The organism is Robbsia andropogonis, from assembly GCF_034047095.1.
GTDB lineage: Bacteria > Pseudomonadota > Gammaproteobacteria > Burkholderiales > Burkholderiaceae > Robbsia > Robbsia andropogonis.
The window spans coordinates 288,357-346,027 of record NZ_CP139166.1 but is presented as its reverse complement, the minus strand read 5'-3'; the positions used below and the strand labels follow the sequence as shown (position 1 = coordinate 346,027).

The 57,671-nt window shown below is 58.5% G+C and carries 50 protein-coding genes (1 of these 50 only partly in view); 15 read left to right on the top strand and 35 right to left on the bottom strand.

The window, feature by feature from the left end; all coding sequences use genetic code 11:
• Positions 1 to 467: 467 nt before the first annotated feature.
• From SJQ66_RS06680 to SJQ66_RS06660, 5 genes are all read left to right on the top strand, one after another.
• Positions 468 to 1,568, top strand: a complete 1,101-nt coding sequence (locus SJQ66_RS06680) for an ABC transporter substrate-binding protein (protein WP_024904797.1) — start codon at positions 468 to 470, stop codon at positions 1,566 to 1,568.
• 208 nt (positions 1,569 to 1,776) lie between these two features.
• Positions 1,777 to 2,712, top strand: a complete 936-nt coding sequence (locus SJQ66_RS06675; protein WP_024904798.1) for an ABC transporter permease — start codon at positions 1,777 to 1,779, stop codon at positions 2,710 to 2,712.
• A gap of 5 nt (positions 2,713 to 2,717) precedes the next feature.
• Positions 2,718 to 3,512 (top strand): ABC transporter permease, encoded by a 795-nt coding sequence (locus tag SJQ66_RS06670; protein WP_407691483.1) that lies wholly within the window; start codon positions 2,718 to 2,720, stop codon positions 3,510 to 3,512.
• A 20-nt stretch (positions 3,513 to 3,532) separates the two neighbouring features.
• Positions 3,533 to 4,603, top strand: coding sequence for an ABC transporter ATP-binding protein (locus SJQ66_RS06665; RefSeq protein WP_024904800.1), 1,071 nt, complete (start codon positions 3,533 to 3,535; stop codon positions 4,601 to 4,603).
• Between the two features lie 242 nt (positions 4,604 to 4,845).
• Positions 4,846 to 5,337: an MgtC/SapB family protein gene (locus tag SJQ66_RS06660; RefSeq protein ID WP_024904801.1), complete on the top strand. Its 492-nt coding sequence runs from the start codon at positions 4,846 to 4,848 to the stop codon at positions 5,335 to 5,337.
• A 36-nt stretch (positions 5,338 to 5,373) separates the two neighbouring features.
• On the opposite strand, the gene SJQ66_RS06655 is transcribed toward SJQ66_RS06660, so the two are convergent.
• From SJQ66_RS06655 to SJQ66_RS06600, 12 genes are all read right to left on the bottom strand, one after another.
• Positions 5,374 to 5,820, bottom strand: a complete 447-nt coding sequence (locus SJQ66_RS06655; RefSeq protein WP_024904802.1) for a PA2169 family four-helix-bundle protein — start codon at positions 5,818 to 5,820, stop codon at positions 5,374 to 5,376.
• 68 nt (positions 5,821 to 5,888) lie between these two features.
• Positions 5,889 to 6,170, bottom strand: coding sequence for a hypothetical protein (locus SJQ66_RS06650; protein ID WP_253464293.1), 282 nt, complete (start codon positions 6,168 to 6,170; stop codon positions 5,889 to 5,891).
• A 229-nt stretch (positions 6,171 to 6,399) separates the two neighbouring features.
• Positions 6,400 to 7,350 (bottom strand): TauD/TfdA dioxygenase family protein, encoded by a 951-nt coding sequence (locus SJQ66_RS06645; protein ID WP_024904804.1) that lies wholly within the window; start codon positions 7,348 to 7,350, stop codon positions 6,400 to 6,402.
• A gap of 179 nt (positions 7,351 to 7,529) precedes the next feature.
• Entirely contained in the window at positions 7,530 to 9,512 is a 1,983-nt protein-coding gene (locus tag SJQ66_RS06640) for a family 2A encapsulin nanocompartment cargo protein cysteine desulfurase (RefSeq protein ID WP_253464297.1), read from the bottom strand.
• On the bottom strand, positions 9,487 to 10,419 hold the full coding sequence (locus SJQ66_RS06635; RefSeq protein ID WP_024904806.1) for a family 2A encapsulin nanocompartment shell protein: 933 nt from the start codon (positions 10,417 to 10,419) through the stop codon (positions 9,487 to 9,489). The genes SJQ66_RS06640 and SJQ66_RS06635 overlap by 26 nt, the downstream gene beginning before the upstream one ends.
• A 116-nt stretch (positions 10,420 to 10,535) precedes the next feature.
• A complete protein-coding gene (locus SJQ66_RS06630) occupies positions 10,536 to 10,787 on the bottom strand; it encodes a helix-turn-helix domain-containing protein (RefSeq protein WP_024904807.1) in 252 nt (83 codons plus the stop codon).
• The gene (epsC, locus tag SJQ66_RS06625) at positions 10,784 to 11,734 is read right to left on the bottom strand and encodes a serine O-acetyltransferase EpsC (RefSeq protein ID WP_024904808.1); all 951 of its coding nucleotides are present in this window, start codon (positions 11,732 to 11,734) and stop codon (positions 10,784 to 10,786) included. Before epsC ends, SJQ66_RS06630 begins: the two co-directional genes overlap by 4 nt.
• Before the next feature lie 23 nt (positions 11,735 to 11,757).
• Positions 11,758 to 12,231, bottom strand: a complete 474-nt coding sequence (locus SJQ66_RS06620) for a rhodanese-like domain-containing protein (RefSeq protein WP_253464299.1) — start codon at positions 12,229 to 12,231, stop codon at positions 11,758 to 11,760.
• Positions 12,232 to 12,487: 256 nt separating this feature from the next.
• Positions 12,488 to 13,312, bottom strand: coding sequence for an ABC transporter ATP-binding protein (locus tag SJQ66_RS06615; protein WP_407691477.1), 825 nt, complete (start codon positions 13,310 to 13,312; stop codon positions 12,488 to 12,490).
• Positions 13,285 to 14,376 (bottom strand): ABC transporter permease, encoded by a 1,092-nt coding sequence (locus SJQ66_RS06610; protein ID WP_407691476.1) that lies wholly within the window; start codon positions 14,374 to 14,376, stop codon positions 13,285 to 13,287. Before SJQ66_RS06610 ends, SJQ66_RS06615 begins: the two co-directional genes overlap by 28 nt.
• 299 nt (positions 14,377 to 14,675) lie before the next feature.
• Positions 14,676 to 15,821 carry an FMNH2-dependent alkanesulfonate monooxygenase gene (ssuD, locus tag SJQ66_RS06605; protein ID WP_046152057.1) on the bottom strand — a complete coding sequence of 382 codons (1,146 nt, stop codon included), beginning with the start codon at positions 15,819 to 15,821 and terminating at the stop codon, positions 14,676 to 14,678.
• Positions 15,822 to 16,110: 289 nt separating this feature from the next.
• Positions 16,111 to 17,094, bottom strand: a complete 984-nt coding sequence (locus SJQ66_RS06600; RefSeq protein ID WP_407691475.1) for a GlxA family transcriptional regulator — start codon at positions 17,092 to 17,094, stop codon at positions 16,111 to 16,113.
• Positions 17,095 to 17,226: 132 nt separating this feature from the next.
• On the opposite strand from SJQ66_RS06600, the gene SJQ66_RS06595 reads away from it, so the two are divergent.
• Positions 17,227 to 17,916 carry a DJ-1/PfpI family protein gene (locus tag SJQ66_RS06595; RefSeq protein WP_024904814.1) on the top strand — a complete coding sequence of 230 codons (690 nt, stop codon included), beginning with the start codon at positions 17,227 to 17,229 and terminating at the stop codon, positions 17,914 to 17,916.
• A 26-nt stretch (positions 17,917 to 17,942) separates the two neighbouring features.
• Here SJQ66_RS06595 and SJQ66_RS06590 read toward each other — a convergent pair whose 3' ends face one another.
• The 4 genes from SJQ66_RS06590 to SJQ66_RS06575 form a co-directional block, all read right to left on the bottom strand.
• The gene (locus SJQ66_RS06590; RefSeq protein WP_320534109.1) at positions 17,943 to 20,354 is read right to left on the bottom strand and encodes a glycoside hydrolase family 31 protein; all 2,412 of its coding nucleotides are present in this window, start codon (positions 20,352 to 20,354) and stop codon (positions 17,943 to 17,945) included.
• A 58-nt stretch (positions 20,355 to 20,412) separates the two neighbouring features.
• Positions 20,413 to 21,669, bottom strand: a complete 1,257-nt coding sequence (locus SJQ66_RS06585) for an MFS transporter (protein ID WP_320534108.1) — start codon at positions 21,667 to 21,669, stop codon at positions 20,413 to 20,415.
• A gap of 550 nt (positions 21,670 to 22,219) precedes the next feature.
• On the bottom strand, positions 22,220 to 22,609 hold the full coding sequence (locus SJQ66_RS06580) for an MAPEG family protein (RefSeq protein WP_253464303.1): 390 nt from the start codon (positions 22,607 to 22,609) through the stop codon (positions 22,220 to 22,222).
• Positions 22,610 to 22,729: 120 nt separating this feature from the next.
• Positions 22,730 to 24,511, bottom strand: a complete 1,782-nt coding sequence (locus SJQ66_RS06575; RefSeq protein WP_253464305.1) for a cyclic peptide export ABC transporter — start codon at positions 24,509 to 24,511, stop codon at positions 22,730 to 22,732.
• A 361-nt stretch (positions 24,512 to 24,872) separates the two neighbouring features.
• On the opposite strand from SJQ66_RS06575, the gene SJQ66_RS06570 reads away from it, so the two are divergent.
• On the top strand, positions 24,873 to 25,520 hold the full coding sequence (locus SJQ66_RS06570) for a nitroreductase family protein (protein WP_407691482.1): 648 nt from the start codon (positions 24,873 to 24,875) through the stop codon (positions 25,518 to 25,520).
• 26 nt (positions 25,521 to 25,546) lie between these two features.
• On the opposite strand, the gene SJQ66_RS06565 is transcribed toward SJQ66_RS06570, so the two are convergent.
• Positions 25,547 to 26,446 carry a LysR family transcriptional regulator gene (locus SJQ66_RS06565; protein ID WP_024904820.1) on the bottom strand — a complete coding sequence of 300 codons (900 nt, stop codon included), beginning with the start codon at positions 26,444 to 26,446 and terminating at the stop codon, positions 25,547 to 25,549.
• 294 nt (positions 26,447 to 26,740) lie between these two features.
• On the opposite strand from SJQ66_RS06565, the gene SJQ66_RS06560 reads away from it, so the two are divergent.
• Complete coding sequence (locus SJQ66_RS06560) at positions 26,741 to 27,799, top strand: NAD(P)-dependent alcohol dehydrogenase (RefSeq protein ID WP_024904821.1); 1,059 nt, start codon at positions 26,741 to 26,743, stop codon at positions 27,797 to 27,799.
• 136 nt (positions 27,800 to 27,935) lie between these two features.
• Here the strand turns inward: SJQ66_RS06560 and SJQ66_RS06555 are convergent, their stop codons facing one another.
• The 6 genes from SJQ66_RS06555 to SJQ66_RS06530 form a co-directional block, all read right to left on the bottom strand.
• Positions 27,936 to 28,808 (bottom strand): NAD-dependent epimerase/dehydratase family protein, encoded by an 873-nt coding sequence (locus SJQ66_RS06555; RefSeq protein ID WP_253464310.1) that lies wholly within the window; start codon positions 28,806 to 28,808, stop codon positions 27,936 to 27,938.
• A gap of 109 nt (positions 28,809 to 28,917) precedes the next feature.
• Complete coding sequence (locus tag SJQ66_RS06550) at positions 28,918 to 29,697, bottom strand: ABC transporter permease (RefSeq protein WP_096335608.1); 780 nt, start codon at positions 29,695 to 29,697, stop codon at positions 28,918 to 28,920.
• A gap of 227 nt (positions 29,698 to 29,924) precedes the next feature.
• A complete protein-coding gene (locus tag SJQ66_RS06545; protein WP_024904824.1) occupies positions 29,925 to 30,809 on the bottom strand; it encodes an ABC transporter permease in 885 nt (294 codons plus the stop codon).
• The gene (locus tag SJQ66_RS06540) at positions 30,806 to 31,885 is read right to left on the bottom strand and encodes an ABC transporter ATP-binding protein (protein ID WP_024904825.1); all 1,080 of its coding nucleotides are present in this window, start codon (positions 31,883 to 31,885) and stop codon (positions 30,806 to 30,808) included. Before SJQ66_RS06540 ends, SJQ66_RS06545 begins: the two co-directional genes overlap by 4 nt.
• 74 nt (positions 31,886 to 31,959) lie before the next feature.
• Complete coding sequence (locus tag SJQ66_RS06535) at positions 31,960 to 33,060, bottom strand: extracellular solute-binding protein (protein ID WP_081765088.1); 1,101 nt, start codon at positions 33,058 to 33,060, stop codon at positions 31,960 to 31,962.
• 498 nt (positions 33,061 to 33,558) lie between these two features.
• Entirely contained in the window at positions 33,559 to 36,723 is a 3,165-nt protein-coding gene (locus SJQ66_RS06530) for an HD domain-containing phosphohydrolase (RefSeq protein ID WP_320534107.1), read from the bottom strand.
• 420 nt (positions 36,724 to 37,143) lie between these two features.
• Between SJQ66_RS06530 and SJQ66_RS06525 the strand changes: the two genes are divergently transcribed.
• On the top strand, positions 37,144 to 38,421 hold the full coding sequence (locus tag SJQ66_RS06525) for a multidrug effflux MFS transporter (protein ID WP_320534106.1): 1,278 nt from the start codon (positions 37,144 to 37,146) through the stop codon (positions 38,419 to 38,421).
• Here the strand turns inward: SJQ66_RS06525 and SJQ66_RS06520 are convergent.
• From SJQ66_RS06520 to SJQ66_RS06475, 10 genes are all read right to left on the bottom strand, one after another.
• On the bottom strand, positions 38,405 to 39,421 hold the full coding sequence (locus SJQ66_RS06520) for a MipA/OmpV family protein (RefSeq protein WP_162199026.1): 1,017 nt from the start codon (positions 39,419 to 39,421) through the stop codon (positions 38,405 to 38,407). The genes SJQ66_RS06525 and SJQ66_RS06520 overlap by 17 nt on opposite strands.
• Positions 39,422 to 39,553: 132 nt before the next feature.
• On the bottom strand, positions 39,554 to 40,387 hold the full coding sequence (locus tag SJQ66_RS06515; RefSeq protein ID WP_024904830.1) for a M55 family metallopeptidase: 834 nt from the start codon (positions 40,385 to 40,387) through the stop codon (positions 39,554 to 39,556).
• Positions 40,388 to 40,414: 27 nt separating this feature from the next.
• Entirely contained in the window at positions 40,415 to 41,566 is a 1,152-nt protein-coding gene (locus SJQ66_RS06510; RefSeq protein WP_046152060.1) for a DmpA family aminopeptidase, read from the bottom strand.
• 75 nt (positions 41,567 to 41,641) lie between these two features.
• Positions 41,642 to 42,583: a glutathione ABC transporter permease GsiD gene (gsiD, locus tag SJQ66_RS06505; RefSeq protein WP_024904832.1), complete on the bottom strand. Its 942-nt coding sequence runs from the start codon at positions 42,581 to 42,583 to the stop codon at positions 41,642 to 41,644.
• A gap of 26 nt (positions 42,584 to 42,609) precedes the next feature.
• Positions 42,610 to 43,530, bottom strand: a complete 921-nt coding sequence (gene gsiC, locus SJQ66_RS06500) for a glutathione ABC transporter permease GsiC (RefSeq protein WP_024904833.1) — start codon at positions 43,528 to 43,530, stop codon at positions 42,610 to 42,612.
• A gap of 31 nt (positions 43,531 to 43,561) precedes the next feature.
• A complete protein-coding gene (gsiB, locus tag SJQ66_RS06495; protein ID WP_024904834.1) occupies positions 43,562 to 45,127 on the bottom strand; it encodes a glutathione ABC transporter substrate-binding protein GsiB in 1,566 nt (521 codons plus the stop codon).
• 156 nt (positions 45,128 to 45,283) lie between these two features.
• On the bottom strand, positions 45,284 to 47,218 hold the full coding sequence (locus SJQ66_RS06490; RefSeq protein ID WP_046152061.1) for a dipeptide ABC transporter ATP-binding protein: 1,935 nt from the start codon (positions 47,216 to 47,218) through the stop codon (positions 45,284 to 45,286).
• Between the two features lie 15 nt (positions 47,219 to 47,233).
• Positions 47,234 to 48,223 carry an isoaspartyl peptidase/L-asparaginase family protein gene (locus SJQ66_RS06485; RefSeq protein ID WP_024904836.1) on the bottom strand — a complete coding sequence of 330 codons (990 nt, stop codon included), beginning with the start codon at positions 48,221 to 48,223 and terminating at the stop codon, positions 47,234 to 47,236.
• A 167-nt stretch (positions 48,224 to 48,390) separates the two neighbouring features.
• Positions 48,391 to 49,278, bottom strand: a complete 888-nt coding sequence (locus tag SJQ66_RS06480) for a MurR/RpiR family transcriptional regulator (RefSeq protein WP_320534105.1) — start codon at positions 49,276 to 49,278, stop codon at positions 48,391 to 48,393.
• 111 nt (positions 49,279 to 49,389) lie between these two features.
• Positions 49,390 to 51,300, bottom strand: coding sequence for a hypothetical protein (locus SJQ66_RS06475; RefSeq protein ID WP_320534104.1), 1,911 nt, complete (start codon positions 51,298 to 51,300; stop codon positions 49,390 to 49,392).
• 293 nt (positions 51,301 to 51,593) lie between these two features.
• Here SJQ66_RS06475 and tssB point away from each other — a divergent pair, with 293 nt between their 5' ends.
• From tssB to SJQ66_RS06445, 6 genes are all read left to right on the top strand, one after another.
• Positions 51,594 to 52,184 (top strand): type VI secretion system contractile sheath small subunit, encoded by a 591-nt coding sequence (gene tssB / locus SJQ66_RS06470; protein ID WP_024904839.1) that lies wholly within the window; start codon positions 51,594 to 51,596, stop codon positions 52,182 to 52,184.
• 69 nt (positions 52,185 to 52,253) lie between these two features.
• A complete protein-coding gene (tssC, locus tag SJQ66_RS06465) occupies positions 52,254 to 53,771 on the top strand; it encodes a type VI secretion system contractile sheath large subunit (RefSeq protein ID WP_320534103.1) in 1,518 nt (505 codons plus the stop codon).
• 63 nt (positions 53,772 to 53,834) lie between these two features.
• The gene (locus SJQ66_RS06460; RefSeq protein WP_024904841.1) at positions 53,835 to 54,314 is read left to right on the top strand and encodes an Hcp family type VI secretion system effector; all 480 of its coding nucleotides are present in this window, start codon (positions 53,835 to 53,837) and stop codon (positions 54,312 to 54,314) included.
• A 201-nt stretch (positions 54,315 to 54,515) separates the two neighbouring features.
• Positions 54,516 to 54,890, top strand: a complete 375-nt coding sequence (locus SJQ66_RS06455) for a hypothetical protein (RefSeq protein ID WP_024904842.1) — start codon at positions 54,516 to 54,518, stop codon at positions 54,888 to 54,890.
• Positions 54,891 to 54,955: 65 nt separating this feature from the next.
• On the top strand, positions 54,956 to 55,918 hold the full coding sequence (gene puuE / locus SJQ66_RS06450; RefSeq protein WP_036011790.1) for an allantoinase PuuE: 963 nt from the start codon (positions 54,956 to 54,958) through the stop codon (positions 55,916 to 55,918).
• 234 nt (positions 55,919 to 56,152) lie between these two features.
• Positions 56,153 to 56,869 (top strand): MgtC/SapB family protein, encoded by a 717-nt coding sequence (locus SJQ66_RS06445; RefSeq protein ID WP_024904843.1) that lies wholly within the window; start codon positions 56,153 to 56,155, stop codon positions 56,867 to 56,869.
• 152 nt (positions 56,870 to 57,021) lie between these two features.
• Here the strand turns inward: SJQ66_RS06445 and SJQ66_RS06440 are convergent, their stop codons facing one another.
• Both SJQ66_RS06440 and SJQ66_RS06435 read right to left on the bottom strand, forming a co-directional pair.
• Positions 57,022 to 57,441 (bottom strand): RidA family protein, encoded by a 420-nt coding sequence (locus tag SJQ66_RS06440; RefSeq protein WP_081765084.1) that lies wholly within the window; start codon positions 57,439 to 57,441, stop codon positions 57,022 to 57,024.
• A 181-nt stretch (positions 57,442 to 57,622) separates the two neighbouring features.
• A protein-coding gene (locus SJQ66_RS06435; protein WP_320534102.1) for an efflux transporter outer membrane subunit crosses the window boundary here: on the bottom strand, positions 57,623 to 57,671 show its 3' end. It continues 1,685 nt past the right edge of the window; 49 of the gene's 1,734 nt are visible here — the last part of the coding sequence; its start codon lies beyond the right edge, outside the window; its stop codon occupies positions 57,623 to 57,625.

Below are 57,671 nucleotides of genomic sequence, written 5' to 3'. Positions count from 1 at the left end.
AGGGCACATCGATCGGACTTACCTTGTGCAGCAGCGCTCACCTGAGTAAGCTTCGTCTGCTCGGCGCTCACCATGCAATGTTCTGAACGCGTATTACATACGTATTTTCAGCTCGATTCTGTGCCGGATGCATGCGGCGCACGAGCTGGGCGTGCGCTCAAGAATGACATCATCGCGGCCGTCCGCACGCACAAGTGGTAAAGCAATTTATTTATTTCGTTATGCTTACCATTTATTCAGAACAAGCTGAAGCGCTAAATACAGCCGCCCCTTCAAAAAAAGTAAAATACTACTCCATGAACGATCTTTAACACATGTTTGTCACATGACAATTGCATGATGATGCCTGATTCGGAATGGGTGGCACTCGTGCACGCCTGGATGATTTTCGAACAAAACGTGCTTACAAACGGCATGGTGCGGGGCGCACCTCAAGCATTACATCCTACTAAAGGTCAGGGAACACGATGAATCGCAATTGGCTGGCACACGTCCTCTCCATCTCCACCCTTACCGGCTTGTCGATGGCCGCCCATGCGGCATTGCCGGAAGGGCTATTGGCGGCAGCGAAGAAAGAAGGCCAATTGACGGTGATCGCGTTGCCGCATACATGGTGCGGCTACGGTTCGATGATCGCTGGCTTTGAAAAGAAGTACGGCATCAAGATCAACGAATTGAACCCGGATGCAGGTTCGGGCGATGAAGTGGAAGCCATCAAGGCGAACAAGGGCAACACGGGGCCGCAAGCGCCCGACGTCATCGACGTCGGGCTGTCATTCGGACCGACGGCAAAGGCGCAAGGTCTGTTGCAGCCGTACAAGGTTTCCGAGTGGAGCGAGATTCCAGAGACGGCCAAAGACGCAGCCGGTTATTGGTACGGCGATTATTACGGTGTCATGTCCTTTGAAGTGAACATGGACATGGTCTCCAAGGCTCCGACCGATTGGAGTGATCTGCTGCATGCTGATTATAAGAACGCGGTAGCCCTGGCGGGCGACCCCCGCTCGGCGAACGAAGCCATTCAAGCGGTATATGCGGCAGGCAAGCCGACCGCTGGCGGCGACCCGGTGAAATCGGCACAAGCCGGCATGCAATTCTTTTCCGAACTGAACAAGCGCGGCAACTTCGTGCCGGTAATCGGCAAAGCAGCATCCTTGGCACAAGGCACCACGCCGATCATCATGCGCTGGGACTACAACGCCTTGGCCGACCGCGACACGCTCAAGGGCAATCCGAATGTGCAAGTAATCGTGCCAAAGACAGGCGTGGTTGCAGGCGTTTACGTGCAAGCGATTAGTGCGTTCGCACCGCATCCGAATGCCGCCAAATTATGGATGGAATACTTGTATTCGGACGAAGGTCAGTTGGCATGGCTGAGCGGTTATTGCCACCCGATCCGCTACAACAGCCTGGTTGCAGCGAACAAAGTCCCGCAAGCTCTGTTGGCCAAGCTTCCGGCAGCCGACGCGTATAAACGCGCCCTGTTCCCGACGCTGGCCGATCAAAATGCCTATAAGGAAGCCATCACCAAACAATGGGACACCACCGTGGGCGCGAGTGTGAAGTAGCGCGGTGATGTAAATCGGTGAGCTGATGCACTGAAGTAGTTCGCTGCATTCGTGCCGTGGACATCATGCAGCAACGCCAGGCGGTAACGTCGTGCTTGGAACGTACGCAGGGCACCGTTCCAGTACGCACGCCACACCGCCCCCGCTCCCTAGCCTAGCCAGCCGACTCGCGCGGGTGCCCGAGTCGCATTACTTCACAAATCTGCCGATGAGTGTCCCCTCGAAAGCCGGATCGGTGCAGGCCGAACTGATGACGCCCCCTACGCATCAGCACGCGCCGAATGCGCGCGGACGGGCGTTTGGAAAAAACCTGTTCAGTTGGCTTGGCGTCTTGCCATTTCTGGCGTTTGCGCTGTTTTTTTTGATATTGCCGACGGCTTCACTCGTGATCGACGCGTTTCGCGATCAGAGCGGACATTTCACATTGGCAAATTTTCGCTCGCTGCTGACCCCGGAAGTGCTGAACGCATACTGGATCAGCATCAAGGTCAGCGCGGCGTCGGCCTTCATTGGTGGTATCTTTGGCACTTTGCTGGCGTGGGCAGCCGCACAAGGTGGATTGCCTGCGTGGATCAGGCCGACACTAAGCACCTTCTCCGGCGTGGCGTCAAACTTCGCCGGGGTGCCACTGGCATTCGCCTTCATCTGTACATTGGGTCGCATGGGTCTGGTGACCGTGATGCTCCGCAAGTACTTCGATTTCAATCTGTATTCTACGGGTTTCAGCATCCTGAGTTTTGCCGGCTTGACGCTGACGTATTTATACTTTCAGATGCCTTTGATGATCTTGATCGTCACGCCAGCGCTAGACGGATTGAAACGCGAATGGCGTGAAGCATGCGAATGTCTGGGCGGCAGCGCATGGCATTATTGGCGCCACGTTGCGCTGCCGGTACTTTGGCCTACCGTGCTCGGCGCATCTTTACTGCTCTTCGCGAACGCTTTCGGTGCGGTGGCTACCGCTTATGCACTCACCGGCAGTTCGCTGAATATCGTGCCTATCTTGCTATTTGCGCAAATTCGTGGCGATGTATTGCATAACCCGAATTTAGGTTATGCATTGGCAGTGGGCATGGTAATAATCACCGGTCTGTCTAACGGCGGTTATATCTGGCTGCGAGCACGTGCCGCACGAGGACGCTGATGAACATGCAAAAGAAGCCTTCACGCGTCGGCGCCTGGATCGCTATGGTTGTCGGCGCGCTCTACTTCATGATTCCTTTGATCGCCACATTTGAATTCAGTTTGCGAATGCGGCGCGGCACTTATAGTTTTGATGCTTACCGTGTCGTGCTAAGCGACCCGAATTTCCAGGCTTCCTTCGGTTATTCGGTCTTGATGGCCATCTTGACGATTGTCACAGGCATCTTTCTGGTCGCGCCTACCGCATTCTGGGTACAGCTTCGTTTGCCAAAACTGGCGCCCGTAATCGAGTCAATCACCCTATTGCCACTGGTGATTCCCGCCATTGTCATCGTCTTCGGCTATTTGCGTATTTATAACAGCAGCAGCTGGCTGCCCTTGACCGGTAGTGCGGGTCGTACCAATATCTTGCTGATTTTCGGCTACGTGACGCTATCGCTACCCTATATGTATCGTTCGATCGATACCGGACTGCGGGCCATCGACGTGCGTTCGCTCACCGAAGCAGCTGAATGTCTGGGCGCCGGTTGGACCACTATCCTATTGCGGGTGATTCTGCCCAATATTCGCACGGCACTATTGTCCGGCGCTTTCCTTACCTTCGCTATCGTGATCGGTGAATTCACGTTCGCCAGTCTTCTCGACCGCCCGGCGTTCGGACCGTATCTGCAATTGATCGGCGCCAACCGCGCTTACGAACCATCTGCCCTGGCGATCATTGCGTTTGCCGTTACCTGGGCCTCGATGGGATTGATTCAACTGTTCGACTCGCTGAAGCAGTCTGCCACCCGTAAAGCCTGAATGGCACGAGGCATCGCATCATGGCTTTTCTCGATATCAAAGATCTGCTCAAATCGTTCGGGACGAACGTCGCCTTGCATCATTTCGCAATCAGCATCGAGCGCGGCGAATTCATTACCTTCTTGGGACCATCGGGCTGCGGCAAGACCACGGTTTTACGGATGATCGCCGGCTTTGAATCGCCGACCAGCGGGACGATTCATATGGACGGGCGCGACGTGACACACCTCCGACCGCGGCAACGCAATATTGGCATGGTGTTCCAGTCGTACGCGCTGTTCCCCAATATGACCGTAGCCGAGAATATCGGCTTCAGCTTGCGGATCGCCGGCGCCTCGAAAGCCGCCATCAAAACTCGTGTGGGCGAGATGCTGGAACTGATCAAATTGCCGCTACTTGGACAACGCTATCCGTGGCAGCTTTCCGGTGGCCAACAACAACGCGTGGCCTTGGCCCGAGCGTTGGCGAGCAAGCCGCAAGTCCTGCTGTTGGACGAACCGCTATCCGCCCTCGACGCAAAAATCCGCGTGTCATTGCGTCAAGATATCCGCGCGTTGCAGCGGGACTTGGGTATCACCTCGATCTTCGTTACTCATGATCAAGAAGAAGCGTTGTCGATCTCGGACCGCATCGTCGTCATGAACGAGGGCCGGATCGAACATATCGGGACCCCATCGGAAATCTATAACTACCCGCGTACCCGTTTTGTCGCGTCCTTCGTTGGTACTTTGAATATTTTATCGGCACAAGTGGTGGACGCACGCAGTGGCCGCATGATGCTCGGAGATCAGGAGCTGGTCACCACACACCCTTTGCAACACAGCGACATCGGCAAGCAGCGCGCGTTGGCACTGCGCCCGGAAGCGATTTCCATAGACGCGCCCGTGGCGGGGCGCAATGCACTGCGCGCTACCGTACAGGACGTACAATTCCTGGGCGCGGTGGTGCGCGTCAAAACCAGTGTCAATAACGCTGCCATCTCGTTGGATATCTTCAACGATCCGAACCGTCGACTACCCGAGCGGGGACAGCCGATTTCACTGAGTTTTTCTCACGACAATTTACTGGTGCTGGAAGATCAGCCAACGTAATAGTCGATGGGGCACCCGAGCAGATCCAGACCGTTCTCTGAAACGGCGAACGACACGGATGTCGGTTAATCTGTCGTGCGGATGTTCCGATGGGCGAGAAAAGCGTAACGGATCATCGCTACAAGGACGAATTCGGAACGGACACGGATGGTTGACCAACATTGTCGGTCAGTCCCTTCACCCGGTAATTTTCTACCTCATTTCACGCTATAGTTACTCCAATTTGTCATGGAGTATGCGTTATGCCATCCGTATTACACGAAATAGGTCAGGTCATCGTGAAGGAGTTCTCTGATCTCCATGACGCTTCGCAATGGACCGAGCTTCTGATTCGCCTGTTGGTCGCCATCGCGCTGAGCGGCGCCATTGGTTATGAGCGGGAGAGCCGCCAATCCGCGGCCGGACTGAGAACACATATGCTCGTGGGACTCGGGGCGGCCATGTTCGTGCTTATTCCGCTGCAAAGCGGGATGACCATTGTCGATATGAGCCGCGTGCTCCAAGGACTTATCGCGGGCATTGGTTTTTTAGGGGCAGGGGCCATTATCAAAATTGACAAGGATCGCGCCATTCATGGCTTGACCACCGCAGCGAGTCTCTGGCTGACCGCGGCGGTTGGTGTAGCGGCCGGCATGGGGCGAGAAGCGACAGCGGTCACGAGCGCCATCCTGGCGCTAATTATTCTGTCCTTCATGCGCCGCTTCAAGGATCACGCCGATTCAGATGAGACATAGCATGCCATTGACGCGGCCGCAGTCACTCCCGCTCTATTATTCAGCCGCGCGCCGCTCGTTACGCAGATCGCGAATACGATCGTGGTTACGAATGACACCTTGATTTTGTTTTTCGATCAACGTACGCACTTCCGGCGGAAGATCTTGGGCAAGTGCTTCACGATAATTCTTCTTGGCGGCATCTTCCCCACGCTCGACTTCCTCAAGGACCGCCAGATCGTCATGCGACGCCACGGCCGCTTTCACCGAAAGCCAACCACGATGCAACGTGCCGGCAAACGAGCCTTCATCTTCCGGCGATGCACCTAATCTGCCTACTTCTGCCTGGAGTTCGGTTACCGCTGCCGCGCACTCCCCTGCCCGTTCAATAAACAGCGCTTTTAGACTACTATCTTGCGTATCCTCAGCGGCCTTGCGGAACCCTTTTTCACCATCGATTGAAGTTTCAATCAGGCCGTTCAAAATCTTTGTCGTTGTCGTCATTGCTATTCCTTTATGAATTAGTGAATCACCGGCAACGGTTACGTAGCAATGTTCAGACCACGCCCGCATCAAATGACATTTTTTGAGCAAGTTGTGAGACGGGCAATGATATTTTTTATTTTTGCAATAGCAAATAGACAAACCGATCGGCGTAAATCTATCCCCACACTAGCGTATGCGCGCAGACGACCCGCGGTACAGCGCCTGCGGGAACGTCTATCCCTTGCTGGCAGGCGGCGCAAAATGCCTCTTTCCCGCAAGATCGGAAACACTTCATTCGCAACGGTGCAAAAGGCGTTGGTTCCTTTCAGCACGAAGCCATCCGCAGCGTCCTGTTCGAACGATTCCATGAAGTCCCTTGCGATAGACTCAGGCGTACCGATCAGGTTCAGACGAACAAACGCGTAAATACTGACGACATGCGACGCTTCCGATCGCGATAGAACGCCACGGCGGCATTGAGGTTCAGTGCGGCGGTGAAGGCAATCCGGCGTGACGCGTCGCGAAATCGCGTCCTGCTTTCGAAGCACCGACCTGGACAATGACGGCGCGCTCCTGCCGTCTGGTCACCACCCGCACTCAATTCAACGCCAATGCGGCGGCGGCGTTGACGGGGGAGCCTTCCAATGCTTCAGATGGCCGACCGTCCGGTCCCACCGGTATGTCCCCCACCAAGGTCGTGCGATAAAGCTGCCGATCAAAGTCGAGGTCGAAAATATCGGTGGGAGCCAAGTGCGCGGTTGATCTGTTATCCCAGAATGCTAGGCTGCCGGCTTCCCATTTGAAGCGCACCGTGAAGCGCGGCTGCGTCACATGCTCCCACAATAATTCGAGCACCGCCTGACTCTCGCGCGGCGTTAATCCGACGATATGCTTCAAGAAGCTCGGACTGACATACAGTGCCCGCTCCCCGGTCTCGGGATGCACTCGCACGAGAGGATGCTCGGTGACAAGGATGCGTTGCTCCACGGCCTGCTTGTAATCATGGCTGGCATGCACACCCGCTGGCGGCGCAAAACGATGTACCCCGCGCAGGCCGTCGACAAACGCGCGCAAGGGCGCGGAAAGCGCTTCATATGCCGCTACCAGATTTGTCCATTGGGTATCACCACCATACGGCGGGATGGTCACGCCCCGGAGGATGGAAGCAAATGGCGGATTGACGGCCGCCGTCACGTCCGTATGCCAGCCGGTCCACGGACGCTGGACACCTTGGCCGCTAAAGCGCGTTGCTTGACGGAACTTGTCGATGGAATACACCTCGGGATGCCCCGGTACGTGTCCAAACACCGGGTGGCCGAGCGTCAACGCACCAAACTGCGCGGAAAATGCAACCTGCTGCGCATGCGTCAGCGGTTGGTCGCGAAAGAAGATCACGCGCCACTTCAGCAATGCCGCTCGGATCGCGACAACCTGCTCGGGTCGTAGTGGCACGGAGAGATCGACGCCCTCGATTTGGGCACCGATATGGGCGGATATCGGCTTGACCTTCACACTGTTCGCGGCCACTTCCTTGATCACTGCACTCATCGCAAGCATCCTTTGACGTAAAGGGCATTGTGGAGCGCGATGACGACTGGTCGATGAGCGAGCCACAATCCCGGTGAGGGGAACGACGATTACCAGACTATCGTCGTAGGGCAACGGCCAAAACCATTTTTTTGGGCTTATCTTATGCTTTATTCGTGTTTTAAGCCGCTGCCCGCTCCTTAGCGCCGTCCCGACAAACGCCGTACGACTGACGTCAGGAGATCGACCTCGTCGCGTGTGTTGTAGAACGCCAGCGAAGGTCGAACCGTCGCCTCAAGGCCAAACCGACGCAATATGGGCTGGGCGCAGTGATGACCAGACCGCACGGCGACCCCTTCATCATTCAGGGCCCGGCCGACTTCTTCGGTTTCATAGCCTTTCAGGACGAACGACAGCACGCTCGCCTTCTCGTTGGCGGTACCAACCAATCTCACCCCCGGCACTCGCCCAAGTCGTTCGGTTGCATACGCAAGCAGATCATGCTCGTACCGTGCAATGCGCTCGATCCCGATGCGATCGACGTATTCGAGTGCCGCCCCGAGCCCCACCGCGTCCGCAATGTTACCGGTGCCCGCTTCGAAACGGCTAGGAGGCGCTTGGAAAACAGTCCGTTCGAAGGTCACATCGGCAATCATATTGCCACCGCCCTGCCAAGGCGGCATGGCGTCGAGCAAATGACGCTTTCCATAGACCGCGCCAATGCCCGTCGGACCGTAGATCTTGTGTCCTGAAAACACGAAAAAGTCAGCATCGATCGCCTGCACGTTCACCCGCATATGCGAAATCGATTGCGCACCGTCGACGAGCGCCACGGCGCCTACGCTATGCGCGAGCGCGACAATCTCCTTTACCGGCACTACGGTACCGAGTGCATTCGAGACCTGCGTGACGGAGACGATCTTGGTTCGGTGAGTCAATAATTGGCGGAATGCATCCAATTTGACCTGTCCGGAATCGTCGACCGGAATCACCTTCAAGGTCGCGCCCTTCCGCGAAGCCAGTTGCTGCCACGGGACGATATTTGCGTGATGTTCGAGATGCGAGACGATGATATCGTCTCCGGCTTCGACGTTCTGTTCGCCCCATGTCTTTGCCACCAGGTTGATCCCTTCGGTCGTGCCCCGAACGAAGATAATCTCGTCGGACGACGCGGCTCCGATGAAACGCCGTACGGTATCGCGAGCATGCTCGTATGCATCGGTGGCACGCCCGGCCAACGCATGCGCCGCGCGATGGATATTCGAGTTCTCATGCGAATAAAAATACGCAAGACGATCGATGACCGCTTGCGGCTTATGCGTGGTGGCCGCGTTATCCAGCCACACAAGCGGCTTGCCGTTTACGCGCTCGCGCAGGATCGGGAAATCGCGGCGCACGGCATCGACATCGAATGTCGCGTGCGTTGACGTAAAACGGCGTTCACCGTCAAACCGATCCGAGGTGATGGGTCTTCTCGAGTAGTCCGGAGCATCCGGCTCGTCGAGGAAGTACCGTGGGGGCGCTTCCGAACCGCTCTGGGATGCATGCCGATGGTTCGATGACAGCAAATCACGCAAGCTGTTGGCGTCCGGCAGGCCGAACGCCTCAGGTGCCACCGTCGCGCGTGCGGGGGGCACGACGGCAGCGGGCTGGGCACGCCATCCATGTGATGCGCTGTCGATAAAGTAGAAAAGAGAGGAAGTGATACCCGGTGTACCACCCAGCGCGGTTCCTCCCGTACGCGGCTCGATGGTCGGTGCGGTTGTCACCACGGTATCGGGTATATCATTCCCGGCGGATGCATGTGGTGCAAGCGACGGTGCGCGATTGCCGAGTGTCAGCACCTGCGTGGGTGCCGACGATAACAGGTTTGTTCCAGGAAGTGCCCCTACTGGAACGCCGGAAGAAGAAGCGCCGGTGCCGGTGCCGCCGGGCCCTGCGAACGGCGAGCCCCCGGGGGCGGGATTCGCGGCGACGTTCAATGCGGTAACAGCCTGTGGCAATACTATCGTCACGCCCCCTGGCGCACCGCTTCCCGGCACCAGCGACGATGCGGGCGATTGTCCCGGCAATGCCGTAAAGAACGCCGTCGCAAGCCGCGCGAGTGTGCCCGGATCGGGTAATCCCGCCGGTGCCTGCGCCCCCGGATTGGCGATATCAGCGGTAGGTGTCGGGGTAGTCATGGTACTTGCCGATCTCCACGTCTTCGAGAACCGCGAGTGCATCCGGTGAATGGACCGCGAGTGAGCAATATAGCGAAATCAAGTAAGAAGCAATCGCCTGATTGTTGATCCCCATGAACCGTACCGACAAACCGGGACCTTGTTCGCCAGCCACGCCGGGCTGGTAAAGACCAACCACGCCTTGGCGTTTATCGCCCACGCGCAGCAGCAGGATCGACGTCTTGCCATCGGCAACCGGCACCTTGTCCGACGGAATCAGCGGGATACCGCGCCAGGTGATGAACTGCGATCCGAACAGGCTCACTGTCGGCGGGGGCACACCGCGGCGAGTGCATTCACGGCCGAATGCGGCAATCGCCAATGGATGGGTCAGGAAAAATGCCGGCTCCTTCCATACCTTGCTCAACAACTCGTCCATATCGTCCGGTGTTGGCGCACCCGTCAACGGATACACGCGCTGCTCGTCGGTGACATTGGCCAGCAGGCCGTATTCGGCGTTATTGATTAGTTGGCTTTCCTGCAACTCCTTGATTGTTTCAATCGTCAGGCGCAGTTGTTCCTTGATCTGATCGTGCGGACTGCTATACAAGTCCGAGATACGCGTATGTACATCCAGAACGGTACTGACCGCATTAAGAAAGTATTCCCGTGGCGCTTCTTCGTAGGGCACGAACGTCTGGGGCAGTACCTGTTCGTCTTCGCGCTGCGTACATGCGGCCTTCACTGCCTCAGGATTCTTGACCTGATTCAATCGGTAGATGCCGGCTTCCACCGGCACCCATTGAAGGAGGTGGGTCAGCCAGCGGGGCGTAATGGTGGCGAGCTGGGGGACGGTCTTCGTGGCATTCGCAAGCTGGCGCGCTGCCTGATCGCTCAGCGTGGTCGGACCATTTGCTACGGTCGACATATCGGGCTCCGGGTTAGAAGAAAAACGGGAAAGCTTATAACGCGCGGAGATTATGACGAGTGGAACGCGCCGCCCTCAACAGGCTATAGCCATCACTCCGATATTCCTATGAAATATCAATCGACCGCGCTACTGAGCGTGCCAATATGGCGGCGTTCTGTCTGCCGCAATAGCGATGTAATAGGTTGATCGAGCGCGTTCGCCAGTTTCTCCGCGGTCAATATGGACGCGATCACCTCGCCGCGCTCGACTTCGCCCACATAGGAACGATTGAGGCCGGCATGTTCCGCAAGCTGCTCCTGCGACCATCGCCGCGCTTCGCGGTAGCGTCTCACAGTCACACCGAATTGCCTGATCAAGGGTGTCATGCCGTCGCGCGGGTAGGGAGCGCCGATGGCACGGGTGCGGCCACCGGACGGGATACAGCGGTAGAGGCCACGGCCTGGGTCACGTGACTGCCTGGCGCCACATCCTGCGTCAGCCAGACGTTTCCGCCGATCACCGCGCCGCGGCCAATCGTGATACGACCGAGTATTGTCGCCCCTGCGTAAATAACGACGTCGTCCTCGACGATTGGATGACGTGCGAGACCTTTTTCGAGATTACCTGCCGCGTCCCGTGGAAAGCGTTTCGCACCTAGCGTGACAGCCTGATAGATACGAACTCGCTCGCCGATGATCGCCGTTTCACCAATCACCACGCCCGTCCCATGATCAATGAAACAGCCTTGACCTATGCGCGCCCCTGGATGAATATCCACACCGGTCTCGCCATGCGCGCGCTCGGCAAGCATTCGCGCTAGCAAAGGCAAGCCCAGCGTGAACAATTCGTGTGCAAGCCGGTGGTGAATAATTGCAAGAATCCCTGGATAGCAAAGCAGCACTTCATCGACGCTGCCCGCCGCGGGATCGCCTTGGAACGCCGCAAGCACATCGGCATCAAGACGTGAGCGGATATCCGGCAACCGCGACGCGAATGTCTGCACGATGTCGTGAGCGTCGACCTTGGCCAACTCGCCACCGTCACGGTACCGCGCGGAATAGCGCAACTCGAGCCGCGCCTGAATCAACAAGGCGTTCAACGCTGCGTCCAGGCTGTGCGCGACGTACAGGTCTTCACTTTCCTGGCGTAGATCGGGCGGACCCAGGCGCATGGGAAACAACACGCCTTTCAAGGCATCGACGATCGCTTTCAGTGCGTCCGGCGAGGGAAGATCGCGGCCGCCCGCTTCGATGGCGCGCTGCTGACGCTTACGCCAATCATGCCGGGCAGTATGCAGGGAACGAACGATCCCGTCGATGTCGAATGCGGCCACGTTGGTGCCCCTTATAAGCAAAACTAATCTTGAATCCAAGGTAGCTGGCGGAAACGCCAACCGTTGACGCCCCCGCGATGCTGCGCGGCATCCAGATCGCCTTCGAAACCTTCCAGGACATTGAACACGTGCGAAAAACCGGCTTTCGCGGCGGCATCCGCGGCCTGTGCCGAGCGGTTGCCGCTACGGCAGAGCAGCAGTATCACGGCGTCCTTGCCGCCCGCCTTGGCCTCCAGCTCGCGAACGAAACGGGGATTCCGTGTCAAGCTGGTTCCGGTCGCCCACGGCACATGCACGGTGTCGGGCACATGGCCAACGAATTTCCGTTCTTCGGCGGTACGGACGTCGACCAGCAGCGCCTCGCCGCGCGACACCAAGGTCCAGGCGTCGGCAGGACTCACGCCCCCGGCATAGGCCAGCCTGCTTTCGCGCGCGGTTTCGCGGGCGTAACCCAGTACAGTCTCAGCGAAGGTCTCGTCTTCCGAGGCAATTAGCATGATGAATTCCCCTCCGGTCATCGGTTTTAGCGGAATACGCTTGCAGCAAGAAACGACGCGGCAAGACCAGGGGCATCTCTGCCCCGCGCCGCGATCTGGCTTCGCCACTTTGCATTCGAATCACCAGACAGGGAACCAATTTAATGTCATTACTTATTTCATAACGAAGCAGTTCCCGTGCAACGGCGGCGTACTTCGCCTCACAACACCCGGGGCCGCCGATACTACAAAGACAGGGAAATCCTTCACGTCACGCTCACGATACGGCCACGCCAAGTTGTCCCAGCACATGCTGGCGCAAGGCAACAAGGTGCGGATCATCGCGATGTCGCGGATAGGGTCGATCATTCGGGATATCGGCAATGATGCACGCAGGGCGGTCGCTGAATACGATCACGCGCGTGGCCATGAACAATGCCTCTTCCACATCGTGCGTCACCAAAAGCGTTGTAAAACGGATCCGATGCCACAATGCCAATAACTCACTTTGCATGTTCAAACGCGTCAGCGAATCCAACTTGCCGAAAGGTTCGTCCAGGATCAGCAGCGATGGGTCATTGACAAGGGCACGCGCCAACGCGGCACGCTGTGCCATGCCACCTGACAATTGGTGCGGGTAGGCATTGGCGAACGCGGCAAGACCCACCGTCTCCAACGCTTCGTCGATGCGACGGTCCGCATCGCGTCGACCCTGCGCGGCCGGCCCCAAACCGACGTTGCGACGGATGGTCAACCAGGGATAAAGCGTTGGGTCTTGAAATACAACAACCCGATGCGGATCCGGGCCGGCAACACGGTCGTTGTTGTAATAGATGGCGCCTTCACGCGGGGCTTCAAGGCCCGCAACCAATCGTAACAGCGTCGACTTTCCGCAGCCGCTTGGCCCCAGCAATGCGACAAAATCGCCCGGTTCAGCGGAAAATCGTACGTTATCCAACACCGGCAACGAAGTGCCATCCAATACAAAGGCATGGCTGACATCGCGAATATCCAGATAGCCGACCGCAGGGCCGATGGATGCATGTGCCGATGCCGCCTGGTTTTCGACGATCGTTACCATTTGAGAAGCCCCTTCTGCCATACAAGTAATCTTCCGCGAACGGCAAATAGCAACGTGATCAGGCCTGAGCACATCAACGCCATCACCAATAACGCCGCATACATATTCGCGTACGCGGCCCATCCTTGCGCCCATTGCAGATAGAAGCCCAATCCCGCCTTCACGCCCATCATCTCGGCGACGACCAATACCGAAAAGGATGCCCCAAGTCCCATGAACAAACCGACGAATACCGATGGCAACGCCGCTGGCACGGCAACACGCAAGACCAGGAACCAAGGCTTTCCACCCAGCGTGCGCGCGATATCGTAAAAAGCCGGATTGACACTCGCCACGCCCGACCATGTCAGCACGGCAACAGGAAACCCACTGGCGAGCGCGATCAGGAAGATGCTCGCGGAGAAGCTAGATGGGAAAAAGAAAAATGCCAGTGGCAACCACGCGGTGGCAGGTAACGGCCCGATGATCCGCAGGATGGGATGGACCCAATACCCGACGATCCGCGACCACCCCACGCCAACGCCAACCACAAACCCGGTCATCGCGCCTGCCACATAACCAAGGAACAATAACCGCAGTGAATACAGGAGGCTTGTTCCCAACTTGATGTAGTCGTTACGGAATACGTCCAGCAAGGCCTGCGGCGGCGCGAAAAACGGCCGGGGCAAGAGACCCAGCTTTGCTGTCACGACCTCCCATCCGGACAACACGACAGCCAGCGCGATTGCCCACGGGAACACGCGCGTTATCGCACCAATGCGCGCATCGGCAAGCGCCTCGGCATGCCTGCGCGATCCCGATATCGTCGCGAAGAACAATACGGCTGCGAGCACCACTGACAGCCAAGCCAGTGTGCTTGTTTCGGGGAAGTCGTCGTAATTCGGCCAGATGCCGACGATCGCTGCCAATGCGGTCCACGCCGCGGTGGCCATGGCACCCACAAACGCAACGCGTCGGTTGAATTGCCCCTTGCTTTTCGCCCGCGCATCCGGCGAAGGTAGCGCGGCATGTGACGCGCGATAGGTTCCCGGATCGCGCGATCCGACCACGTGTGGCTGCGATGATTCAGATTGGGAATAAGCCATGGTCGAAAGCTCAGAGCAAGGAATCGGCAAAGACGTGATGTGCGGATGAACAGCGAGTGACAATCACGAAGAACGTCATCGCCGCTGCGGCACATATATTCCGTAAATCATCCGCGTACATCATCGGGCTCGTCTGTGCAAGCCTGACTTCAACCCGAAAGTCATCTGAAATGGACATATGGCTCACCAAATTATCGCTGGTAGAATTTGATGGAGCTTATCTCGCACGACAGCCAGGCAAAACCAAGCATTTCTGCTTTTGATATGGTTTTTTAAGAAGTCTGAACGGGTGTACCACGCTATGCCGCGGCACGCGGCAGCAAGCCCGCGCCGACGACTTCACCAAATGGGCCGGATAACAGACCACCTGACCGGGTTTTCTGCTCCCGTGGCAGCAATGGAAATACCAGCTCCGCGAAGCGGTAAGATTCCTCCAGATGCGGATATCCAGAGAGAATGAAGGTTTCCACGCCCAGCGCCGCATACTCTTTCATCAATGCCGCGACCTGCTCCGGATTCCCGACCAGAGCCGTCCCCGCACCGCCACGTACCAAGCCAACCCCCGCCCAAAGGTGGGGATAAATCTGCAACTTGTCACGTCGGCCATTATGCAGTGCCGCCATCCGCCGCTGCCCTTCCGAATCCATCTTTGCAAACGATGCTTGCGCACGCGCAATGGTATCGTCATCCAATCGACTGATCAGCTTGTCCGCATCGGACCATGCCTCCGCCTCCGTCTCGCGCACGATCACATGCAGCCGGATGCCGAATGTAATCTTTCGCCCTTTCGCCTTCGCCCGTTGTCGTATATCGGCAATCTTTCTGGCAACGGCGTCGGGTGTTTCGCCCCAAGTCAGATAGGTATCGATATGATCGGCGGCAATCGCATGCGCCGCCGGTGACGAACCGCCAAACCACAATGGCGGATGCGCCGATTGTATCGGCGGATACAATATCTTCCCGCCTTTGCTTTGCAGGTGTTTCCCGTCGAATTCGATTGTCTCGCCCGCATGGGAGGCAGCGAGGAGGCCACGCCAGATATGCAGGAATTCGTCGGTCACTTCGTAACGCGTATCATGATCCGTAAAAATGCCGTCTCCGGCGAGCTCGGCCGGGTCGCCGCCCGTTACGACATTGATCAATAGCCGCCCTTTCGACAGTCGATCGAACGTGGATGCCATTCGCGCCGACAAGGCAGGAGAAGATAGCCCCGGCCGGATTGCGACGAGGAATTTAAGACGCTGCGTGAACGGCATGAGCGACGATGCGACAACCCATGCGTCCTCGCAGGATCGCCCCGTCGGCAGCAACACCCCTTCGTAACCGAGCGTGTCGGCCGCAACGGCAATCTGACGAAAATAGTCGAAATCCGCGGCGCGAGCGCCCTCGGAAGTCCCCAGGTAGCGACTGTCTCCGTGGGTAGGAATGAACCAAAAGACATTCATCGGACGGTCGCTCCTCCTATCCTCCGGCCGTCGATTCGGCCCCGTGCGTGATTTCCCATCATGTCGACACCTCGTTTAGGCAGCGCCGCGTGATAAGCAGGCGGCGCTCACGGAATAATCGGCATGACGTTAGCAAAAGGACGGCGGTGGCCGAACCAATATTTCCGTATGTGCTAATGCGGAATATCGGAAATCATCATAGGAAGAGGGTTACAGGAATGTGTCCGAAGCCGACCGCACCCATTTCGTGCATGGCAATGAAGGTTACCGGCTTTCGCACGCTGCCGCGCTACCGCGACGTCGTTTGCCCACCAAAGCGTTCACGGTAGGCTTGCGGCGTGACCGCGCATACCTTCATGACACTTCGCCGCAGGGAATCTTCGCTCCCAAAACCACACTTCAACGCGATGCGTTTGACTGGCAATGCCGTATCGACAAGTAGCCGCAGGGCCGCTTCCGTGCGAAACAATTCGATTGCCCGTGCCGGTGTATTGCCGGTTTTGTCGCGATAGTGACGCACGAAGCTTCTCTCACTCATGCCAGCCCGTCTCGCGAGCGCCGGCACCGACATATCGGATGTGAGGTTCTCTGCGATCCATGCGTGAAGCGCTTCGAAATCATCGCTGGCGTTCTGCAGTAGCAATGTGGCACTGAACTGTGCCTGGCCGCCAGGCCGTTTAAGAAATACAACGAGCTCTCGGGCCACGTCCAAGGCCAGCCCGCGACCGCAATCCGCCTCCACGAACGCGAGGGCAAGATCGATGCCGGCGGTAACACCTGCCGAGGTCCATACCTCGCCGTCCCGTATATAAATGGGATCTGGCTCAATGCGCAGCATCGGATAGAGATGACCAAGCGCCTGACAATGCGCCCAATGCGTTACAACGCGTCGCTGATCAAGCAGTCCCGCCGCCGCCAGCAGAAAGGCGCCAGTACACACCGATGCAATCCTTCTCACTGCTTCAGTGTGTTCACGCACCCATCTCAAAAGCGTGAGGTCTTTCGACGCGGCATGTACGCCGCGCCCACCCGCTACGATGAACGTATCGGCACCCGCGCCTGCGACGGGTAGCGGAAAGGTGTCAAGTCCTAAACCCGCGGAAGACACCACTTTACCGGACGCCGATACCACACGAACCTCGTACGGGCGCTGTTTGCCGCGTTCCAGGCAGAGCTCGTTCGCTGACGCGAACACCTGCATGGGCCCGGAGACATCGAGAAGTTGTACGTCGTCAAAAGCCAGTATGTTGACGGTTCGAAGCGTATCGGACACGAGAGAATGGCGTAAATTGCGGCCTGATTGGCCTTTACGCCATACGCTACACGTGTACAGTGCATCTGTCCAATACTCATCGACGCGCCATGCAACATGGCGGTCATTCCCTCCTGCTCCTACGATATCGACATGACCATTCGCATCGGCTTCCTCGTTTTTCCTGGCGTGCAACACCTCGACCTCGCAGGTCCATACGATGTCTTTGCATCGTTGGCGGATGTGCGCATTCATCTGATCTGGAAAGCGTTGGCGACCGTGAAAGCCAGCAACGGATTACCGTTGGCACCTGACACGACATTCGACGATTGCCCTACGTTGGATGTCATTTGCATTCCTGGAGGCGCAGGCGTGGGCGAGGTAATGGAAGACAACGTCACGCTTGCATTCATCCGCGAACAGGCGGCCCAGGCTACTTTTATCACCTCGGTTTGCACAGGTGCATTGGTACTGGGCGCCGCCGGACTGCTTCATGGGCGTCGCGCGACGACGCACTGGGCCTACCATGCATTGTTGTCGCGGTTTGGCGCACAGCCGGTCCAGGAACGCGTCGTTCGTGACGGGAACCTGCTGACTGGCGGCGGTGTCACTGCGGGAATCGATTTCGCACTGACATTGGTCGGGGAACTTGTCGGGGTCGACGAAGCACAAGCCATTCAACTGCAAATCGAATATGCGCCGGCACCGCCATTCGCCGCGGGCAGCCCTGACACCGCGCCCCCGTCCGTCCTTGAAGTCGCTCGTCAACGTACCGCGGCGAACGTCGCGAAACGGACGGAGATTGTTGCACGCGCGGCCGCCAGACTTGCTGCACACGGTTAGCTTATATCTTCAAATAACCGGATGCCTCACGACACTCGTACAGTCAAGCTACGCCACGGGCCAGCCGCGTTATCCGATATCAACGCAACATTTTGGAAAACAACTGGTCTCGTCTCGCTGCGTGGAATCAATATCTGCAACTGATTCTGCCTGCCTGGCATGTGCCCAAGACGGGTAACCGAGAGCACCAGATTTCGTCGCGTGGACTCGAGCCTGATATCCCACCGGCCTTGCTTACCACTACGCCATGCTTCCGTTTCACCGTCGTCCTCCACGGATCCCCCCTGAGCGACGCCTTCCGTCTTAAAGGGTGCCACCATGAACGCCCTTTCATCCGCGGGTGAGGCAAAATGTTGATCGGCTACATTCAAGGCAATCACACCACCCTCGCGAATCAGCATGATTGGCTGATCGAAAGGGGCAGGCAAACAGACCGTGTTGCCTCCATCGAACGCTTCGCCGCTCCAATACGAGAACCAGCGCGCGCCGGAAGGCAGATAGATTTCGCGCGCCGTCTGGTGTGCCTCGACCACCGGCGCTACCAGCATATGCGGCCCCAGCATCATGTCGTCGCCATCGTCGAGACAACGCCCGTCGCTTGGAAACTCAGCAAAAAGAGGCCTTAGAACCGGTTCGTAACAACTGTGCGACTGCCATAACAAGGCGTAAAGATAGGGGATCAAGCGATACCGCAATTTGATAAGCGCGGATATGTGATGGGTATGCTCCGGAAACATCCACGGCTCATTCACGCTGCCATCGTCGTTCCATGAATGGATACTGAAGCGCGGCAGGAAGACACCAAAAGCCACCCAGCGCATGAACAACTCCGGGTCCGGGGCTGGCCCGGAAAACCCCCCGATATCATGCCCCGTGTTCGACACGCCGGACATGGCAAGGCCCAAACCCATCTTCAGGTTATAGCGTAGCGTCTCCCAGGACGTGTAATTGTCGCCCGACCACGTTTGAACATAACGATGCATGCCCACACCTCCTGACCGCGAGACCAGGAACGGTCGCGTCGTCGGCGCATATTCACGCTGTGCGGCATGTGATGCCTGCATCATCAACTGCGTTTGCAATACCTTCGCCTGTTGCGCCACAAACGAACGTCCAAAACCGTTCGCAATCGCATCAGGCATCCAGATTTCAAACTCATTGTTGTCATTCCACGTCGCCGCGATACCGTAGGCGAGGAGGCTATCCTTTACCTTTCCCTTCCACCAATCGATTGTCGCGGAATTCGTGAAGTCGAGATAAGCGCCCACCTCATCCCAGAATTGAATCCATGCGGGGCCGCCATCGCCGGCACGGATAAGAAGTCCCGCTTCATCGACTTCCTTGAAAGCAGGATGATCACGAAGGAGGCACGGTTTGATGTTGGCGCATAAGCGGACGCCCTTTTCGAGATAACTGTCGACGAACCCTTTGATGTCAGGAAATTTCTCGCGATTCCAGTTGAAAACGTAGCGCTTTGCACCAATCGAAGTGTAGCCTGAGGACAAATGAAATGAGTCACACAGGATGTCGTGTTCGGCACAACGCTCGATGAACTCGCCCATTTGTTCCTGTGCGTTCGGGGCGTCGGTATAACGCATCGTCGAGCCGGAGTAGCCCAAACCCCACTTCGGCATCCAAGCCGGTTTTCCCGTAAGCCACGTGAAGCGGCGTACCGCGGCGAGGGGCGTACTCGGCGATGCGATGAAGTAATAGTCGAGATCACCATGTTCGGCGATGAAATGACGGTAGGCGCCATGATAGTTGTCCAACTCGCGACCCATATCGAACCGGCAGTCGGACAGCGTATCGTAGAAGAGGCCAAAGCCGCGCTGTGTGTCCGGCCGCCACGTCACATAAAAAGGAATGTGTTTATAGAGCGGGTCGGTAGTGCGCGCGCTATAGCCCATCGCATCGATATTGCGCATTTCATAGCTTTGGCCCGCACGATCAACCGATCCGGCACGCTCGCCCAGGCCAACATACATTTCACCGCGCTCGCGTTCGACGTAGTGATAGACCCTGGCGTCCCACCACGAGAAGTTGTACGCCTGCGTCTGGCGATCCCGCAAAACACGATGCCATTCGCCGTTCTCGCGTAAGTCCCACGAACAAAATCCTCCCGCATAGTCGACGGTCAAACGAATACACGCTGTTTCGACGACGAGATGACCCGCGGTATTCACGACGGAGAAAGACGGTGGCGTGAAACCACTCATGTCGCGCCGATCCCGACCTTCGATCGGGGTGTCTTCCATGCCTGGCGCGATGGCCCACGTATTCGGTCCATGTAGCTGCCCGTCGGGGAGAACAAGCACGCGAATGATGTCATCGGCGAGAACGAACAGTTCGATCAGGCTTCCCGTGTCCGACGCCAGGATGAGGTGATTGTCGGTGTTGTGCGACAACGTGAATTGCGGTTTAACGTTCAATGAAGCCATATCAGATCTCGTGTCTTTATCAAGCGGCATCTTGAGCACTGCTTTTGCCGCACGGTGGCTAGCGCACGGCGGCATGGCCACGCATCAGGATGACGAGGAGCGTAGCGCCTATCAGGTCGAACAGGCCCAATGCGGCGAAAAGCGGTTTGTAGCCAATCGAGTCAGCCAACGCCCCGACGACGAGAGAGAATCCCAGGCCGCCGATCCAGGCCGCCATGCCGGCGAAGCCTGCGGCGGTGCCGACTTCCCCAGGCACAAAGACATCCGCGCTCAGTGTATTGACCAACGCCGAAATCATCTGATGCGCGAATCCGCCCACGCAGAACAGTGCAATGGCTTCATACGGAGAAGCGACCAGGCCAATGCACGCGGGTCCGATCATCATCACCGCGCCGAGCACGACGCCGGCAATGCGCGACCAGATCAGTGAGATGCGCAGATGCTTCATCAGGAAGGGCGAAAGATATCCCCCGAACAAACCGCCTAAGTCGGCGGCCAGAAAGGGCACCCATGCAAACAAAGCGATCTCTTTCAGATCCATGTGCCGTTCCGTGGCAAGATACAGCGGAATCCAGAAACTGAACGTCTGCCACGCGGGCTCGGCAAAGAAACGCGCCTGAGCGATCGCCCAAAAACGCCGCGTGGTGATGACATCTCGAATGCGGTATGTATCTCGCACCGTCTCTGTCGCGATACTTTGTCCACTGGTGATCTGCTCCTGCTCTTCGCGAGAAATCCGGGGATGTTCCGTGGGCGTGCGATAAAACGCGTACCAACACGCAGCCCAAATAAAGCCTAGCGCACCGGTTACCAGAAAGGCAGCCTGCCATCCATAATGAAGTGATACGAGTATGACCAAAGGCGGCGCCAATACTGAACCTAAGGAGGTTCCCGCATTGAAATAGCCCACGGCGATGGACTTTTCCCGATTTGGAAACCATTCAGCAACCACCTTCATCCCCGCGGGAATGGCGACCGCTTCAGCAAGGCCCATGAAGCCACGCATTGCCGCAAGGGAAAGCCAACTGCCGGCGAAGCCATGAAGGCACCCTATCACCGACCATAAGCAGGCAAATAACGTGAAGCCAATGCGCAGCCCGATCAGATCGATGGTTACGCCGCATACCGGCTGCATGATCGTGTATCCCACCTGGAAGGCGCCCACCACATAGGAGTACTGTTGGGTACTCATATGCAGCACCGTCTTCAACTCCGGCGCTAATACACCCAGAGCATTGCGGGAAAGGTAATTCACAATGGTGCCGGCACACACAAGTGCAATGATCCACCATCGCAAGCCAACGATCTTTTTCACGTGCTTCCCCGTTCCGTTCAGCAAGCGTTTTCGCTTGCATCGCCAGAATGTTCGCTGTCGAACGACACGCTTGTCGTTATCGGACATCCTACCGTGCGCAAAGGATGAGAAAATCAGGGTAAACGCGGATATGGCTCTGTTTTTACTCTATATTTGGATTATTTACGTTGATTCTTTTTACGTTGTCAGATGACTCAACACAAATGATATTTGATGTTCGTTTTCGAACTGTCTATTAAGTCAATTTTTTGAATGCAGCAGACATGCTTGCCCCATACGGCCATTTTTATGGATTGCCGCCTGGACCCGTTCCGGAGCACAGTGGAACCGATCAAACGTAATGCCTATGCGCGCGGGCTGATATAGCGGGAAGCCGTTATCAAGGCAGCAACGCTCCGCCCCAGCTTTTCCGGCACGCCGGAACAGGTCGCGGACAGATTGTCGCCATGGGGCGAGGCTCGATCAGATATATGTGAACGTGCCAGGGGCGACCATGTTCGCGCAAACAAAACGCAGTCAAAGCATGATGTATTTCCACCGCATGCCCGTTTTAAAGCATGGCCAGCAACAACAAGACAATCCCGCCAATCGATGCCAGCCAGCAGTAAGAGCGAACATACGGTACGCCAAACGCATAAAGGGGTACATAGACAATGCGCGCTATCAGGTAAACCATCGCACCGATATGACTCAGCGTGCCGGCTTTACCCGCCAGATGAACAATCAATACCGCGGCAATGAAAACAGGCAACGTCTCCATGAGGTTCTGCTGCGCCCGTTTCAATCGTCCTGTCACGGGTCCGACGGGTGGCCCGGGTTCATCCCGCGGCCCTGCGTTATATTGCAAGCCCGTCTCCCGGTTGCGCCACATCGCGGGCAATATTACCTGTACCAAAGTCAGTACCAGGACCCAGGCAAGGATTGTCATATCGATGGTCATCGTTTTATTCCTTTATTGAAAGCAACTTGTCACTCATGCTACTGACCTGACCGATACATCGCGGGACACGTGATTCGGCCAACAGGCCGTTTCGCAGAGCAATTATCGCGCCCAGGTTCCTTAATCGACACTCGCGGCAAGCGCGGCCTGCTGCAATGCCGCGCCGTCGCCTTGCTCCATCACTTGTCCGTACTCCAGCTTCAGATAGCGATCCGCGAGCCCGAAGTAGCGATCGTCATGCGTGATCACCAGGACCGTTTTTCCGCGTGCTTTCAATGCCGGCAATAGACGCCGATAAAACAAGTCCTTGAACAGCGGGTCCTGATCGGCTGCCCACTCGTCAAACACATAGAACGGGCGGTCTTCCAGATAGGCGACCAGCAACGCTAGGCGCTTGCGCTGCCCTTGCGACAGTGCCAACGTCGAGAAGACGCCTTGCGTGATGCTGACCTTGTGATCTAATTGCAGTTCGTGCAAAAGGCGCTGTGCGTCGGCGTCGAGGTCGCCAGCCGATTGCGCGGCGTTGATGGCCATCGCAGCGCGTAAGCCCAGCAGATTATCGAACAAGAAGAAATCACTGAAGACGACCGAAAAGTGTTGTCGATACGCTTCCCGATCGCCAGCGCCAACCGGCAGACCATCAACGACAATGCGCCCCTCTTCGGGCGGATACAGTCCCACCAGCATCTTGGCCAGGGTCGTCTTGCCACTGCCATTGCCGCCAATCAGATAGACAATCTCGCCGGGCGTAAACACCGTGCTGACCGGACCCAATGTGAACGTACCATTGTCCTTTTCCCGAAAATAACGATGCGCGACACCCTCCAGAACGATCTCTCTGAAGCCGCGTACTGGCGTATCACATCCTTCGACGGCGGTGCCATCATGGGCGCTATCGCATGTGTCGGAGGAACCATTGACATGATGGTTCACGCGGACTCTGGCAGATGTCCGTGTTATCTCATCGTCCCCTGTTTCCTGTACCAATTCACCGTTGACATGCTCGATCCGCTCCAGGGCGACGCGGGCGGCACTGACCATCGGCATGGATGACAACACCGCCTCGATCGGCATGATCATGTAAACAAACACGATCGCATAACCAGAGAGCACCTGCTTGCTGGCGCCCAGATGTTGCCCGAACACAAACAATGTCAAACCGATAAAAGCAAACAGAATGAAGTTGCCCCAGCTGTTCGCCGCCGCATACAACAGATAACCGCGCGTGCGCTGCGCGCGCACCGCCTCTACATTTCCCGCGAGCGTACCGTCGATGAATGCGCGACGGCGCGCACGATGCAGCTTCAATTCCTTGGCGCCATCGAAGAGCGATCGGAAATGCCGAATCAATTCGTCCTCTCGCACCCGTGAAGCCCGCAAGTGAAACAGGGCCTGCGTATGCGCAAGCCGATATCCAAACGTGCCTAAAACAATTGTTAAAAAGGCGACGACAAAAATGCCCCACGATAAATATGCCAGGTACGCCAGGCACCCGACAATCAGCGCGCCTTGCGTGGCCAGCGCCGGCAAGCCGATGAACAGGGCAACAATCGTATCGAGATCCTGCGTGAGGACTGCCATCGATTTCGCCGCGCCCTGCCGCTCCAGCGAAAGAAACGATGCACCACCAATGCGGTGAATCGTGCTCATCCGTAATCGCGCCTTGACCTGCTGCCCGAGGCGCATGAACAATGTCTGTGCCAGTGTGCGCGTGACCAGGACAACGATGCCGAGCATCAAAAACATACCGCCCAGATGCGGTAGCCCTTCAGCGTCCGCGGCAAGCGCCTGATTGATCAGTGCCAGCAGACCCGCATTGCCAAAACCGCCGATAAAGCCACACAACGTTGCGAACACCAGCACGCCGCGGGATTGATGGACCAGACGTAAAAGGATCAGCATGGTGTTCCTCGTGAAGCCTGTCCGGACCTGCATCACCGTGCCGCGCGACGATCCCGACGTAGGCGATTGGTCATCGATACCGGACTTTCTAATTCATCACCCACTTAATGAGAATCATTCTTCTTCGCGAGTGCGACGATACGGTGCCGGCGCTGCCGGTGTCAAGCGCGCGTTTTCGTTGATACCGCGCGATTTTTCGAGATAACGATCGATTCACGGCATCGACGCGAGGGCATTTATCACCCCTCTAACAAAATCATGTTAATAAGACTCATTTGCATTTAATCGGATTTTGTTTGAAGATAAGGTTTTTGTGGAGAACCGCATGGATCGCCCTGACGCGCTACTGTCACCTTCCGGGATGCCAAGCGAGAGTGCCGCCACGACGCTGGCGCCCTCTCCTACCGTTCCATCGATTGCATCGCATGATGCCTTGTCCCGGTTGCTGGCGCGTCAGTCGGCGTGGCCACTTGACGCGCCGGCACCCGACGACGCGGCGTTGGGGATCATTTTCGACATGGCTTTGCGTGCACCAGATCACGGTAGATTACGGCCTTGGCGCTTTGTCGTGATTCGAGGCGAAGCGCGGCATGCGCTCGGCCAGGTGCTCGTCGACGCCGCAGCCGGACGGCATCCCGATGCCGGCACGGCCGTACATGAAGGCCGACGTCAGAAGGCACTCGCGGCGCCCGTGATCATCGCAATGGCAACCGCCACCACGACGGCCACCAAGGTGCCTGAAATCGAACAGATGATGGCGGTGGGCGCGGCGGCGATGAATATGCTGAACGCCATCCACCTGCTCGGCTTCGGTGGCTTCTGGGCCACCGGTCCCGACACCTATGACCGCAACGTGCATCACGCACTGGGCTTTACCGAGACCGAGAAATTGGCCGGTTTCCTTTTCGTCGGCACACGGCGCGATGCCGCGACTCCGGTGCAAAGGCCCCCACGCGCGTCACACGTCCGCGAGTGGCTGGGGCCGTCCTCCACTCGTCACCCGGCGTAGTGCCAATTGGCCCGACACCGCGCCAACTACAGCACGACGTTGGTCAGCATGGCCACGGCTGCATCGAATACCACCCTTACTCGCGCGGGTACGGGACCGCGTTGGGGACGATAGACACATACCGGCCAGGACGTGGGCGCAATGTCGTCGAGGACCGTCAGCAATTTCCCCTCTGCGATATAAGGACGTGCGAGATAACGCGGCATTTGCGTGAAGCCCAGCCCCGCAACCACCGCGCGACACTCGGCATCGACATCATCGCTTTGGAATACCGGATGCGCCGGCGTGAATTGCTGACCGCCGGCCAGCTCCCATGGCCAGAGCCGCCCGGTGCGCCGATCGATGTAACCGGTCATGGGCATGTCCGCCATGTGTCCGATATTACCCGGCATCCCAACGCGCGCGATCAATGCAGGCGCGCCAACAATAACGAAATCGACCTGCGCAACCTCGCGCGCAACGAAGCGGCTGTCCCGCAAAAACCCGATGCGCACGCCGACATCGATCTGTTCCGCAACGGGGTCGACGATGGTATCGGAAAGGCGAAGATCGATCGTCAACCGGGGATATTGCACGGCGAGCGCCGTCACGACACGCAACAGCAAGGCATCACCCAGCAATTTCGGCGCAGCCATACGCACGATGCCGACTATGTCCGCGGCGGCGCGCGTATCCCTGACACCCAGTAGCCGGTCAACCTGCGACACAAGGTCACGAGCCTGCTGCGCAAAAGCAGCGCCCGCCTGTGTGACGTTGACGCGCCGGGTATTACGATGAAACAGCACTTCTCCGGTGGCGCGCTCCGCCTCATGCACTGCGCGCGTGACGGCCTGGGGCGAAATGGCAAGCCGCGCCGCCGCACCCTTGAAACTGCCCGCATCCACCGCCGCGCAGAAAATGCGCAGCATTTCGATTTTGTTTTGCATCGATCGAATCGTGACAATGCCATAAAGTGGAATTGTGAAATCGTAACATTTCCATTGCTTTGCATAGCGTGGATTTCTTACCATGGGCACACCGGCACGATGGTTGCGGCCGGCACCGACCGTTGGATGCCGGCGTATTTCGATACGTTACAAGCACGCTTCGCGCGCGCATGGCAACATGAAGTAATTGCCGCGTGAGGTCACGTGGTTCAGCCCCCTGCAAAATGAGCCGCGGCGCTGCTTCCCCGTATATCTCGCATTTGCGTTTCCCCAGGACAAAGAGAGAGTCAAACCATGTACAAAGCTTACGGTTATGCAGTGCAATCCCCCACGACGCCGTTCGCCCCGTTCGACTTCCAACGTCGTGATACGGGTCCGAACGATGTGCGCATCGACATTCAATTCTGCGGCGTCTGCCACTCGGATCTTCACACTGCTCGTGGTGAATGGGCGGGTACGGTCTACCCGAACGTCCCAGGCCACGAAATCGTCGGCCGCGTCGCCGAGGTCGGCAAGGACGTCACGAAGTTCAAGGTGGGCGACATGGTCGGCGTCGGCTGCATGGTCGACTCCTGCCGCGCGTGTGCTGCATGCAATGAAGGATTGGAACAGTACTGCGAAGGTCCCGGCGGTTTTATCGGCACCTACAATGCACCGGACAAGCATACGAACGGCGTGACGTATGGCGGTTATTCGTCGTCAATCGTCGTCGATGAGGCTTTCACGCTGCGTTTGCCGGACAACCTCGACCCGGCCGCCGCCGCGCCCCTGCTGTGCGCCGGCATCACTACCTATTCGCCGCTGCGTCATTGGAAGGTCGGCCCAGGTCAAAAGGTGGGCGTCGTCGGGCTAGGCGGCCTTGGGCACATGGGCGTGAAGCTCGCGGTCGCGATGGGTGCCAAGGTCGTGCTGTTCACGACCTCCGCCAGCAAGGTGGACGATGCGAAGCGCCTGGGTGCGCACGAAGTCGTCATATCGAAGGACGAAGCGCAAATGGCCGCGCATGCGAATTCTTTCGACTTCATCCTGAATACGGTCGCGGCATCGCATAATCTGGATCAGTTCACCGCCCTGCTGAAGCGCGATGGCGTGCTGACACTGGTAGGCGTGCCGGAACATGCGCACCCGTCGCCGTCGGTCGCAAACTTGATCTTCAAGCGTCGTACGTTGGCCGGCTCGCTGATTGGTGGCATTGCCGAAACACAGGAAATGCTGGATTTCTGCGGCAAGCACAACATTGTTTCCGATGTCGAGATGATTCGCATGGACCAAATCGAAGAAGCGTACGGCCGCATGTTGAAGAGCGACGTGAAGTACCGTTTCGTCATCGACATGGCGTCACTGGCACGCTAAGGAAAAGCGCCACGCCGGGTCACGGCGTGGCGCCTCCTGTCATGCACTCCTTGTCAGATGACGTTACCGCATACTGCCGGCATCGGCACCAATGCCCTGCCCGCTAAGTCATGCGTCAGACGGACGGCAACGATGTTCACGATTCGCGTGGGGGCGTCCGGCTGAAGTCCGTCGCCGCGAAATCCGCCCCTTGAAAGCGCGACTCCAGGGCGTCCACCGGCTTCGCATCCGCCAGGATCTGCTCCGCGTAGTCCTCGGCATTGTCTTGTGGATGGTAGGCTACCCGGATACGGCTATTGTCCCACCACGCACGCGTATTCCCCGACATCCCGTACACGATATCAAAACCCACGTCCGGGGTGTCCAGGCTGGCGTCCACGAGCGCGCACGCGTCGCGATGCGACAACCAGGTACTCAGGTGGCGTATCGACACCGGCCGCGGCTGGAAGGAGCCTATCCGCAGGCACACTGTCTCGATGCCGTGCTTTTCCCAATATAAACGCGCCAGCCCTTCGCCCCACACCTTGCTCAGTCCGTACAGGCTATCCGGATTAACCGGCATCGACGGGTTCAGCGCCATATCGCATGCGTACATGCCCGTGGCGTGATTGCTGCTGGCATAGACAATGCGCCGCACGCCACACTGCCGCGCCGCTTCGTACACATGGAACAGTGCAACGTAGTTGTGCTGCAGCAGAATATCGAACGGCTGCTCCACCGAGATTCCAGCCATATGAACAATCGCGCCGGCACCGTCGAAGAGGCTGCGACAAAAGGCCGGATCACCTAGATCACCCTGCCGGAACCCTCCGCTTTCCGCGGCGTGAGGGGCGACCGTCGCGTCGTCGGCGAGCGGCTTGATGTCGGTATAGCGGCCCAATCGACCTGTCTCAATAAAATGCGCGCGCAGCACGCGGCCGATGGCCCCGCCCGCTCCGGTCAGAACCACCGGCTTACGTTCTCCGTCCACCGCGACGGCGGTGCCGGATTGTGTCATTGTGTCTGTCATTGCGACGCCTTGTCAAAATCAAATGGCGGGCGTGAGAGCGATGCTTCATGCATGACTCTCACGCGCTCCCCCTCCGGAAACACGCAACCCATGTGCTTCCTCTCACCGCTTAGCGCTGCTCCTTGACCCGCGACACCAACTGCGTCGGACTCACGAACTGCAGCGCGATCAACACCCACAGCAGCGTGATGGCCATATAGATCATCGCCATGGCATCGATCGATTGCGGTGCGCGTACGCCGGTGGAAAATACCGCGTAGTACAACGCGACCACGAGTGTCTGGGTGCTGGGTCCCGCGGTGAAATAAGTAAGCTCGAACATGCCGATTGTGCGAACGAGCACCAACAAGCCTGCCGCTAGCATCCCCGGAACCAGCAAAGGCAGCAGCACATACCGGAAATAGCGTAACGTGTTTGCGCCGAAGATGCGCGCGGCCGATTCAAGGTTCGGATCGATCTGTTCGATGAACGGCGTCATTACCAGGATCACGAACGGGAGTGCAGGCACCAGGTTCGCCATGATCACGCCGGTCAGCGTGCCCGCCATCCCGAATTTATACATCACCGTTGCTAGCGGAATCCCGTAGGTGACCGGTGGCACCATCATCGGCAGGAGAAACACCAGCATCGCCCAACGCTTGCCGGGGAATTCAACGCGCGCCAATGCATACGCCGCGGGAACGCCCAGAAGCACGGACAACAGCACGGTGGCACCGACGACGATCGTCGTCACCCACAACACGCTGCCCAACTGGAAATCGGACCAGGCCTGTGCATACCAGTGCAGCGTGAATCCCTGCGGCAATAGCGTGCCGAACCAGCGCGTGGCCGTTGAATTCACCGCCACCGTAGCGATGAGCAACAGCACGTTCACCAGGAAAAAGATCATCGCGCCCCAGACCACCGTCTTCCACAGACGGTCGCCCAGGTTGGACGGTGGACGGGGTTGCCGACGTTGCAGCACGTCGGCGCTTTTCTTGCCCTCGCTGACACGGTCGACCACCTTGTCTTGCTCGCCGGAGCCGTATCGGTTCCCATCATGGCCATCGGCAATCGCGAACGCGCCGGCATTCGCGCGCGTGTCGCCTACTACTGCCAGTCTTTTGCGCGTATTCATCAGCCTTTGCCTCCCGTGACCGGACCGCGATAGAAAAAGCGGCGTGCACCCAGCATTGCAGCCACGACCAGTAACTGGGCAAAGCCCATGATGATCGCGATCGTCGATGCCAATCCGTAGTCGTAGCTTTCGAAAGCGGCCTCCGATGCGGCAATCGAGATCACCCGCGTCGGCCCCGCCGGCGACCCAAGCAGAATGGCGGATGGAAACACGGAGAATGCCTGCACGAATGACAGGCAAGCCGCCATCGTCAATCCGGGCACCAGCAGCGGCAGATAGATTTGCCGGAATTGCTGCCAGGGCGTCGCGCCAAGTGTTGCGGCGGCACGGGCTAGCGTCGGATCGATGCCTGTCACATAAGACAAGGTCAGCAGGAATGCAAACGGGAAACCGGACACCACTAGCGAGATCAACACGCCCCAGTAGTTATGGGTCAGGCGAACTTCATCGTCATACAGGTGCAGCGCATGCACCGCCTGGGAGAACCAGCCGTTCGGGCCGAAGTAACTCAACATGCCATCCGCAATCAATACGGTTCCCAGCGTCACCGGGATCACCAGCAATGTCGTGACGAGTTTCTGATACGCCGATTTCCGCCGCAGCGCGAACGCCACGGGCACGGACAGCCCGACATTGATGATGGTCGCGGGAATTGCCAGTTTCATCGTGACGAACACGGTCGGCCACATCGACCGGTCACTGAAGAACGTCAAATAGTTAGCCCAGACGCTGCCGCCGTTCATCGGCTGGAACGACAACATCAAGCCATAGAAGAATGGGTAAATGAACATCGCCGCGATAAACAGCAAGGCCGGTACGACGAGCCAGGCCTTCAAGTCACGCGGCATCCTCACCGGTGGGGTTGGCAACGCGGACGCATTCATGCATTTTCTCCCGCATAAACCAAGGTGCGATCGGTGGGTACGCTCAAACGGATACGTTCACCCTCGCGCACGTCACCAGGCAGACGCGCCCACAGCGTACCGAATTCCGCACGCGCGAAAACGAGCGAATTGTGACCGCCATACTCGACCGTTTGCACCTCGACGTCGAACACATTGTCGTCTTCGGACGTGGCGATCGTCAAATCCTCCGGACGGATGGCCAGGCTTACCGCCTTGCGTTCGAATGCAGCCATCGCGATACCGGTCAAGGTAACGCCGCCAGCATTGACAACAACGCTATCGCCACGCATGCCGTCCAATGTGAACGGGAATACATTTCGATACCCCATGAAACGCGCGACATGGAGATTCGACGGACGACCATAGACTTCCTTCGGGCTGCCCACCTGCTGCACTTGCCCTTCCTTCATGACGACGATGCGATCGGCCATCGACAATGCTTCATCCTGGTCATGCGTGACATAGATCGTCGCCCGGTCCAACTCGGAGTGAATCCGCCGAATCTCCGCGCGCATTTCAATACGCAGCTTCGTGTCGAGATTCGACAATGGTTCGTCCATCAGGATCAACGGCGGCTCGATGACAATCGCCCGGGCGATGGCAACGCGTTGCTGTTGCCCGCCCGACAATTGGCCAGGCAGTTTTTTCTCGTGACCCACCAACTGGACCAGTTCAAGCGCGGCCCGTGCTCGCCGCATGGCTTCCGCTTTTGCAACACCACGCATCTTCAAACCGAACGCGACATTGTCCAGAACGGACATGTGCGGAAAGAGCGCATAGTTCTGAAATACCATGCCGAAACCACGTTGCTCCGGGGGCAGGATATCGATCCGTTCGTCATCAAGCCAGATGCCGCCACCAGTCAGCGGCTGCAATCCCGCAATGCAGTTCAAGGCCGTGGATTTACCACAGCCGGACGGTCCGAGCAAAGCGATGAACTCGCCGCGCGCAATATCGAGATCGAGCTCTCGCAGCGCATTCAACTGCTGGCCTTCGGCATTGGTGAAACTGCGCGATACCCCGTCCAAACGCAATTGACGGAACGAATGGTTCATCGTGGCACCTATCGAGACTTTTAAGACGCAATCAGCGCGCCATCAGGCGCGCTGTGGGAGGGAAAGAGACAACCTTATTTCGACTTCAGCGCGCCGATGTCCCGGTCCCATTTCTGGAACGCCGCCACCATCGCCGTGGCATCCAACGGCACGACGTTAGGACGTTGCGCAATCCACGCGCTGTATTCCGGGCGGCCAAACTTCTTGATGACATCCTGGCTCTGTTGCGGCGCCATCTCCAGCGTCACACCTTTCACGGCCGGGCCTGGGTAGAAATAACCATCGTCATACGTGCGCGCCTGCTGTTCCGGTTCGAGCATGAAGTTCATCAGCTTGAACAGCGTATCCAGCTTCTCTTTCGGCACGCCCTTCGGAATGGCCATATAGTGCGCGTCGTTGACCCATGTCATGTTGTCGAACGCCTGCACCTTGAACTCCGCCGGGACGATGCCCAATGCGCGCGGATTGATATCCCATCCGGTGACCGTGACCGTCATGTCGCGGGTACCTTCACCCAACTCCTTCATCACCGCCGACGTGCCACCCGGGTAATACGGAATACAGCTGTCGAGCTCCTTCAAGAACGCCCAGGTCTTGTCCCAACCGTTGATCGGGTCCCGCGGATCCTTGTCGCCCAGCAGATAGGGCAAGCCCATCAAAAACGTCCGGCCCGGCCCCGAGTTCGCGGGGCGTGCGTAGATCAGGCGATTCGGATTGGCTTTACACCATGCCAGCAGTTCGGCGGGTGTTTTCGGCGGATGGGGTACTTTCGCGGGATTGAATTCGAGCAGTGGGCCAGCCGGCATGTACGTGACTTCCACCGCCTGGTTTTGTGCAATGTCCTGCATCTTGCGCGGCCCTGGCGCGTACTTGTCCAGCAAGCCCGGGAATGCCGCCTGGTGCTCCGGCAAGATTGCCTCGAACAGCTTTTGCTGAATGCCCGCGGCTAACACGTCGGTCCCAATCAGAATCAAGTCGATATCGGACCGGCCGGCGTTCTGCATTGCCTTGATCTTGCCGGGCAGTTGCGGCGCGGGAGAATTGGTGAATGTGATGGACGAAACCAGATCCGGGTACTTGGCCTTGAACGCTTCGAAGCTCTTTTGCGTGAGTTGGAGATTTCCCGCGGCGTCGACGATATTGATCGATACCGGTGCTGCGTGGGCATGGCCCATTCCTCCGGCAACGATACCCAGGCTTAACAACACGCCAGCACAGATTGCCGTGAGAGAAGTCCGGCGCTTTGCAACGTTCACCATCATCTGTCCCCTTCCTTTATTATCGATATCGTCCATCCCGCTGCCGTTGCCTTACGCCTTTTAATCAAGCGTATGCAACAGGTCATGCACCCGCGCCTCGATCAATGCGGCATGCACGCTTGCGGCTTCAGACCTAAGACGCTGTCTTAGAGATAGGTTATCTGATGTCGAATCCTAATGGCCGGGGAAAATGCCTACTATCAATGTAAACCCTCGCAACGTCGTTTTGGCGCATTCCGAGGCGTGCCAGGACCGTTACTTCCCGATAAACCCTTATGAAAAAAAGCAGAAATCGGGGGAAATCATTCAAATAACCAGCGAGCACCACTCGCGCTTAAAAGAATGACTACGTGATCAGACATCTTATGTTTTCGCGTGACAAATAGCGCAAGAATGGGTGGGAAACCCGTTACGTTACGTTGCGCTGCGCTCACGCGGCGTAATCGCCAAGATGTCGGCAATATCCGGGTTGTCGTCTTGCCAGGGCATCAGGAACCGCGATGCGTAGCTGCGCCAGACGCCAGATGACACGAAAAGGTCAAGCGAGTCCGGATCAAGATGGTTATCGCGTTTCATTTTTCCCATGATCTTGAACGCCTCACTCAGGGGTTTGGCTTTTTTATATGGCCGATCGCCCGCGGTAAGCGCCTCGAAGACGTCCGCGACGGCCATCATTCGTGCGATCGGGCTCATCTGGTTACGCGTCAAGCCGCGCGGATAGCCGCCGCCATCCATTTTCTCGTGGTGACCACCGGCGTATTCCGGAACGTTTTTCAAGGCACCGTTCAGCGGCAGCCCTTCCAGCATCACAATGGTTCGGGTGATATGGCGATTTATTTCAAACCGTTCTTCCGGCGTCAGGGTGCCCCGCTCGATGGACAAGTTGTGCAGCTCTCCAAGATTCATCCGATCTGGGAGCGGTTTCATACGGAAGCCGAAACGTGCTTCCCGCTCGCTCAATGCATTCGGTTCATGCCCGATGATGTGCTCCTCGCGATCGGCAAGCAATGGCTCCTCCCTCGGCAAACCGATTGCGGGCGTATGATCCGCGCGACAGTGCGCCATGCGCGCGCGTTCATCGCGTGAGGTGCCCAGCATGTCGTCGAGCGTGCGCGTCCACCTTCGCCGAGCGATGGTGCGCAAACGGTCTACATGTTCTGGCTGCATTGATTCGCCGCCTTCGTTGCAATGGGCCACGAACGCGAAGTCGTCGTCAAGCGAGCGTAACGCCTGATCCCGGGTTGCCCGGGCCTCAGTCTCCAATGCCCCCGTGGCGACAGCGCGCCAGTAATCGATATGTGCGTGCGCCTTCAGTACCTCGAAGCGCATGCGAATCTCGTGAATGCGATTCGCCAAGGTCTCGAGCTTGGTTGCCTTGTCGATGACATATTCCGCCGTCGTCAGCTTGCCGCAGTCGTGCAGCCAGCTTGCCACCTCCACCGCCTCCCAATCGTCCGGTGTCAGGGAGAAGGATGCATACGGGCCGTGCTTTGCCTCGCATGCCGCTTGAACCAGTGCCTGCATCAAGACCGGTACGCGCTGGCAATGCCCGCTGGTATGCGGAGACTTCGCATCGATCGCCTCCGCGATCATCCGTACGACGCCATCGAGCAACGCCTTTCGGGATTTAAGCAGCAATGCGGTCTCCAGTGCGATGGCGGCATTGCCTGCGAGCGCGCGAGCCAGATCGAGATCGCCCGGCACGGTGCGAGGCGATTGGCCGCTCACGTTTGCAGCGATATCGTCGCCGTGCATCAACAACAGCATGCCGCCAATCAACTCATTTGCGCGATTGCGCAAGGCAATCACTTGCAGCCGCGATGTCGGCGCCCCGCCGTGGTTCTCGGGGGTACGACCTGCCGTCAACGCAGCAAGCAAGGTTTCACCCGGCACGCTCCCGGCGGATACGCCCCCCGCTATCGGCCAGCTTAACTGGGTGGCGGCGTGGCGTTGCAATGCATCGCGAATTCGTTCTCCCAGGCCACCGGCGCGCGTGTCCACGGCCATGCCCTCGGTCCCGAACACCCGCGCGATCGTCATCGACGCATTGCGCTGTCGATCCGTTGCCTCGGATGTCCCTGGGTCGTTCGATCCCGCGTTTGTCCGTGCGCCGATACGGAAATGCACGCCGTCATCCTCGGTCAACACGATGACGCCACCATTCGACCGCGTGGCGTGCACCGTTTCATCCAGCAGTCGGGCCAGCAGCCGATCCGGATCACGCTCGGCGGCCAGTGTCCGGCCGATTTCAACGAACCGCTGCAGCGTTGCCCCTGCCGCATGCAATGCCCCGGAGAGCGTCTCAATTTCGGTCACCGGCGAATGCTGCTTGCGCATCGCGCCGGAAAAATCGAACGCGTTCAGCGCCTCTGCCTGTCTGGAGATGGCGACCAATGGCCGGCTCACCCGGCGCGCGGTGAAGCGGATGACAATCAGCATCACGAACACCGCCAGCAGACTGATCATCTCCAAAATGGCGACCATGCGTCGCTCCTCGGCCAGCACCTCGTCATCCGGCGTGGCCAATACGACCCGAAACAGCCAGCCGGAAGCGCTTACGGGCATCACACGCATCGTCCAGCGATGGCCCTCCACCGTAATGCGTTGTGGTCCGGTGGACGACACAGTGTCACGCGACGCGCGCATCATGCGATGCATGATTGGCGAGGCGGTCAGACCCTCCTGCGTCGCTGGCGATATGGGCTCCGGCGCCGCACCGTGTGCATGCAGCGCCACGTCGCAGGCTGGCGTAACCGCTTCCGCCGTTGTCGCCAACACGTCGCCGCGTGCGTTGGCGATCAGCAACGCGGTGCTGGCCGTATTGCGCAATCGCATCAACTTCATGGACAAATCGGCAAGGCCGAGGTCAATACCTAATACGCCGTCGCCATGAGGCAGGCGCCGCGCAAAGGTGATGCCGCGTTCCCCGGTCGCGTAAAACCAATAAGGGTCTGTCAAGATCGGCTTTGACTGCGCGCGAGCGTGACGATACCAGTCCCGCGCGCGCGGATCGTAACCGAGCGACGATGGCGGTGAAATGAGGATCGGATGAAAACCATCATCGAGGAACGTCAGCGTGGCCGCCGTCACGCTGACATGGGACGATTTTTCATCAGCCTCCGGCGCAATGCGCTCCAACAGGAAGCGCGCCTCATCAGGTGCTGCGAGGTGACGGCGCACCGCATCCGACGAGAGGCGCCGCAACAGGACAAAGCCCCCGTTCTCATAGCCGATATACACTGCCGATACCACGGGCATGGCATCCAACACCACCCGCATCCGCTTGATAAACGACGGTTGCACCGCATCGCGATACGCTACGGCCTGGGGGTCCGCCGCCACCAACATACTTAGTGCATCGATGGATGTCAGGCTCTTGTCGATAGCCGCGCCGCTTTCACCAGCCATATGAGCGAAAAGGGTCTGCGATGCCCCATCGACGATTGACATGGTTCGATTATTGACAAACAACACGATACTCAATAGCACAAAGACCGCGGTCAGGCCAAACACCAGCGTCAAATGCGTATCAAGTCGCCGCCGGGATAGGGTGCGATATAGCCTGGGCCAGCGCGTCATGATGTCTACCTATATAGGCACGCCTGCCGCACAGCGTGGCAAACCCGGATTGCGGCGGTTTCATATGGGGTCCCAATATTCTTATCAAATAAACGGTTTTGTGGAAAGATTAAACGATCTTATATCTCGAAAATGCAACGATATTACGAGATTGCGTGGCAGGACGGATGACGCGAAATCGCTTTGAGAACGGGGACATAGCACTTTAAAAACGAATTTCTCAATTTTATTGCTTGAAAACCTTAAATTAGGGCGCAACGGATTTTGCCATGCGGCGCCAACACGCTATCATGGGATCATTGATATATAAAATCGGGTAGCATCAGATCGACGCTTGATGCTTATGCACGTAAGCCGTCTCGCGGCCTTTGTGCCAAAATAAAATGCATGCTTATTGAAATGCCGTCGAAGTCGTCGCTCATGAAATCGTCTTCATTACGGCTGGTGGTGATTTGCGGCGTACTCACGGCGTTTCCCTCGATGTCCATCGACATGGGACTGCCCGGTTTCGCCAATATGGCGGCAACCTTCAATGTGTCCGTCGAGCACGTCTCACAAACCCTCAGCATCTTTTTCTTCGGCTTTTCGGCGTCGCCGCTGATCTACGGGCCACTGTCGGATCGGGTAGGTCGCCGCCCCGTGCTGCTTTCGGCCTGTTTCGTCTATGCCCTCGCTAGTGTGATGGCGACGATAACGTCGGCGTTCGGTGCGCTGCTGTTCTGGCGCCTGCTGCAAGGCGCCGGTGCCGGTGCGGCATCCGTGCTGGCGATAACGGTGATCCGCGATCATCGGCAAGGTGCCAGCGCGCGTCGTCTGCTGTCTTATGCCGCGGTGGTGCGGATCATTGGGCCGACCACCGCGCCATCGATCGGAAATGTGCTGTTGTTGCTGGGAAGCTGGCGCTGGATCTACGGCTTCATGGCGTTCGGCGGCATCATGATGTCACTGATGGTGGCGCTTGGCTTGCCGGAATCGTCGCGTACGAAGCTGGCGGCCATCGCCGCACGAGCAGATCGGGCTTCGACGGCCGGTTTGGAGGCAACACATGCGCCACGCCGCTCGGTACTGAAGGATTACAGGTTGTTCCTGTCGGACAGGGTAAGCTTTGCCTATGTGCTCATTATCGCGCTGACATTTTCAAGTCATTTTTCCTACGTGACCGGCTCACTCTATGTCTTCGTCAACGTTCTGCATGTCTCCACGGCGAAATATGGACTGCTGTTCGGCATCACCGCCTTGTGCCTGATGCTCGGCTCCTTTCTAAGTGGCCAGTTGTCGAAACGGGAGATCCCCGGCGACGTCGTGATTGGCGTATCGCTTTGCATTTCCGTGGTTTCGGCGCTGACCATGCTGATTCTGGCGTCCACGCACTTGCTGTCCGTGCCGGTGCTCTCGGTGCTGCTATCGACCAATGCACTCTGCATCGGATTGCTGACGCCCAGCGCCCAACAGGGCGCAATGGAAAACGCGGGGGAATTCGCGGGCACCGCTTCCGCGCTGATGAACGCCATCGCGACCGGGTTGGGCGCCTGCACCAGCTATGTGGAAGGCCTGTTGCTGGTCTGGTTCAATACACTGCCCGCAGTGGTGATGAGCGGGCTGATGATGCTATGCTGCACCATCGCTGCCGCCGTGTATTTCAAGACAGTGCGTCCGGCGGCACGAAGCGGTGGATACAGAACTAGAACGCGTAACTGACGGACGGCAGGATCGTCAACCCGAACCGACGTTGCACGATCGGGCTGGCAGCCGCCTTCGACGGATAGTAGCTGCCACTTACAATCAGCTCGCCCGCCCAATGCTTGTCGAATTTACGATCCCACGTCGCTGTCAACGCATAGGCATAAATACCGAAACCCGGATGATAGGCGTGGTAGCCCGATGCGTTCTGCTGGGCGTTCGTTACGCCGAAATAGGTCTGGTTATACTGGCTATCCCCGATCTTCGCGTTCAAATCGAGCGTTAGCGTATCGACGCCCTGCTTGTAGGCAACGCTTTCCAGTCCAAGCTGATATTGATTGCCGCGACGGTGCCCGTCCAACCCGAATTCAGCCTGCGCATTGACCGACAGCCAGGGCACGATCTGCTGCGCGACGGTCACCGTGTTCGTCACCGTGCCCTTGACGCTACCCATATTACGCAAATTGTCCCCACCGGGGCGCAGCCAGTCATTGCGGTCGTCGCGACCCGGGTCGTAGTTGAACGTATCGCCGACATAAAAACCGCCGGATGACTGGTACTGCACCCCCACCCCTTTCACAGCATCCGCGAGGAACACGCCCCGCGTAACGGAAAACATCGGGACGATCATCGGGCGATAGTCACGCGCCCCCATGTAACGCTGGTCAAGTCCCAGACCCAGGCCCACGTTGACATCCGCATGATCACCCCAAAGTTGGGACCATACGGAACCGCCGCCTCCCGCGGACGCCGAACTACTGGCGGCGCTCGACGTTGTTGCCGCTGTCGTTCCCGAAGCGGATTCGGAAGTCGACTGGGCGTGCACGGTACACACGCCGACAGAAAGGCAAACCCCGGCCACCACGGCCGGAAACATCCGTGACCGACGTGATCCATGAGGCACGGCACGCCTCCGGTTTGTCACTACGGACGCCGGGCGGGGCGTATCAAAAAAGTCGAGGCGGTGATCATCGAGAGCGGGCATGGGTGTGCAATAGAGGGAATAGAGATCGAGCAAGCATCATATCCAATTTCCACACACTGAACCGATTAACGCGTTTGGGGACCAAGGTGGCCGCCGAGAGCGAGCACCATCCTTCATCCGCCATGCGTCTGCCTCCACCCTCGCCGGCGATGGCCGCCCTTACTGTCAGCGCAGCATGGACGACATTGCGGAAAGGCAATTGAGCATCCGAACCGCGGCTTCGATGTCAGGGGCGTCGAACGCAAGCGCATTACCGGCGGTGCGCTTCAACGTGGGCCATTGGCAGAACAGATCGGCCTGTGCGGGCGTCTGCGTCTGCAATGCAACAAGCAGCGGCGCGCCCAGCCGCAGCGGTTGCGGGCCGACCGATTGTCCGGCACGCATGTCACTTACCGCCTGCCGGGCGCCCGCCTGGATTGCCGCGCACGATCGCGCTGGCGACAGGCTGATGCCGCTCAACTGGCCGGTGGCGCGCTTCGTCTGGACGAACACCGCGTGCGGGAACAACGCGCGGTTCTCGTCGATGAATTCATCATCACCGCTCGCCATGATCACCGGGGCGCCGTATGCACCGGCAAGTGCGCCATACAGGCCCGCCTCGCCCAACGCCTGTCCATTGATGCAGACCTCGGCGAAGGCAAAGCTATTAATGGTATGGGCCAGAATGCCGCGGCCTTGCGCCCGCGAGTGATAGCCAAGCAAGCAGACGCCGTCGATGCCCAGTTCAACACCGGCCACCATTCCGAGATAGCGCGGCTTGCCCTGGATGACCTGTGCGCGCTCATCCAGCAGATCCGGTGGCATGTTCCGAAAACCACCATGCGAATCGTTTAGAAACACGTCGGTGGCGCCGCCATCGAACGCACCGGCCACGGCCGCGCTGGCCTCCGCTGCCATCAGGCGGCGGGCACGCTCATATTCCGGATTGCCGGGACGAACCTGTTCGTTGTGGTACACACCCGCCACGCCTTCTATATCGGCGGAAATCAATATCTTCATCGTTGTCGCTTGGGTTCGGATACGGTGTCAGGCTGCGCGTACATCCAGCCGGGTCAACAGGTCACGCAGCGCGGGCCGATGGTTGCCATCCCGCCCGGTAACCGGTTCCGCGTGCCACAAGGCGTGAATAATGGCTTGTTCGACCGTGTCGGCAGCGGCTTGAAACAGCGCGTCGATCCGGGTCTCGTGCAACGTGGTGACCGGCGGCATCGGCCGATCGGCAGTGTGGGGCACCGTATAAGCGGTGCTGAATGCCACCGCGATATCACCGCTGCCATGACCATAGATCGAACCTGTCCGCGCCAGCCCCGCTGCCGCTCGCCCCGCCAGGCGGCGTAGCTGCCGGGCGTCAAGCGGTGCATCGGTGGCGAGGATCATGATGATCGAGCCTTTTTCAGGATGATCGACATACGTGAACGCCTGGCGCGATTCTTCTTCCAGCAAAGACATGATGCGGGGCCCGATGATCTCGCCGCCCCATATCAGGTTTGGCATCAGCCCATAGTTCGACAAGACCAGGGCACCGACGGTGTAGCGGTGCATGACATCCTCGATCATGCCACCGGCACCCGCCCGCACCGAAGATATCGATACCTCACGCGAGGCCGTGCCGATACCACCTTTCATCTGAAAGCTCGACATGCCACGTCCTGCGCCCACCGCGCCTTGTGCGAGATCGTGGCCCGCACTGTCACTGGCCGACCTGTAATCGGCCTCGCTGACGTGCATTTTCTGGATGTCATTGAGGAACCCGTCATTGCATTCGAGCACCAGCGGATTCACCGTGGGCAATGACCGTCCTATGTCCGGATTCCGCGCGAGCGCCTGCCGGATCTGTGCCTGCGCGACCGCGCCGACGGAAAACGTATTGGTCAACGCAATCGGCGTTTCCAACTGGCCCAACTCGTCGAGCTGGATCAGCCCGACGCTTTTGCCAAAGCCGTTGATCACGGCTGAGGCAGCCGGCACCTTGTTGCGGTACGGATCGTCTCCGTGCGGATGGATCACCGTCACGCCAGTCTGCACCGGCCCATCGGCCAGCGTGACGTGGCCTACGCGGATACCCGCCACATCCGTGATGGCGTTGCGCGCCCCCGCCGGCAACAGACCCACCACCGGTATCCGCCGTGCACCTGGATCGCGCACGTGCGGCACTGCGATTTCAGGATATTCGTTCATCGTCTCTCCGGCCTTGTCGGCATGGGCGCGGAGCGATGTACACGCACGTCATGTCCGCGTCACGCCCTGTCGCACTTATTGCCGATCGATCTTCGGGTCCAGCGCGTCGCGCAACCCATCACCCAGGAGGTTGAACGCGAGCACGGTCAGAAAGATCGCCAAGCTAGGAAAAATCGCCACATGGGGCGCATTGACCATATCAGCACGCGCATCGTTCAGCATGGCGCCCCACTCCGGCGTGGGCGGTTGCGCGCCCATCCCCAGAAACGACAAGCTGGCCGCGGTAATGATGGACGTGCCTACACGCATCGTGAAATACACGACAATCGATGAAATCGTGCCTGGCAGGATATGCCGAATCATGATCGTCCAGTCGCTTGCACCAATGCTGCGCGCGGACTCGATATACGTCAATTGCTTCAGTACCAGCGTATTACCGCGTACCAATCGCGCGAACGCCGGGACGCTGAAGACGGAAACCGCCACCACGACGTTCGTCATGCTGCTGCCCAGGATTGCTACCACGCCCAGGGCGAGAAGGATTCCCGGGAACGCAAACAGCACGTCACACACCCGCATGGTCACGCGATCCCACCAGCCCTCGTAATAACCGGCCAGCAGACCGAACAGGGTACCAATCACGCAGCCCAGCACCACCGATAAAAACCCGGCGGCCAGCGAAATGCGCGCGCCCATCAGAATACGGCTCAATATGTCACGCCCCATCGCATCCACGCCGAACCAATGCAACGCCGATGGCCCCTCGTCTATGTGATCGTAGTCCGCGTAATGCTCGGCGTCGTACGGGGTCAAATGCGGTGCCAGGATCGCGGCCGCGACCAACGCCGCGATAAACACCAGCGCGATCACCGCTACCTTTTGTTTCTTGAATTTGCGCCAGAACTCCCGCCACGGCGTACGTACGGTGCCGCTGACCGGAGCGGGTCCCGTGGGCACCGGCGGCGGCGCGGGCGAGTGTGCGGGCGTGCCGGAAACAGGGGTCGAGGATGCCGTCATGATGATGTTCTGTTTAGCGGTCGAGATTACTTGTAGCGAATGGTCGGATTGATCAGGCCATACAACATGTCGACGACGAGGTTGATTAGGATGAATTCGAGCGAGAACAGCAACACCAGCGTCTGAATCACCGGGTAGTCTCGCGCGCTGACGGAATCCACCAATAAGCGGCCGAGACCCGGCCAGTTGAATACAGCCTCCACCACGATCGAGCCGCCCAACAAGAACCCGAACTGCAGGCCCATCATCGTCACCACCGGAATCAACGCATTGCGCAAGCAATGCTTGAGCACCACGATCGGCTCGCTCAGGCCTTTCGCCCGCGCCGTTCGGACAAAGTCCTCTTGCACGACTTCGACGAACGATGCACGGGTAAACCGGGCCATCACTGCGGCCACACCGGCGCCCAACGTAAGCGACGGCAACACATAGTGGCGCCAGGTATCGGCACCGACCGTGGGAAACCAGCCCAGTTTGACGGAGAAAAGCTGCATCAGCATCATGCCCAACGCGAAGGCGGGAAACGAGATGCCCGATACCGCGATCGTCATCCCGATGCGATCGGGCCAACGGTTGCGATACACGGCCGAGACGATGCCGATGACAAGGCCGAACAGGGTCGACCACACCATGCTGGTCACCGTCAGGAGGAACGTCGGCATGAACCGCACACCGATCTCCTCCGTTACCGCCCGGCTGGTCCGGATCGAGACACCAAAATCACCGTGCAGCATGCGCGAGAAAAACGCGATGAACTGCTGTGGCAGTGGCAAGTCCAGGCCCAGCTCATGGCGCACCATCGCGACGGTGACGTCATCGGCATCTTGCCCCGCGGCAAGCCGTGCCGGATCACCAGGCAACAAGTGCACGAACAGGAACACCAGTACGGCAACGATCAGCAACGTGGGAATCAGACCCAGGAGCCGTTTCAGGAAGTAGTTCAGCATTGCTCTTGCCGCTTGCGCGGCGTCTCCTTACTTACTTCGATACCGACATGTTGTAGATATCGATATTGCCATCCGGCTGCACGTAGACACCGCTCAACCGCTTCGAGTTACCCGATACATTCTCTTCCGTCACCAGCGGCACGCGCGGCAGATCCTTCGCCAACTGGTCCTGCACCGCCTTGTACAACGTGGCTTTCTCGGTGTCGTCGGTAGAGGTCAGCGCTTTTGCAATGTCCTTATCCACCAGATCGTTCTTGTAGTAGGTCACGTTATTCAACTTGGGCGACCACGCCTCTGAAGCGAACAATGGCCGGAGGGCCCAGTCGGCCTCCCCCGTGGACGACGACCATCCGGTGTAGTACATCCGCATCTTTGCCGTCGTCGGCTCCGGCCAGGAATCCACCAATTGCACGCGCTTGCCCGTCTCCAATGCTTCGATCTGAAGCTTGATTCCGACTTGCGCCAACTGCTGCTGGATGAATTCGATCGTCTTGCGGGCGGTTGTCGTCGTGTAGGCCGACCACAGCGTGGATTCGAAGCCGTTCGGATAACCCGCTTCCTTCAGCAGTTCACGCGCCTTTGCCGGGTTGTATGGGATGGGCGCCATCTTTTCCGCGAATGGAACGCCCTGCGGAATAAAGCCTTCCGCCGGTACCGCATAACCGTTGAACGCGACCTTTGCCAGCGCTTGCTTGTTGATCGCCAATGCGATGGCCTGGCGGACACGGACATCGGTGAAAGGCTTTTGCAGCATATTGAAGCCGAGGAAACGCGTAATGATCGACTTCGATGCCACAACGTCCAGTTTGCTGTCCGCTTTCAGCTGCGCCGCTTGTTCATACGGCAGCGGAAAGGCGAAATCCGCTTCGCCCGTTTGCAACATGGCGGCACGCGTAGCATTTTCCGGCACCGGCTTCCACGTCAGGCCGTCGACTTTCGGAAAGCCCTTGTTCCAATACCCATCAAACTTCTTCAGCACAACACCGTCTTTCTGATCGAATCGCACCAGCTCGAATTCGCCCGTTCCCACGGGATGAAAAGCGATGTCCTTGCTGCCATACTTCTTCAATGCAGTCGGCGAGATCATGGCGGCGCACGGGTGCGCCAGCGAATTGATGAACGGCGCAAACGACTCCTTGAGCGTGATGCGCAACGTCAATGGATCGAGGACCTCGATCTTCGTGATGCGATTGAATTGCGGCGAGCGCAGCAAATGATTCTCCGGCGCCATCGCACGGTCGAGATTGAACTTCACGGCATCGGCGTTGAAGTCCGTGCCGTCCTGGAACTTGACGCCCTTGCGCAACTTGAACGTGTAGACGGTGCCGTCTTTCGACATTTCATAGCCGGTCGCCAGCACCGGCACGATCTTCAAGTCCTTGTCGAAGCGGAACAGGCCTTCGTAGAAGGACTTCGTGATAGCGAGCGTAAGCGTCATGTTGGTGTTGTACGGATCAAGCGAGTCCGGCTCCTGCCAAATGGCCAGAACCGGATTCGCCGCGGCGAATGCCGCGCCGCTTGCACACAGTGCCGATGCCGCCAGCACGCCAGCGATCGCACGCAACGCGAAACGTGCATTGGAAGAGACGTAGTTCATCAAAAACACTCCAGGATCAAAAAGACATGCCATGGCGGCCGGCTCTCACCGCACGCTCCATGCCGTACACATCACGTTCACCACGTTGGCCGAGGCCCTTCTCTACTTTCAACGTTCGTCGCCGACATCGGCACGCGACCGTAACGACGGAACCTATCAATACAAACCTGCTACCGTATGCCGTGCGACGAAGTGGCCTGGCCCTACCTCCACCAGGGGACTGACCTCGGGTTCGTCGCCTACCTTGCGGATCGGACTGGGTATTTCTCCTTCGAGCAACGCACGCTTCAAGTGGCGACGCGTCGGGTCCGCGATGGGTACGGCCGCCATCAATTTGCGTGTGTAAGGGTGCTGCGGATTCTCAAAAATTGCCCGGCGCGGTCCGATTTCGACGATCTGTCCGAGGAACATCACCGCCACCCGGTGACTGATGCGCTCCACCACCGCCATGTCATGCGAGATAAACAGAAATGCCACCCCGAGATCCCGCTGCAAATCCATCATCAGATTGACGATCTGCGCCTGAATGGATACGTCCAGTGCCGACACCGACTCGTCCGCCACCACCACCTTCGGGTTCAACGCCAACGCCCGTGCAATCGCAATCCGCTGGCGTTGACCGCCAGAAAATTCGTGCGGATAGCGTTGCGCGTATTCGGTCGGCAACCCCACTTTTTCCAGCAGCCAATCAACTCGCTCCTGTGCCGCTCTCTGGTCCTTAACGGCCTTGTGGACCAGCAGCGGCTCCATGATCGAATACCCCACCGTCAGGCGCGGATCCAGCGAGGCGAAAGGATCTTGGAAAATAAACTGGATGTCGCGTCGCAGCGATTGCACCTGCCGGGTCGGCAGGTTCAGGATATTGCGGCCACCGAATTCGATCGCACCGCTCTGGCTGTCGACTAGGCGCAGCAGGGAACGGCCCGTCGTCGATTTGCCGCAGCCGGACTCCCCGACCAGCGCGAGCGTTTCACCTGGATACAGGTCGAAACTCACCCGTTCGACGGCATGTACCCGTCGCGTTGTACGGTTGAACAGTCCGGAGCGCAGGTCGAAACGCGTGACAAGGTTCTTGACCCGCAGAATCGGCGGAGCTCCCGCGGTGCGGGTGTCGATCGGCGCAATGTACCGGCTATCGGGGATAGACGCACCAGCCACGGTGGACCCCACGTCGGCGCTTGCTTCGTCGGGTTTCAACAATGCGAAATGGCGCGGAAGATCCGTGCCGCGCATCGCGCCCAATTTCGGCACCGCGGACAACAATGCCTGCGTGTAGGCATGCGATGGTGCCGCAAAGAGCGCATTCGACGCGCCCTCTTCAACCTTGTTGCCACGGAACATCACCAGCACGCGATCGGCGACCTCGGCCACCACTCCCATGTCGTGGGTGATGAAGATCACGCCCATATGCATTTCCTCCTGCAACTGACGGATCAGTTGCAGGATTTGCGCTTGTATGGTCACGTCCAGCGCCGTCGTCGGCTCATCGGCGATCAATAACTGCGGCTTGCATGACAACGCCATTGCGATCATGACGCGCTGACGCATGCCGCCAGACAATTGGTGCGGATAGCGGTCCAGCACGTTACGCGCCTCAGGAATGCGCACCAACGCCAGCATCCGCAAAGCTTCCGCACGCGCCGCCGCGCGATCCATCCCTTGATGGCGCCTGATCGACTCGGCGATCTGCTCCCCGGCCGTGAAGACCGGATTCAGCGAGGTCATTGGCTCCTGGAAGATCATCGCCATATCGGCGCCGCGGACGTTGCGCATTGTTGCCGCCGAGGCATCCTGCAGACGCAGGATCTGGCCATTGCGCTGACGCAGATGCATGCTGCCGTTCAGAATACGGCCGCCGCCATGCTCGATCAGCCGCATCAACGCGAGCGATGTGACCGATTTCCCGGATCCCGATTCGCCGACGATTGCCAGCGTTTCGCCCCGGTCGACGTGGAACGACAACTGACGCACCGCATCGACGGTACGCTCAGAGGTCGAGAATCGAACGGTCAAGTCATCGACTTCAAGCACGCGCTGCGGCAAGAGGTCCGCGGCGTGCCGCGCGGTCGCGTTGGAACGAATCGAACTCATATCAGAATAGACACATCAATTGAAGATCGCGACGCTGGGCGTCCCGCCGACACGGCCATAACCGCGATACATGCCTTCGGTATTGAATGGCAGGCTAACATTGCCTTGCGCGTCGATGGCAATCAGCCCGCCACGTCCGTCGATCTCTTTCAACACCTGGTGAACCACCGCCTCGCTCGCCTGCTGCAAGGACTCGCCGCCATAAGCCATCCGCATGCAGACGTGATGTGCCGCCACGGTCCGGATAAACGATTCACCGTGGCCCGTACATGACACCGCAGCCTGCCGATCATCGGCAAATGTACCGGCGCCGATCTGGGGGCTGTCTCCGATGCGGCCGACGCGCTTGTTCGTCATGCCACCGGTCGATGTCGCCGCCGCCAGATGGCCATGCATATCCAACGCTACCGCGCCGACCGTCCCGAATTTCTTGCTTTCGTCCAATGGTCGCTGTTGCAACGCGGCGGCGCCGTCGTGGTCCAGCACGGCGCCCGACTTGGCCGCCTGCGCCGCGCGCAGTTGCGCCAGACGCGCTGCCGTCTCGAAATACGCCGGCTCGACCATCTGCAGTCCTGCTTCGCGCGCAAGCGCTTCGGCGCTCGCACCACCGATCAGTACATGGTTCGTAAGCGTCATCACCGCACGCGCTGCCAGGACCGGGTTGCGGACATGATTGATGCCCGTTACCGCACCCGCCGCACGCGTCGCCCCATCCATCACCGCCGCATCGAGTTCATGCGTGCCGGCGGCGGTGTACACCGCGCCGTGGCCAGCGTTAAACAGCGGGCAATCCTCCAATAGTGAAACGGCATGGCACACGGCATCCATGGCGCTTCCCCCACGCGCGAGTACGTCCTGTCCTCCGGCAACAATGTCATGCAACGCCTGGTGATACGCCCGCGTGTTCTCTTCCCTGATCAAGGCGCGGCTCATCGTTCCAGCACCACCGTGGATCGCGATCACCGGGATACGCGCATTCGAAGGTCCTGCGAAATAGGTCGACATGGCAAAACTCATTGATATCTTGATAAAGCAACACCAGCGCTTGGCGCGTGATGCCGGTGCGGAAAGCACGAAATAATTCCCCATGCCGGATCATGCCAGTCCGCTCACGTCGTAATTCGTATGTCACTCGCACATCATGCGTTTCGGGTGGCACGCGGCAACAGCCGCTAGCGTTTTCTATCGCGCGACCCCTTATGCAGCCAGGGAAGCACGGCGTCCGTGATCCGCGCAGCGCTCCGCATCGTTTCCCGCGATTGATATGCGACGGCACCAGACAACGCCTCGATCAAGGCAAGGCCGACCGCATCGGCGTTTGGACCGAAATGATTGTCTGTTTGCGCGAAAAGGCAGATATTGGCGTGCGGCACCAGCGGAGAATGTCGCCCATCCGTCAACGCGAGCACCTGCATATTGCGGGCGGCGGCCGTCTCGGCAAGCAAGACGGTATCCGCCAGGTAGCGTGGGTAGGCGATGGCGATCAGGAGATCATCCTGACGCGCCGCCGCGAGGAGCCGCGCCCCATAAGAGGCTCCGCCCACGCCGGCCAGCAATTGCACGTTTTCGCAAAACGGGTCAAGGCCGCGCTGCAGCAAGCCTGCCAACCAACCGCTGGCACCGAAGCCGGCAAGGTAAATTCGACGCGCCTTGAGAATGGCCGCAACCGCCGCCTCGCATGACGCCGCATCCAGCGCGTCAAGGGTAGCGGCGATGTTACGCTGACTTTCCTCCAACGCCGTGGCAAACACATCGACGATGCTGCTGGGCTTTTCGAGCTTGACGCGCATCTTCTCCAGCGGCGCAAGCATCGTCTCAAAACCGCGAACCAGCTCGGCACGAAGCATGGGGTAACCATCGAGCCCGATCGCGCGGGCAAAGCGGTTCGCCGTGGCGATCGACACGCCAACGGCGCTCGCAAGCTCGTCGATCGGCATCGTCGCCACTTGCAGCGGATGCGACAGGACATAGTCCGCCAGCCGCTGATGTGCGCTAGTCAACGTCAGCCGCGCCCGGTTGATCCGGGTCGTAATGGGTGGGTTGTCGTCGTTTTCAGGCATCGAATGCATCGTGTCAATGACGAAAACGTCATTGATGGTGAATTTTCATTCGACGCATATTAATGAAAAAAAAATATCATAGGGGATTTTTTTGAAATATCTGACGACATCTCATTCGCCCGGGCCACGCAATGGCCTCGCTGGCGCTCTGCGCGCGCCGGCTCCGGGAAAGGTCGCGGGACGTCTCGGCACGGGTGGCGCACCGGAAGCAACAGGCGGGGGGAGCGGGGCCAGCGGCCGATGCGGCGCATTGACGTGCTCAAACTCCGGATCGACAGGAAAATCGCTGCCGTTCAAGAATGCGACACCCGCCGCCCAGACTTTCTCGCCGGGCGTCCGATTCGTACTACACGATTTAGCCTGCGCCAAATATGCCTTGACGTCAGCCGTTGTCGAGGATACTGCAATGCCGCATCCATTGAGATATTGGGTGCCCCAGCCCTTCATCGCGTCGATGAATGCGACACCCTTCTGGAAGCCATCTTCGTTGATCACCTTGCCATCGGACGTCATCATGTCCATGAACTGCATTTTGCTGCCCGTGATCCCGGTATTGAGGGTCAGTATCGCGACGATCGGCGATGTCGATGCGTACGCGCCATACCATGCGTTGAACGCCCTTGGCCGCTTGTGCAGTGCGTCCGGTGCCTCCCGGTTGTTCCACAGTATTTTGGCTTCGTCGATCAGCGCGCGAAATTGAAGGAGTTCGAAAATCCGGATCACGCCGCGGACTACCAGTTCAACAAGCTTCGTCACCGCGGTCGCGATGATGCCAAAGCCAGGCGCCAATGCTTCCACCGCGACCCGGGCCGCGCCCCCCATCGCGGTCAGCAATCCTTCCGCCAAGCTGATTTCCATGGTCGACTTGATGGTGTTAAAGATCGTCGAGGGATGCCCGGCGGCGATCCGCACCGAGCGATTCGACCACATCTTGAACCGATCCACGCTGGCGTCGATAGCATTGACAAGTCCCTTGAGGACATCCCGGCTGCCCCCTAGAAACGGTACCGCTTCAGCACAGAATTTCACCAGCAAACCATCGACCAGGGCACTCGCCAGTGATGTTAGTTTAGGCAATACAGTTGGCAGGATATTCGGCAGAATCGTATGTTTATAGAGCCTTAAATTGGGAAGCAGTTGATTCGTAATGTATTGGCATACGGCGTCCTTGGCGGCGTTGAGCGCGGCACGGATCTTGGCCACGATTTCGTGCGCGGTCAGCGAGACATGGTCGATCCCCTGCGAAATAGCTTCCGCTGTTAGCGGAACAGCATGTGACACAAGATATTTTCCGCGTTGATAATGCCGCGTTGCCGCCTCTTGCCAGCTTTCCGGCGGCGTGGCCACCGGCGCCGGGGCGGGAATCGAGGGTCTTCCGGGCCTGGGCCGTGTCAGCACCGTCTTTTCAACCAGACCGGAAACGGGCGTCGCAACCACGCCGGCTTTTCCAACAATGTTGCGGGCCAACGCTACGCGTTGCATTGTTTGACTGACGGAGTCGTTAAAAGCCGCCCCGGCAGGCCCGGCACGCTGCCTTGCTTCCTCCGAGACGCGGCCTAGCAGTTCGAGATCGTTTGCAAAGCTCAATCCAATATCGGCAGCTGAAAAGGCCGCGCCCACCGCCACTTCGGCCACGGTCGAGTCGACATGCAGTTGCGAAAATAGATAGATAACGCCGAGCCTGGCGTGGATGCGATCCGATATGGGAATCGGCGACGCACCTGCGTTGTCAACGTCGTCCGATTGCGCCAATTGCCTGGCGAGGGCGCTGATACACATCGACCGATTCGCAGGATCGCGCTCCCAATTCGGCCCTACCGTCGAACGCCATGCATTGAAGGCATCGCGTAACCGTTGGAAGGTTGCCGCGTTCCGATGATTATCGAACGCGTACATAGCTGCATCCACCTGGCCAAGGCCTGACTTCTGCCGGCGCCCGAACAAGCCGTCACTGATTCCCGTCCCGGCATCCCACTGTATATACGTCATCACGTTTTGATACAAACCCGGCACGGTGGACATGGCAGCGGCCTCACGAAATCCATCGACATTGCGACAAGACGCGACGGTGCAATAGGCCCGTACACGCCACTGAGCCTTGGGTGACGCCCCAATGCAATTCGTGCCCTCCCGCCGAGGTTAATTTGCTTCGTATCGTGGAACCAGCATTCGCTTTTTTGACACGAAGCGAGCGTGCATTGATCACGACCGTGCGCCCGCGTACAGCTTGAAAGCGGATTGGAGCACGCCACCGACAAAAATCGGGTCAGCCCGAAACACGGACACGGCAAGAAAAATTTGCTTGGGAGAATGGGATGTCAGACAGCTTGCAAAACTGGGTGGGCCGCAACCGGCCACCGCGTGTACAGATCACCTACGACGTGGAGGTCGGTGATGCCGTCGAGAAGCGCGAACTGCCAATGGTCGTTGGCATCATGGCGGACCTCTCGGGTCATCCCATCAACCCTCTGCCTAAACTGAAAGACCGACGCCTGGTCGAAATCGATCGCGACAACTTCAGCGACGTAATGGGTCAGATCAAACCACGATTAAAACTCAGCGTTCCGAACACGCTGTCCGGCGACGGCACGTTGCCGATTTCGCTGTCTTTTTCCACGATGGCCGATTTCCATCCGGATAACCTGGTCCGCCAGATCGCCCCGCTCGCAAAACTGCTCGAAGCACGACAGCAACTGCGCGATTTGCTGGCGAAGCTGGACGGCAACGACGAATTAGACGCGATGCTCGAACAGATCGTGCAAGACACGACGGAACTGGAACAACTGAAACAAGAAGCGGGCGCTGTAAGCGACGCGGACGCCGGCGCGCCCACCAACAAAGTTGATCCCACGGGCGATGCCTTCGCCCCGGCCACGCCTGAACCGACTGCCGGCGATCCGTCCTGACATGCCCCCGGACTCCCGCACGCGCGGCTTATCGTCTATCCATTCACGTACGTAACGAAGACACCTATCATGGCAAACAAAGCAAAGGCTGCGGCGAGCGCAGTCGAAGCGGATTCGGACATGGCAACCGCGGATGCGCCCGCCGCCAATGCCACGCTGCTCGATAAGATCGTTCAGGAAGGGAATATGGCCATCGAGCCATCCCAAAATACGTATGCAAAAAAACTGATTGGGCAGTTGGCCTCGCAAATCCTGGATGAAGGCATGCGAACGAGCCCGGACAAAGGCGTTGTCGCAATGATCAACGACCGTGTGGCGGAGATCGATCGCCTTCTAAGCGACCAGTTGAATACGGTCCTGCACGATCAGACATTTCAGGCGTTGGAGGCGTCCTGGCGTGGTCTTTCAGATATGGTGCAGGGGACAGAAACCAGTTCGAGGCTGAAACTACGGCTTCTCAACGTGTCCAAGTCTGAACTGCTGAAGGATTTGGAAACGGCAGTCGATCACGACATGAGTGTGCTTTTCAAGAAAGTGTACGAAGACGAGTACGGCACATTTGGCGGCAGCCCGTTTTCATTGTTGATCGGTGACTTCACGTTTGGCCGACATCCACAGGACATCGCACTGCTAGATCGTATCTCGAAAGTGGCCGCTGCCGCACACGCACCTTTTATCAGTGCCGCCTCTCCTGCGCTGTTCGACATGAAGTCCTTCGCGGACCTGGGCGTGCCGCGGGATCTCTCAAAACTGTTTGAAAGTGCCGAACTGGCACCGTGGCGCAATTTCCGTGAAGCGGAAGATTCCCGTTACGTCGCACTGGTCTTGCCAAGTTACGCCGCCCGGCTGCCGTATGGCGCCACTACGAGTCCGGTGGAGTCGTTCCGTTTCGAAGAGGCCGTCGACGGTACCGACCATACGAAATACTTGTGGGCCAATTCCGCCTATCAGTTGGGTCTGCGTATCACCGCGGCTTTTGCCCAATATAGCTGGACCACCGCCATACGGGGCGTCGAAGGCGGAGGCAAGATCGAAGGTCTGCCGACCCATATGTTCCGTACCAATGAAGGCGATTTTGCGCTGAAGTGCCCTACCGAAGTGACAATCACCGATCGCCGTGAAAAAGAATTGAACGACCTGGGCTTTATTGCCGTCGTCAATGCAAAAGGTTCCAACTCCGCCACGTTTTTTGGTGGCCAGACCGTCAACCAACCGAAAACCTATTCAAAAGACGAAGCGAACGCAAACGCGCTGCTATCCGCACGGTTGCCCTACATCATGGCGGCCTCACGTTTCGCGCATTATTTGAAGGTCATCATGCGCGACAAGGTGGGCAGTTTCCAGACACGAGAGGAGGTGGAAGGGTATCTGAACAACTGGATAGCGGACTACGTCCTGCTCAATACGTCCGCGCCGCAGGCCGCCAAGGCACGCTTTCCGCTTAGCGAGGCACGCGTTGATGTGACGGAAGTCCCAGGCAAACCAGGCGCTTACAACGCCACGTGCTTCTTGAAGCCGCATTTCCAGATGGAAACCTTGACGGCCTCGATGCGACTCGTTGCGGAACTTCCCGCAGCGGCAGCCTGAACAAGCGGTCGCATAGCCCCCTTTTTTCCCACCGCCCCATAATCCATCAACGCGGGAAACATCATGGAATCGCTTTTCCTCTCGATCAAAAGCATCAAGGGCAATTCGATCATCGCAGGTTATGCCGACAAGATCATTGTCGAGTCTTTTTCTCACGGCGTATCACTGCCGCTATATGCCGACGCCGGAAACAGTGATCGGACGATCGGTCGCCCGACATTTTCGGAAATGTCCTTCTCCAAAACGACCGATGTTTCCACGCCGGCGCTGCTGGCTGCGTGCGCCAGCGGCACGAATCTCGGCGACGTGGTACTGGACATGGGGCGCACCGACAAGGGAAAGTACATGTCACTGATCAAATACACCATGGCAAACGCCATGATTTCGTCCATTCGGACAGCGGGCCACCCTGGCGGAGGATCGGACACCTTTTCGCTGAACTTCACGAAACTGACCTGCGTATTCACGCAACAGAAACCGGACGGCACTCCCAAGGGGAACGCGCAGTTCGGTTGGGATTTGACAAAGAGTGTAGCCGCCTGATCAGGGGGGGCGCCTGGCGCGCCCCTCCCCGCCCTCCCTCGACGCCAGCCGCAGGCATCGCGGAAAACCGCGCACGCATTAAAATACCACTGATATACTATAGCCGTGGTCATTGCTTGACTGCGTCGTCCGTTCGCCGTCGCGCCATTCCGCAGGCCATTTCCCTGGTCACGTATACGCCCGAGAGGGAATCCTTCGCGCATGAACCGCCCCGCCGATCTCTATATTCAATTCCTGCACAAGACACAGGCGGGGTCTGGCACGGCAGCGTTGCCTGAACTCGATGCCGTCGAAGAACAAATCCTTATTACCGTCGCGTTACGTCAAGGTGCGCACGAAAGACTGTGTGTCCGGGATCTGATCGGTATTGCTCGCCTCGGGTCGCCTACACGCGTCTTTCGTCGCCTGCACGCCATGCGCACGAAAGGGTGGCTGACGTTGCAAGACACAACGGACAATCGCCGCAAACAAGTCGCACTGACCTCCGCGGCAATGGATCATCTCGACTATCTGGGCGGTTGCATACGAGAAGCGGCAGCGAGTGCGCGTGGCGACGTGGGTTCGGCTTCCGACTAGTCCGCCTGCACAGATAACGGCAGCGGATACGTTCTTTTCCTAAAAAAATCGGCGCCTGATACGATATGGCGCTGAATCCGAACAGGAACAGACACGCCATGCACGCTAACGCTTATCCTCGCGACATGATCGGCTACGGCCGCGATCCGGTGCAAGCCGGTTGGCCGGGCAATGCCCGTATCGCGCTGCAATTCGTGCTGAACTACGAAGAAGGCGGCGAGAACAATATCCTCCACGGTGACGCCGGCTCCGAGCAGTTCCTCTCTGAAATCGTTGGCGCCGCGTCTTATCCGGCGCGGCACATGAGTATGGAATCGATCTACGAATATGGCTCACGTGCCGGCGTCTGGCGCATCCTGAGGGAATTTGAGAAACGTCGATTGCCATTGACCGTCTTCGCCGTCGGGATGGCGTTGGAACGCCACCCCGATCTGGCCAGTGCGTTCACTGAACTGGGTCACGAAATCGCCTGTCATGGCTGGCGCTGGATCCATTATCAGGATATGCCACGCGATAAGGAAGCGGAACATATGCGGCTGGGAATGGAAGCCATTACCCGGTTGACCGGCAGCCGTCCTCTCGGCTGGTACACCGGCCGGGACAGCCCACAGACACGACAACTGGTGGCGGAATACGGGGGGTTTCTCTACGACTCCGACTACTACGGGGACGACCTTCCGTTCTGGACGAACGTGCGCACGCAGCAAAGGGGCACTGTCCCGCAATTGATCGTGCCGTACACGCTCGATACCAACGACATGCGTTTCGCCACGCCACAAGGGTTCAACACCGCGGAGCAGTTCTTCGTCTATTTACGCGATAGCTTCGATGTGCTGTATGCCGAGGGCGCGGACACGCCGAAGATGATGTCGGTCGGCATGCATTGTCGGCTGCTCGGGCGGCCGGGCCGGTTCATCGCGTTGCAACGATTTCTCGATCACGTTGCACGACACGACAGAGTCTGGATCTGTCGCCGCGATCACATCGCACGTCATTGGCATCAGCATCACCCGCATGTGACGCCATAAAAGCGCACTGTGTCAATCGCGTTCGTGCCAAGGCGGCGTGCGATTAGCATGCCGCCTTGGCACGCGAACAGCCCTGTTTTTCAACCGCCATCCAGACCTGCCGATGCGCCAGAGATGTTGAGACTGCCAGAACGCTAATCCGTGGCGCGCATTGTCATACGCGAGCGCTATAATCGTGCGCTTCAACGGGGGCCCCAGGGCACCTGCAACACGGCAGCACGGCGGAAAACAGTTATGGAAGCAATACAAAACTTTCAGATCGATTCGCTGCTCGACACCTGCATCAGCTTGATCGCCGCGTTCCTGCTAGGCGGCGTGATCGGCCTGGAGCGGCAATATCGGCAGCGCACCGCGGGACTGCGAACGAACGTCCTGGTTGCCGTCGGCGCGGCGGTCTTTGTCGACATGGCCAATCGTCTCGATGGTCATCAAGGCGCGGTACACGTGCTGGCCTATGTGGTGTCAGGCGTCGGTTTCCTGGGCGCGGGCGTTATCATGCGAGAGGAAGGCAATGTCCGTGGCTTGAATACAGCGGCCACCCTGTGGGGATCAGCGGCAGTGGGCGCAGCGGCCGGCGCGGACCTGATCGGCGAGGCGTTTGTCGGGACGTTGGCGGTACTTGCGGCGAACACACTGTTGCGGCCGATCGTCAACTCGATCAATCGCAAGCCGCTGGATGTGGAATCGGTCGAAGTCACCAATACCGTGCATGTGATCGCCGAGCGCCTGCATCAGAAGCGGGTCATGAAAATGCTCGAGGATGCGCTCGAGAACAGTGACCACCCCACGCGCGACCTCGACCTGCATGCATTCGGCCAGGATGAGATCGAGATTGAAGCCACGCTGGTGGCAACCTCCGTCGATGGGGACGAGCTGGATGCGCTGGTACAGAAATTAGCGGCCATCCCGGGCGTACGGCAAGCATTCTGGAGTCCAAGCACCACCGAGTAACCTGGCGAGGCCATCGGACGCGTTCGACCCCGGTGCACCGCAGCCCTTAGGAGTCGATCGCCTCAGGCGCAGGCCCGATGCCCACGGCTTGCCGTCGAAACGCCGTCGGACCCACGGCACTACTACGCCACGCGAACCCACGGCGCCCCATGTCACGGGCGACGCGCCACCATATCGATCTCGACCACCGCCTTGCGTGCCAAACCGGTGACGCCGATGCAAGTGCGGGCCGGCAGCGGCTTCGGCAGGAAATAAGCCTTGTAGGCCTCGTTCATCGCCGCGTAGTCTCGTTCGAATTCCGTCAGGTAGATCCGCACGCTGACCACGTTGTCCAGCGTCAGCCCGACGCCGTGCAAGACCAAAATCAAGTTGTCCATCACGCGCCGCGTCTGGGCGGTCACGCCCTCCGGCAACGGCGTGGCATCGTTGTCCGGGTCGGTTGGCATCTGCCCGGTCAGAAACACCCACCCATCGGTCTCGACGGCGTGGGAAAACGGCCCCACCGGCGTTGGCGCGTCGTCCACCATCAGGAAGGTCGGCAACAAGGACTGGCGGGCGTGGGTTTCAGACATCTGTTTTCCTTGGTAGGGATGGACGGAAGCGACGGTCGCAAACAGGCGAGTGGCCGCAGCTTCCTTTATTTAACGCCATAAGTATCTCAATTTAAATTTTCTGTTGCAAAGCACGTTGCCGGATCATTCGTCAGGTCCTGCCTCATTGTCAGCGAGGGCCTCTGCAGGCAAGGCTAATGCATCACGCAGCAGGCGCTTCCGCATCGGGAGCGTCGGCCGCTTCTGCCCGT

What these genes read in the sequence shown, in the direction of transcription:
- SJQ66_RS06680 (WP_024904797.1), top strand. Translation starts at nt 468, where the DNA reads ATGAATCGCAATTGGCTGGCACACGTCCTCTCCATCTCCACCCTTACC.
- SJQ66_RS06675 (WP_024904798.1), top strand. Translation starts at nt 1,777, where the DNA reads ATGAGTGTCCCCTCGAAAGCCGGATCGGTGCAGGCCGAACTGATGACG.
- SJQ66_RS06670 (WP_407691483.1), top strand. Translation starts at nt 2,718, where the DNA reads ATGCAAAAGAAGCCTTCACGCGTCGGCGCCTGGATCGCTATGGTTGTC.
- SJQ66_RS06665 (WP_024904800.1), top strand. Translation starts at nt 3,533, where the DNA reads ATGGCTTTTCTCGATATCAAAGATCTGCTCAAATCGTTCGGGACGAAC.
- SJQ66_RS06660 (WP_024904801.1), top strand. Translation starts at nt 4,846, where the DNA reads ATGCCATCCGTATTACACGAAATAGGTCAGGTCATCGTGAAGGAGTTC.
- SJQ66_RS06655 (WP_024904802.1), bottom strand. Translation starts at nt 5,820, where the DNA reads ATGACGACAACGACAAAGATTTTGAACGGCCTGATTGAAACTTCAATC.
- SJQ66_RS06650 (WP_253464293.1), bottom strand. Translation starts at nt 6,170, where the DNA reads ATGGAATCGTTCGAACAGGACGCTGCGGATGGCTTCGTGCTGAAAGGA.
- SJQ66_RS06645 (WP_024904804.1), bottom strand. Translation starts at nt 7,350, where the DNA reads ATGAGTGCAGTGATCAAGGAAGTGGCCGCGAACAGTGTGAAGGTCAAG.
- SJQ66_RS06640 (WP_253464297.1), bottom strand. Translation starts at nt 9,512, where the DNA reads ATGACTACCCCGACACCTACCGCTGATATCGCCAATCCGGGGGCGCAG.
- SJQ66_RS06635 (WP_024904806.1), bottom strand. Translation starts at nt 10,419, where the DNA reads ATGTCGACCGTAGCAAATGGTCCGACCACGCTGAGCGATCAGGCAGCG.
- SJQ66_RS06630 (WP_024904807.1), bottom strand. Translation starts at nt 10,787, where the DNA reads ATGACACCCTTGATCAGGCAATTCGGTGTGACTGTGAGACGCTACCGC.
- SJQ66_RS06620 (WP_253464299.1), bottom strand. Translation starts at nt 12,231, where the DNA reads ATGCTAATTGCCTCGGAAGACGAGACCTTCGCTGAGACTGTACTGGGT.
- SJQ66_RS06615 (WP_407691477.1), bottom strand. Translation starts at nt 13,312, where the DNA reads ATGGCAGAAGGGGCTTCTCAAATGGTAACGATCGTCGAAAACCAGGCG.
- SJQ66_RS06610 (WP_407691476.1), bottom strand. Translation starts at nt 14,376, where the DNA reads ATGGCTTATTCCCAATCTGAATCATCGCAGCCACACGTGGTCGGATCG.
- ssuD (WP_046152057.1), bottom strand. Translation starts at nt 15,821, where the DNA reads ATGAATGTCTTTTGGTTCATTCCTACCCACGGAGACAGTCGCTACCTG.
- SJQ66_RS06595 (WP_024904814.1), top strand. Translation starts at nt 17,227, where the DNA reads ATGACCATTCGCATCGGCTTCCTCGTTTTTCCTGGCGTGCAACACCTC.
- SJQ66_RS06590 (WP_320534109.1), bottom strand. Translation starts at nt 20,354, where the DNA reads ATGGCTTCATTGAACGTTAAACCGCAATTCACGTTGTCGCACAACACC.
- SJQ66_RS06580 (WP_253464303.1), bottom strand. Translation starts at nt 22,609, where the DNA reads ATGACCATCGATATGACAATCCTTGCCTGGGTCCTGGTACTGACTTTG.
- SJQ66_RS06575 (WP_253464305.1), bottom strand. Translation starts at nt 24,511, where the DNA reads ATGCTGATCCTTTTACGTCTGGTCCATCAATCCCGCGGCGTGCTGGTG.
- SJQ66_RS06570 (WP_407691482.1), top strand. Translation starts at nt 24,873, where the DNA reads ATGCCAAGCGAGAGTGCCGCCACGACGCTGGCGCCCTCTCCTACCGTT.
- SJQ66_RS06565 (WP_024904820.1), bottom strand. Translation starts at nt 26,446, where the DNA reads ATGCAAAACAAAATCGAAATGCTGCGCATTTTCTGCGCGGCGGTGGAT.
- SJQ66_RS06560 (WP_024904821.1), top strand. Translation starts at nt 26,741, where the DNA reads ATGTACAAAGCTTACGGTTATGCAGTGCAATCCCCCACGACGCCGTTC.
- SJQ66_RS06555 (WP_253464310.1), bottom strand. Translation starts at nt 28,808, where the DNA reads ATGACAGACACAATGACACAATCCGGCACCGCCGTCGCGGTGGACGGA.
- SJQ66_RS06550 (WP_096335608.1), bottom strand. Translation starts at nt 29,697, where the DNA reads ATGATCTTTTTCCTGGTGAACGTGCTGTTGCTCATCGCTACGGTGGCG.
- SJQ66_RS06545 (WP_024904824.1), bottom strand. Translation starts at nt 30,809, where the DNA reads ATGAATGCGTCCGCGTTGCCAACCCCACCGGTGAGGATGCCGCGTGAC.
- SJQ66_RS06540 (WP_024904825.1), bottom strand. Translation starts at nt 31,885, where the DNA reads ATGAACCATTCGTTCCGTCAATTGCGTTTGGACGGGGTATCGCGCAGT.
- SJQ66_RS06535 (WP_081765088.1), bottom strand. Translation starts at nt 33,060, where the DNA reads ATGGGCCATGCCCACGCAGCACCGGTATCGATCAATATCGTCGACGCC.
- SJQ66_RS06530 (WP_320534107.1), bottom strand. Translation starts at nt 36,723, where the DNA reads ATGACGCGCTGGCCCAGGCTATATCGCACCCTATCCCGGCGGCGACTT.
- SJQ66_RS06525 (WP_320534106.1), top strand. Translation starts at nt 37,144, where the DNA reads ATGAAATCGTCTTCATTACGGCTGGTGGTGATTTGCGGCGTACTCACG.
- SJQ66_RS06515 (WP_024904830.1), bottom strand. Translation starts at nt 40,387, where the DNA reads ATGAAGATATTGATTTCCGCCGATATAGAAGGCGTGGCGGGTGTGTAC.
- SJQ66_RS06510 (WP_046152060.1), bottom strand. Translation starts at nt 41,566, where the DNA reads ATGAACGAATATCCTGAAATCGCAGTGCCGCACGTGCGCGATCCAGGT.
- gsiD (WP_024904832.1), bottom strand. Translation starts at nt 42,583, where the DNA reads ATGACGGCATCCTCGACCCCTGTTTCCGGCACGCCCGCACACTCGCCC.
- gsiC (WP_024904833.1), bottom strand. Translation starts at nt 43,530, where the DNA reads ATGCTGAACTACTTCCTGAAACGGCTCCTGGGTCTGATTCCCACGTTG.
- gsiB (WP_024904834.1), bottom strand. Translation starts at nt 45,127, where the DNA reads ATGAACTACGTCTCTTCCAATGCACGTTTCGCGTTGCGTGCGATCGCT.
- SJQ66_RS06490 (WP_046152061.1), bottom strand. Translation starts at nt 47,218, where the DNA reads ATGAGTTCGATTCGTTCCAACGCGACCGCGCGGCACGCCGCGGACCTC.
- SJQ66_RS06485 (WP_024904836.1), bottom strand. Translation starts at nt 48,223, where the DNA reads ATGTCGACCTATTTCGCAGGACCTTCGAATGCGCGTATCCCGGTGATC.
- SJQ66_RS06480 (WP_320534105.1), bottom strand. Translation starts at nt 49,278, where the DNA reads ATGCCTGAAAACGACGACAACCCACCCATTACGACCCGGATCAACCGG.
- SJQ66_RS06475 (WP_320534104.1), bottom strand. Translation starts at nt 51,300, where the DNA reads ATGTCCACCGTGCCGGGTTTGTATCAAAACGTGATGACGTATATACAG.
- tssB (WP_024904839.1), top strand. Translation starts at nt 51,594, where the DNA reads ATGTCAGACAGCTTGCAAAACTGGGTGGGCCGCAACCGGCCACCGCGT.
- tssC (WP_320534103.1), top strand. Translation starts at nt 52,254, where the DNA reads ATGGCAAACAAAGCAAAGGCTGCGGCGAGCGCAGTCGAAGCGGATTCG.
- SJQ66_RS06460 (WP_024904841.1), top strand. Translation starts at nt 53,835, where the DNA reads ATGGAATCGCTTTTCCTCTCGATCAAAAGCATCAAGGGCAATTCGATC.
- SJQ66_RS06455 (WP_024904842.1), top strand. Translation starts at nt 54,516, where the DNA reads ATGAACCGCCCCGCCGATCTCTATATTCAATTCCTGCACAAGACACAG.
- puuE (WP_036011790.1), top strand. Translation starts at nt 54,956, where the DNA reads ATGGCGCTGAATCCGAACAGGAACAGACACGCCATGCACGCTAACGCT.
- SJQ66_RS06445 (WP_024904843.1), top strand. Translation starts at nt 56,153, where the DNA reads ATGGAAGCAATACAAAACTTTCAGATCGATTCGCTGCTCGACACCTGC.
- SJQ66_RS06440 (WP_081765084.1), bottom strand. Translation starts at nt 57,441, where the DNA reads ATGTCTGAAACCCACGCCCGCCAGTCCTTGTTGCCGACCTTCCTGATG.